Annotated in this window: 50 protein-coding genes and 1 riboswitch (1 of these 51 only partly in view); of the genes, 26 read left to right on the top strand and 24 right to left on the bottom strand. The window is 55.3% G+C overall.

All coding sequences use genetic code 11. The features are described from left to right. The first annotated feature begins 151 nt into the window (after positions 1-151). Positions 152-1,090, top strand: a complete 939-nt coding sequence (mdh, locus tag P0Y67_RS05265; RefSeq protein WP_337114439.1) for a malate dehydrogenase — start codon at positions 152-154, stop codon at positions 1,088-1,090. Between the two features lie 98 nt (positions 1,091-1,188). On the opposite strand, the gene P0Y67_RS05260 is transcribed toward mdh, so the two are convergent. Both P0Y67_RS05260 and ispB read right to left on the bottom strand, forming a co-directional pair. Beyond that, on the bottom strand, positions 1,189-1,380 hold the full coding sequence (locus P0Y67_RS05260) for a hypothetical protein (protein WP_218383580.1): 192 nt from the start codon (positions 1,378-1,380) through the stop codon (positions 1,189-1,191). Between the two features lie 224 nt (positions 1,381-1,604). Then, the gene (ispB, locus tag P0Y67_RS05255) at positions 1,605-2,576 is read right to left on the bottom strand and encodes an octaprenyl diphosphate synthase (RefSeq protein ID WP_337114438.1); all 972 of its coding nucleotides are present in this window, start codon (positions 2,574-2,576) and stop codon (positions 1,605-1,607) included. Positions 2,577-2,853: 277 nt separating this feature from the next. Here ispB and rplU point away from each other — a divergent pair, with 277 nt between their 5' ends. From rplU to folA, 6 genes are all read left to right on the top strand, one after another. Next, complete coding sequence (gene rplU, locus P0Y67_RS05250; RefSeq protein WP_027251813.1) at positions 2,854-3,165, top strand: 50S ribosomal protein L21; 312 nt, start codon at positions 2,854-2,856, stop codon at positions 3,163-3,165. 18 nt (positions 3,166-3,183) lie between these two features. Further along, positions 3,184-3,444 carry a 50S ribosomal protein L27 gene (gene rpmA / locus P0Y67_RS05245; protein WP_027251812.1) on the top strand — a complete coding sequence of 87 codons (261 nt, stop codon included), beginning with the start codon at positions 3,184-3,186 and terminating at the stop codon, positions 3,442-3,444. Positions 3,445-3,631: 187 nt separating this feature from the next. Continuing rightward, positions 3,632-4,813, top strand: coding sequence for an Obg family GTPase CgtA (gene cgtA, locus P0Y67_RS05240; RefSeq protein WP_342391015.1), 1,182 nt, complete (start codon positions 3,632-3,634; stop codon positions 4,811-4,813). A 114-nt stretch (positions 4,814-4,927) separates the two neighbouring features. Continuing rightward, complete coding sequence (locus P0Y67_RS05235) at positions 4,928-5,725, top strand: threonine/serine exporter family protein (protein ID WP_342391014.1); 798 nt, start codon at positions 4,928-4,930, stop codon at positions 5,723-5,725. Beyond that, entirely contained in the window at positions 5,722-6,195 is a 474-nt protein-coding gene (locus tag P0Y67_RS05230) for a threonine/serine exporter family protein (RefSeq protein ID WP_342391013.1), read from the top strand. The genes P0Y67_RS05235 and P0Y67_RS05230 overlap by 4 nt, the downstream gene beginning before the upstream one ends. A gap of 14 nt (positions 6,196-6,209) precedes the next feature. Then, positions 6,210-6,692, top strand: a complete 483-nt coding sequence (gene folA, locus P0Y67_RS05225; protein WP_342391012.1) for a type 3 dihydrofolate reductase — start codon at positions 6,210-6,212, stop codon at positions 6,690-6,692. Between the two features lie 137 nt (positions 6,693-6,829). On the opposite strand, the gene P0Y67_RS05220 is transcribed toward folA, so the two are convergent. The 6 genes from P0Y67_RS05220 to lptD all read right to left on the bottom strand — a co-directional run bounded on the left by P0Y67_RS05220 (position 6,830) and on the right by lptD (position 13,600). Further along, entirely contained in the window at positions 6,830-7,639 is an 810-nt protein-coding gene (locus tag P0Y67_RS05220) for a symmetrical bis(5'-nucleosyl)-tetraphosphatase (protein ID WP_342391011.1), read from the bottom strand. Positions 7,640-7,651: 12 nt separating this feature from the next. Beyond that, the gene (gene apaG / locus P0Y67_RS05215) at positions 7,652-8,035 is read right to left on the bottom strand and encodes a Co2+/Mg2+ efflux protein ApaG (RefSeq protein ID WP_342391010.1); all 384 of its coding nucleotides are present in this window, start codon (positions 8,033-8,035) and stop codon (positions 7,652-7,654) included. A 74-nt stretch (positions 8,036-8,109) separates the two neighbouring features. Next, positions 8,110-8,922: a 16S rRNA (adenine(1518)-N(6)/adenine(1519)-N(6))-dimethyltransferase RsmA gene (gene rsmA / locus P0Y67_RS05210; protein WP_218383568.1), complete on the bottom strand. Its 813-nt coding sequence runs from the start codon at positions 8,920-8,922 to the stop codon at positions 8,110-8,112. Beyond that, entirely contained in the window at positions 8,919-9,911 is a 993-nt protein-coding gene (pdxA, locus tag P0Y67_RS05205) for a 4-hydroxythreonine-4-phosphate dehydrogenase PdxA (protein ID WP_027251804.1), read from the bottom strand. The genes rsmA and pdxA overlap by 4 nt, the downstream gene beginning before the upstream one ends. Beyond that, the gene (surA, locus tag P0Y67_RS05200) at positions 9,898-11,202 is read right to left on the bottom strand and encodes a peptidylprolyl isomerase SurA (RefSeq protein WP_027251803.1); all 1,305 of its coding nucleotides are present in this window, start codon (positions 11,200-11,202) and stop codon (positions 9,898-9,900) included. The genes pdxA and surA overlap by 14 nt, the downstream gene beginning before the upstream one ends. A gap of 58 nt (positions 11,203-11,260) precedes the next feature. Continuing rightward, positions 11,261-13,600 (bottom strand): LPS assembly protein LptD, encoded by a 2,340-nt coding sequence (lptD, locus tag P0Y67_RS05195; protein ID WP_342391009.1) that lies wholly within the window; start codon positions 13,598-13,600, stop codon positions 11,261-11,263. 295 nt (positions 13,601-13,895) lie between these two features. On the opposite strand from lptD, the gene djlA reads away from it, so the two are divergent. Further along, positions 13,896-14,750 (top strand): co-chaperone DjlA, encoded by an 855-nt coding sequence (gene djlA / locus P0Y67_RS05190; protein WP_161444544.1) that lies wholly within the window; start codon positions 13,896-13,898, stop codon positions 14,748-14,750. 12 nt (positions 14,751-14,762) lie between these two features. On the opposite strand, the gene P0Y67_RS05185 is transcribed toward djlA, so the two are convergent. The 3 genes from P0Y67_RS05185 to rapA all read right to left on the bottom strand — a co-directional run bounded on the left by P0Y67_RS05185 (position 14,763) and on the right by rapA (position 19,536). Next, positions 14,763-15,716 (bottom strand): D-2-hydroxyacid dehydrogenase, encoded by a 954-nt coding sequence (locus P0Y67_RS05185; protein ID WP_342391008.1) that lies wholly within the window; start codon positions 15,714-15,716, stop codon positions 14,763-14,765. Positions 15,717-15,838: 122 nt separating this feature from the next. Next, positions 15,839-16,531, bottom strand: a complete 693-nt coding sequence (gene rluA / locus P0Y67_RS05180; RefSeq protein ID WP_342391007.1) for a bifunctional tRNA pseudouridine(32) synthase/23S rRNA pseudouridine(746) synthase RluA — start codon at positions 16,529-16,531, stop codon at positions 15,839-15,841. Positions 16,532-16,620: 89 nt separating this feature from the next. Beyond that, positions 16,621-19,536: an RNA polymerase-associated protein RapA gene (gene rapA / locus P0Y67_RS05175; RefSeq protein ID WP_342391006.1), complete on the bottom strand. Its 2,916-nt coding sequence runs from the start codon at positions 19,534-19,536 to the stop codon at positions 16,621-16,623. 286 nt (positions 19,537-19,822) lie between these two features. Here rapA and P0Y67_RS05170 point away from each other — a divergent pair, with 286 nt between their 5' ends. Continuing rightward, complete coding sequence (locus tag P0Y67_RS05170) at positions 19,823-21,199, top strand: PhoH family protein (RefSeq protein WP_027251798.1); 1,377 nt, start codon at positions 19,823-19,825, stop codon at positions 21,197-21,199. Between the two features lie 37 nt (positions 21,200-21,236). On the opposite strand, the gene thiQ is transcribed toward P0Y67_RS05170, so the two are convergent. The 8 genes from thiQ to leuA form a co-directional block, all read right to left on the bottom strand. Then, positions 21,237-21,950 carry a thiamine ABC transporter ATP-binding protein gene (gene thiQ / locus P0Y67_RS05165; RefSeq protein ID WP_446728800.1) on the bottom strand — a complete coding sequence of 238 codons (714 nt, stop codon included), beginning with the start codon at positions 21,948-21,950 and terminating at the stop codon, positions 21,237-21,239. A 15-nt stretch (positions 21,951-21,965) separates the two neighbouring features. Further along, positions 21,966-23,579 (bottom strand): thiamine/thiamine pyrophosphate ABC transporter permease ThiP, encoded by a 1,614-nt coding sequence (thiP, locus tag P0Y67_RS05160; protein WP_446728799.1) that lies wholly within the window; start codon positions 23,577-23,579, stop codon positions 21,966-21,968. Between the two features lie 27 nt (positions 23,580-23,606). Next, the gene (gene thiB, locus P0Y67_RS05155) at positions 23,607-24,593 is read right to left on the bottom strand and encodes a thiamine ABC transporter substrate binding subunit (RefSeq protein ID WP_446728798.1); all 987 of its coding nucleotides are present in this window, start codon (positions 24,591-24,593) and stop codon (positions 23,607-23,609) included. 116 nt (positions 24,594-24,709) lie between these two features. After that, positions 24,710-24,812, bottom strand: a riboswitch (TPP riboswitch). Between the two features lie 89 nt (positions 24,813-24,901). After that, on the bottom strand, positions 24,902-25,702 hold the full coding sequence (locus tag P0Y67_RS05150; RefSeq protein ID WP_342391004.1) for a DUF547 domain-containing protein: 801 nt from the start codon (positions 25,700-25,702) through the stop codon (positions 24,902-24,904). Between the two features lie 130 nt (positions 25,703-25,832). Continuing rightward, positions 25,833-26,435 carry a 3-isopropylmalate dehydratase small subunit gene (gene leuD, locus P0Y67_RS05145; protein ID WP_342391003.1) on the bottom strand — a complete coding sequence of 201 codons (603 nt, stop codon included), beginning with the start codon at positions 26,433-26,435 and terminating at the stop codon, positions 25,833-25,835. A 17-nt stretch (positions 26,436-26,452) separates the two neighbouring features. Next, positions 26,453-27,892 (bottom strand): 3-isopropylmalate dehydratase large subunit, encoded by a 1,440-nt coding sequence (leuC, locus tag P0Y67_RS05140; RefSeq protein WP_342391002.1) that lies wholly within the window; start codon positions 27,890-27,892, stop codon positions 26,453-26,455. 26 nt (positions 27,893-27,918) lie between these two features. After that, entirely contained in the window at positions 27,919-29,010 is a 1,092-nt protein-coding gene (gene leuB, locus P0Y67_RS05135; protein ID WP_342391001.1) for a 3-isopropylmalate dehydrogenase, read from the bottom strand. Positions 29,011-29,012: 2 nt separating this feature from the next. Continuing rightward, the gene (gene leuA, locus P0Y67_RS05130; RefSeq protein WP_342391000.1) at positions 29,013-30,563 is read right to left on the bottom strand and encodes a 2-isopropylmalate synthase; all 1,551 of its coding nucleotides are present in this window, start codon (positions 30,561-30,563) and stop codon (positions 29,013-29,015) included. A 484-nt stretch (positions 30,564-31,047) separates the two neighbouring features. Between leuA and P0Y67_RS05125 the strand changes: the two genes are divergently transcribed. The 7 genes from P0Y67_RS05125 to P0Y67_RS05095 all read left to right on the top strand — a co-directional run bounded on the left by P0Y67_RS05125 (position 31,048) and on the right by P0Y67_RS05095 (position 39,192). Next, positions 31,048-31,563 (top strand): phosphatase PAP2 family protein, encoded by a 516-nt coding sequence (locus P0Y67_RS05125; RefSeq protein WP_342390999.1) that lies wholly within the window; start codon positions 31,048-31,050, stop codon positions 31,561-31,563. Next, entirely contained in the window at positions 31,560-32,672 is a 1,113-nt protein-coding gene (locus P0Y67_RS05120; protein WP_342390998.1) for an MJ1255/VC2487 family glycosyltransferase, read from the top strand. Before P0Y67_RS05125 ends, P0Y67_RS05120 begins: the two co-directional genes overlap by 4 nt. A 320-nt stretch (positions 32,673-32,992) precedes the next feature. Further along, the gene (gene leuO / locus P0Y67_RS05115; protein WP_446728797.1) at positions 32,993-33,949 is read left to right on the top strand and encodes a transcriptional regulator LeuO; all 957 of its coding nucleotides are present in this window, start codon (positions 32,993-32,995) and stop codon (positions 33,947-33,949) included. Positions 33,950-34,193: 244 nt separating this feature from the next. Further along, positions 34,194-36,014 carry an AMP-dependent synthetase/ligase gene (locus P0Y67_RS05110; protein WP_342390996.1) on the top strand — a complete coding sequence of 607 codons (1,821 nt, stop codon included), beginning with the start codon at positions 34,194-34,196 and terminating at the stop codon, positions 36,012-36,014. A 600-nt stretch (positions 36,015-36,614) separates the two neighbouring features. Next, entirely contained in the window at positions 36,615-38,333 is a 1,719-nt protein-coding gene (locus P0Y67_RS05105; protein ID WP_342390995.1) for an acetolactate synthase 3 large subunit, read from the top strand. Then, positions 38,333-38,827, top strand: a complete 495-nt coding sequence (ilvN, locus tag P0Y67_RS05100; protein ID WP_027251784.1) for an acetolactate synthase small subunit — start codon at positions 38,333-38,335, stop codon at positions 38,825-38,827. Before P0Y67_RS05105 ends, ilvN begins: the two co-directional genes overlap by 1 nt. Before the next feature lie 164 nt (positions 38,828-38,991). Beyond that, complete coding sequence (locus P0Y67_RS05095; RefSeq protein WP_342391036.1) at positions 38,992-39,192, top strand: hypothetical protein; 201 nt, start codon at positions 38,992-38,994, stop codon at positions 39,190-39,192. Positions 39,193-39,276: 84 nt separating this feature from the next. Here the strand turns inward: P0Y67_RS05095 and pykF are convergent, their stop codons facing one another. Continuing rightward, positions 39,277-40,689 carry a pyruvate kinase PykF gene (gene pykF / locus P0Y67_RS05090; RefSeq protein ID WP_342390994.1) on the bottom strand — a complete coding sequence of 471 codons (1,413 nt, stop codon included), beginning with the start codon at positions 40,687-40,689 and terminating at the stop codon, positions 39,277-39,279. Between the two features lie 684 nt (positions 40,690-41,373). On the opposite strand from pykF, the gene P0Y67_RS05085 reads away from it, so the two are divergent. The 8 genes from P0Y67_RS05085 to P0Y67_RS05050 all read left to right on the top strand — a co-directional run bounded on the left by P0Y67_RS05085 (position 41,374) and on the right by P0Y67_RS05050 (position 50,874). After that, positions 41,374-41,889: a sigma-70 family RNA polymerase sigma factor gene (locus P0Y67_RS05085; protein WP_161444571.1), complete on the top strand. Its 516-nt coding sequence runs from the start codon at positions 41,374-41,376 to the stop codon at positions 41,887-41,889. Further along, positions 41,886-42,836, top strand: coding sequence for a FecR family protein (locus P0Y67_RS05080; protein WP_342390993.1), 951 nt, complete (start codon positions 41,886-41,888; stop codon positions 42,834-42,836). Before P0Y67_RS05085 ends, P0Y67_RS05080 begins: the two co-directional genes overlap by 4 nt. Positions 42,837-42,947: 111 nt before the next feature. Continuing rightward, positions 42,948-45,980, top strand: a complete 3,033-nt coding sequence (locus P0Y67_RS05075) for a TonB-dependent receptor (protein WP_342390992.1) — start codon at positions 42,948-42,950, stop codon at positions 45,978-45,980. Positions 45,981-46,100: 120 nt separating this feature from the next. Beyond that, positions 46,101-46,811 (top strand): Slam-dependent surface lipoprotein, encoded by a 711-nt coding sequence (locus P0Y67_RS05070; protein WP_342390991.1) that lies wholly within the window; start codon positions 46,101-46,103, stop codon positions 46,809-46,811. A 93-nt stretch (positions 46,812-46,904) separates the two neighbouring features. Then, the gene (locus P0Y67_RS05065; RefSeq protein WP_342390990.1) at positions 46,905-48,395 is read left to right on the top strand and encodes a surface lipoprotein assembly modifier; all 1,491 of its coding nucleotides are present in this window, start codon (positions 46,905-46,907) and stop codon (positions 48,393-48,395) included. 140 nt (positions 48,396-48,535) lie between these two features. Next, positions 48,536-49,477: a tonB-system energizer ExbB gene (exbB, locus tag P0Y67_RS05060; protein ID WP_342390989.1), complete on the top strand. Its 942-nt coding sequence runs from the start codon at positions 48,536-48,538 to the stop codon at positions 49,475-49,477. 3 nt (positions 49,478-49,480) lie between these two features. After that, positions 49,481-49,912 carry a TonB system transport protein ExbD gene (gene exbD / locus P0Y67_RS05055; RefSeq protein WP_342390988.1) on the top strand — a complete coding sequence of 144 codons (432 nt, stop codon included), beginning with the start codon at positions 49,481-49,483 and terminating at the stop codon, positions 49,910-49,912. After that, a complete protein-coding gene (locus P0Y67_RS05050; RefSeq protein WP_342390987.1) occupies positions 49,909-50,874 on the top strand; it encodes an energy transducer TonB in 966 nt (321 codons plus the stop codon). The genes exbD and P0Y67_RS05050 overlap by 4 nt, the downstream gene beginning before the upstream one ends. Here P0Y67_RS05050 and pdxR read toward each other — a convergent pair. The 3 genes from pdxR to P0Y67_RS05035 form a co-directional block, all read right to left on the bottom strand. Then, the gene (pdxR, locus tag P0Y67_RS05045) at positions 50,852-52,348 is read right to left on the bottom strand and encodes a MocR-like pyridoxine biosynthesis transcription factor PdxR (protein ID WP_342390986.1); all 1,497 of its coding nucleotides are present in this window, start codon (positions 52,346-52,348) and stop codon (positions 50,852-50,854) included. The two genes, P0Y67_RS05050 and pdxR, sit on opposite strands and share 23 nt — an antisense overlap. A gap of 155 nt (positions 52,349-52,503) precedes the next feature. Further along, positions 52,504-53,328 (bottom strand): MipA/OmpV family protein, encoded by an 825-nt coding sequence (locus tag P0Y67_RS05040; protein ID WP_342390985.1) that lies wholly within the window; start codon positions 53,326-53,328, stop codon positions 52,504-52,506. Between the two features lie 236 nt (positions 53,329-53,564). Next, the gene (locus tag P0Y67_RS05035; protein WP_342390984.1) at positions 53,565-53,873 is read right to left on the bottom strand and encodes a hypothetical protein; all 309 of its coding nucleotides are present in this window, start codon (positions 53,871-53,873) and stop codon (positions 53,565-53,567) included. A 201-nt stretch (positions 53,874-54,074) separates the two neighbouring features. On the opposite strand from P0Y67_RS05035, the gene P0Y67_RS05030 reads away from it, so the two are divergent. Both P0Y67_RS05030 and P0Y67_RS05025 read left to right on the top strand, forming a co-directional pair. Then, positions 54,075-55,607: an MFS transporter gene (locus P0Y67_RS05030; protein WP_342390983.1), complete on the top strand. Its 1,533-nt coding sequence runs from the start codon at positions 54,075-54,077 to the stop codon at positions 55,605-55,607. A 98-nt stretch (positions 55,608-55,705) separates the two neighbouring features. Next, complete coding sequence (locus P0Y67_RS05025; RefSeq protein WP_342390982.1) at positions 55,706-56,362, top strand: pyridoxamine 5'-phosphate oxidase family protein; 657 nt, start codon at positions 55,706-55,708, stop codon at positions 56,360-56,362. Positions 56,363-56,397: 35 nt separating this feature from the next. Here the strand turns inward: P0Y67_RS05025 and P0Y67_RS05020 are convergent, their stop codons facing one another. Continuing rightward, on the bottom strand, positions 56,398-57,671 hold the 3' portion of the coding sequence (locus P0Y67_RS05020) for a BCCT family transporter (RefSeq protein WP_342390981.1). Its footprint extends 796 nt past the window's final position; 1,274 of the gene's 2,070 nt are visible here — the last part of the coding sequence; the start codon falls outside the window, past its right edge; the stop codon is at positions 56,398-56,400.

Here is a 57,671-nt window from a genome sequence, read left to right as displayed (position 1 = left end):
ATTGTATTTCGTTTAGGCTTGCTATACCGTCTTGGTGCCCGAGAAACTGAGAGACATTAGTAAGGGTTTGAAACATTGGGTATATGGCCTGAATTCTATCTGAAGGGGTCTGTCTGATGAACCCTGACTTCTATCGTAAAGGAGAACGAAAATGAAAGTTGCTGTTATTGGTGCGGCTGGTGGTATCGGCCAGGCTTTGGCTCTGCTACTGAAGAATGAACTGCCTGCCGGCTCTGACCTGGCACTTTATGATATTGCCCCTGTTACCCCTGGTGTTGCTGCTGACCTGAGCCACATCCCAACTCCTGTTTCTATCAAAGGTTATGCTGGTGAAGATCCAACCCCTGCACTTGAAGGTGCGGATGTGGTACTGATCTCTGCTGGTGTTGCCCGTAAACCAGGGATGGACCGTGCGGACCTGTTCAACGTCAATGCCGGTATTGTTAAATCACTGGCTGAAAAAATTGCGGTTGTCTGTCCAAATGCCTGTATCGGTATTATTACTAACCCGGTTAACACGACTGTGGCTATCGCGGCAGACGTTCTGAAAAAAGCCGGCGTCTACGACAAGCGTAAGCTGTTCGGTGTGACTACGCTGGATATCATCCGCTCTGAAACCTTTGTTGGTGAGCTGAAAGGCCTGAATCCGCGTGACGTGAATGTCCCTGTCATCGGCGGCCACTCAGGTGTGACTATCCTGCCTCTGCTGTCCCAGGTTGAAGGTGTTGAGTTCACTGAAGAAGAAGTGAAAGCACTGACTCCTCGCATCCAGAATGCGGGTACTGAAGTGGTTGAAGCCAAAGCGGGCGGCGGTTCTGCCACTCTGTCTATGGGTCAGGCGGCTTGTCGTTTTGGTCTGGCGCTGGTGCGTGCCCTGCAGGGTGAGCAAAATGTGGTTGAGTGCGCTTACGTGGAAGGTAACGGCCAGCACGCTCGCTTCTTCGCTCAGCCAGTTCGTCTGGGCAAAGACGGTGTGGAAGAAGTGCTGGATTACGGCAGCCTGAGCGCGTTCGAGCAGAATGCCCTGGACAGCATGCTGGATACCCTGAAAGGCGATATCGCTCTGGGTGAAGAGTTCGCGGCGAAATAAGCCCGTACCGACACCAGGCTTTCATAGCCTGACGACAATGAACAAAGCGGCCCTCCGGCCGCTTTGTTGTTTCTGGCACGGGTAATTAAGGGGATTGCTCAGTAATAGTCGCCGCAGCCGCTGTGCAGCTGAGGTTCGTCAGTCAGTTCACTGCACGGGATATGGATCCTTTTATGATCCTTCAGATTCTCGATCAATGCAGTGTCATGATCCGGATCTATCTCGATCACTTCCGCGATCCCCTGCGGGTATTCAACCCACATTCCCTTTTTCAGTTGATTGGCTTGCATGCGTCACCTCCGTCTTGGGAAGAAACGGTCAGGGCACAGGTCTCCCTTTACCTTGTATAACTATAGCGTAAAGAGAATTTGAGCTCAGTGCAGAGCCATCCCGTGAGTGAAACCGTGTCTGTGCAGCTGGGTTGCCGGGGCTATGGAACTAGAAACCGCAGCAAGAGAGCGCAACAAAAAACGGCCTGGACAAGAGTCAGGCCGTTTTCGCTGAAGGGGCGGGTTTATTTGGTGCGATTGACCGACAGCCGGGCGACCGCGATCAGCGCATCTTTGTATTCGCTTTCAGCAAGTACCGACAGGGCGGCAATGGCTTTATCTGCTTCTTCTTCAGCACGTTGCTGAGTGTAAGCCAGAGAGCCGTGCTCTTCCATACAGGCCAGAATCGGTTGCAGTTTATCCAGCCCGTTGCCTTGCTCTATCGCGGCGCGAATCATGGCGGTTTGCTCTGGGTTACCGTGGTGCATGGCGTGAAGCAGCGGCAGGGTAGGTTTACCTTCCGCCAGATCATCCCCCACGTTCTTGCCCATCTCCTCGCCATCGGCGTTGTAATCAAGCACATCGTCGATGAGCTGGAAGGCGGTACCAAGATAACGGCCATAGTCCTGCAGGGCTGTCTCTACCTGTTCTGGTGCATCAGAAAGAATGGCTGCCACCTGAGTCGCCGCTTCAAACAGTCGCGCCGTTTTGGAGTAGATCACCTGCATATAGCTGGCTTCGGTAGTGTCAGGATCATTGCAGTTCATCAGCTGCTGGACTTCCCCTTCGGCGATCACATTGGTCGCTTCGCTCATGATGTCCAGGATCTTCAAGGATCTCAGGCTGGTCATCATCTGGAAGGAGCGGGTGTAGATATAATCACCCACCAGTACGCTGGCGGCATTGCCAAATGCGGCATTGGCGGTTGCTTTCCCGCGCCGCATATCAGATTCATCCACCACATCGTCATGGAGCAAAGTGGCGGTGTGAATAAATTCGATAAATGCCGCTGCGGTGATGTGTTTTTCACCCTGGTAACCTAGAGCTCGGGCGGCCAGAATTGCCAGAATGGGGCGCAAACGCTTGCCACCGCTGCTGACAATGTAAAATCCCAGTTGGTTGATCAGGGCGACGTCTGAAGTGAGTTGGGCCTGAATCTTTGCGTCAACCGCCGCCATGTCGTCAGCGGTGAGTGCTTGGATAGCTTTGAAATCCATGATACATCCAGCAAAATTGTTAGCCGTATCGGCGCAATCAAAATAAGAATTATGCACGCATACTACACTAAAATCTTCCCGGCTTCCTAACCTACATTGCAGCTATTTAGGCGACTTTTTCTGCTGAGCAGCTTTTCACCAATTTTCTTTAGCCAACGGCTTGCCATGTTCGGCGTTTTCCAGTAATATTCGCGCCCTATTGATGACAAGATTAAGCGCATACCCATTGCCCAATTTTGCCGTGGCAAATGGCCTATGCGGATAAGCGGAGTAAGACATGTACGCTGTTTTCCAAAGTGGTGGTAAGCAACACCGAGTAAGCGAAGGCCAAACCTTACGCTTGGAAAAACTGGACGTTGAAACTGGTGCGAACGTTGAATTTGACAAAGTTCTGCTGGTTGCTAACGGTGAAGAAGTAACAGTTGGTGCACCATTCGTTGCGGGTGGTAAAGTGACTGCTGAAGTTGTTACGCACGGTCGCGGCGATAAAGTAAAAATCGTTAAGTTCCGTCGTCGTAAGCATTCTCGTAAGCAAATGGGCCACCGTCAGTGGTTCACTGAAGTCAAAATTACTGGCATCAGCGCTTAATAATAGGAGAGTTTAGAGATGGCACACAAAAAAGCTGGCGGTTCTACTCGTAACGGCCGTGACTCAGAAAGTAAACGCCTAGGTGTTAAGCGTTTCGGTGGCGAATCTGTACTGGCAGGTAACATCATCGTTCGTCAACGTGGTACTAAGTTCCACGCTGGTAACAACGTAGGTTTGGGTAAAGACCACACTCTGTTCGCTCTGACTGATGGCAAAGTGAAATTCGAAGTGAAAGGTCCTAAAAACCGTAAATTCGTTTCTATCGAATCTGCTGAATAAGTTCAGTTTCGTTAAGAACGTGAAAGCCCTGCCTATTGGCGGGGCTTTTTGTTATGGCACAGGACAATATCAGTTTGAGTGCCTGCGGGTGTAAAGCCCTGAGAATTATTCCGATTGGTATTACAATAAAGACAGTCAGGTGGTGACATCTGGCTGGCGAAGTGAACGCCAGAGTGCGGAGAATAAGATGAAATTTGTAGATGAAGCGGTAATCCGGGTGGATGCAGGTGATGGCGGCAACGGTACTGTCAGCTTCCGCCGTGAAAAATATGTCCCCAAAGGTGGGCCTGATGGCGGTGACGGCGGTGACGGCGGTGATGTATACCTGCTGGCCGATGAAAACCTCAACACGCTGATCGATTACCGTTTCGAACGTTTTCATGCAGCTGAGCGCGGCGAAAACGGCCGCGGTGGTAACTGTACCGGTAAGCGAGGCGATGACCAGGTACTGTCTGTCCCTGTGGGTACGCGTGCCGTGGACGAAGAAACCGGTGAAGTGATCGCCGATCTGACCCAGCACGGCATGAAGATCATGGTCGCCAAAGGCGGTTTCCACGGTTTGGGTAACACCCGGTTCAAGTCCTCGGTCAACCGTGCACCACGTCAGAAGACCATGGGCACCAAAGGTGAGATTCGTCACCTGCGCCTGGAGCTGCTGCTGCTGGCGGACGTCGGCATGCTGGGTTTGCCGAATGCCGGTAAATCGACCTTTATCCGCGCTGTATCGGCCGCTAAGCCAAAAGTGGCGGATTATCCGTTTACCACCTTAGTGCCTAGCCTGGGTGTGGTACGGGTCGATAGCGAGCGCAGTTTCGTGGTCGCTGATATTCCTGGTCTGATCGAAGGCGCTGCCGACGGTGCCGGTCTGGGTATTCGCTTCCTGAAACACCTGGAGCGTTGCCGTGTGTTGCTGCACATGATCGATCTGCTGCCGGCAGACGGTTCGGATCCGGTGGAAAACGCCTTCACTATCCTCAATGAGCTGGAGCAGTACAGCGAGAAGCTGGTGAACAAGCCGCGTTGGATCCTCTTTAACAAAGTTGATCTGCTGCAGGAAGAGGAAGCTCAGGCGAAGATCGAGGAAGTGCTGGAAGCACTGGCATGGGATGAGAAGTACTTCTGTATTTCTGCCCTGAACCGTACCGGTATCAAGCCATTGACCTATGAGCTGATGGATTTGATTGACTCCATTCCTCAGGCCCTGGTCGAAGAAGACGAAACTGAAGAAACCAAAGTCGATTTCAAGTGGGACGATTACCACGAGCAGCAACTGAAGAAAAGTGCTGCGAAAAGCGACGACGACGACGATGACGACTGGGATGATTGGAACGAAGACGATTACGACGTCGAAATCATTTACAAGCCGTAACTGGCCGTCTGATGTGAAAAACCGCTCTTTGGAGCGGTTTTTTTGTGCCTCATCAAATTGATCTTTCTCTTAGCGGAGATAATGATCAACAGAAAAAGCGCTGAGGGAGTCATGATGCAGCCGGTTACAGTTAAAACGGAACGGGAGATTGCCCGGATAGTCGCTCAGGTTGGCCAGCGGCTGTTACAGCATGGCGCGGAATCTGCGGTGGTGGTGGATGTCAGTCAGCGTGTCGGCCTGGCACTGGGGGTGGATGAGGTCAACATTGCGCTGACCGCCAATGCCATTGTGGTTACTGTGCATGTGGAAGGGCATTGTCTGACGACCACGCGCCGCTGCCGGGATCATGGGATCAATATGGCGGTTGTCACCCGGATCCATCATTTGTGCATCATGGCGGAAAAGGGGCTGCTGGATCCTGCGGCCATGACGAAGCGTCTGTCTGCCATTGAGCCCCAGCGCTATCCGCCGCTGCTGGTGATCCTGATGATCGGTCTGTCCTGCGCTGCATTCTGTCTTCTGGCCGGCGGCGATCTGACTGTGGCCCTGATTACCTTGTTCGCTGCATCTGCCGCCATGGCGCTGCGCCTGGTGATGGCGCTGCGCCTGGTGATGGCGCACCATCATTTCAATCCGCTGCTGACCTTTGCTGCCGCTGCCTTTGTCGCGACGGCTATCTCAGCTTCTGCCCCTTTGTTCGAGCTGGGTAATCAGCCCTTTCTGGCAATGGCATCGTCGGTATTATTGCTGGTGCCGGGTTTTCCGCTGATTAATGCTGTCGCCGATATGGTGTCAGGTTTCGTGAATCTGGGCATTTCGCGCTGGGTGATGGCCAGTTTACTGACCTTGTCGACCAGCCTGGGCATAGTGGCGGCGATGAACCTGTTTAATGTCTGGGGGTGGCTGGTATGACGCTCTGGCAATCGCTGTACGCATTGACTGCAGATATGATGCTGGCCGCGATTCCGGCTGTCGGGTTTGCCATGGTATTTAATGTGCCGGTCAGGGCGCTGAAGTACTGCGCCATGGCGGGGGCGCTCGGTCACGGTTGCCGTTTTGTGCTCATGCATCAGGGCATGCCGATTGAATGGGCAAGCTTCTTTGCCGCTTTGCTGGTCGGGATGACAGGGATCATCTGGTCACGTCGGCTGCTGGCGCCGCCTCATGTGTTCACCGTGGCGGCCGTGATCCCCATGGTGCCCGGTGTCTATGCATTTAAGACCATGATTGCGCTGGTGGATCTCAATCAGCATGGCTTTTCCCCTGAGATCTGGCAGCGCATGGCCGAAAACGGGATCACCGCAGCCTTTACCGTGGCAGCGCTGGCCATAGGGCTGGCAATGCCCGGCTTAATGTTTTATCGTCGCCGACCAGTGATTTAAAAGGGAGTCGACGTGTGAAGATCAGTATGGTTGCCGCCATGGCAAAAGATCGTGTGATTGGCAAAGACAACGCCATGCCCTGGCACTTGCCAGCCGATTTTGCCTGGTTTAAAAAAGTCACCATGGGCAAACCTGTTGTCATGGGACGCAAAACGTTTGAATCCATTGGCCGGCCTTTGCCGGGGCGGCACAATATTGTGATCAGCCGCAACCCGGACTTTACCGCCGACGGCGTGACAGTGGTGGCGGATCTCCGTGCCGCCCAGCTTGCTGCAGGGCAGGTCGATGAGTTGATGATTATCGGTGGCGGCAGCGTGTATGCAGAATGTCTGCCGGTCGCAGACTGTCTCTATCTGACCTTTATCGATCTCAGTGTCGAGGGAGATACTTGCTTCCCGGACTGGGGAGACGGCTGGCGGCAGACACACAGCGAGCACTACGCGGCCGATGAGAAAAATGCCCACCACATGGAATTTGTGATACTGGAGCGCCAGTAAGCCTGCCTGCCGCTGTTTTCTTGCTTCCGGCTCTGGCCGTTACCATGCCAACAGTTTGGCCTGGTAACGTGTGCCTGCTAGCCGCTCTCAAGGGGTAAGCGGCGAGCTGAGTGAGCGGAGAAAAAACCTTGGCCCTGTCAGAGTCTGTCTTGCTGGAATTGCTGCTGGTCTTCCCAGCGCAGCATAGTGAGCTGATGGCCCCAGACACACCCGGTGTCCAGTCCGATCGCCTTGTCATCCTGATAGCCCATCAGTGAGGCCCAGTGGCCGAAAATAACGGTTTTACCCAGCGGCTGCGTGCGTGGAAAGCGGAACCAGGGCAGCAGGTGATCTGTGCCCGGTTCGCCCGGTGGCTGCTTGCAATGCATCTCCAGCCGGCCATCGGGATACAGGTAGCGCATCCGGGTCAGCGCATTGATGGTGTAGCGTAACCGGTCCAGCCCAGACAGCTCAGGATCCCACAGGGCAGGTTCATTGCCGTACATATTGCTCAGCAGCCACTGCTGGTGCTCGCTTTGCAGCATGGCTTCGACGTCTCGCGCGCAGCGGCGGGCATCGTCGAGCTGCCATTGCGGCGGAATACCGGCATGGACCATGACAACAGGGTGTGTGGGGTGTTCGGCCAGCAGAGGCTGGCGGCTGAGCCAGTCAAGCAATGCGTCGCTGTCGCTGGCCTGCAAAATCGGATCAATCTGATCTTTCTGCTTGGCCTTGCCTATACCCCGGGCCACAGCCAGTAAGTGCAAGTCGTGGTTGCCCAGCACGCTGGTGGCACTGCTGCCCAGTGATTTCACCAAACGCAGGGTGGCCAGAGAGTCCGGCCCGCGGGCAACCAGATCGCCGGCCAGCCAGAGTTCATCATGTTGTTCACTGAAGCCCACACGCTCGAGAAGCGCGCAGAGTTCTCGGTAACAGCCCTGAATATCACCGACCAGATAGGTTGCCATTATCGCCTCTGTTTAGTGCAGAATATTGGGGATAGCCAAACGGAAAGGCAGGATGTCGGCATTGAACTCGTTACCGTGGTCGTCGACCATGACGTAATGGCCTTCCATCACACCCAGTGGTGTTTCTATGATGGTACCGCTGGTATAGGTGTATTCATCATTGGGGGCTATGGTAGGTTGTTCTCCGACCACACCTTCCCCTTCCACCACCAGTTTCTTGCCATTGGCATCTGTGATCAGCCAGCGGCGGCGAAGCAGTTGTGCGTTGCCCTGGCCCAGATTGCAAATGGTAATGGTGTACGAAAAGACGTAGCGGTTCTGTTCAGGCTCAGACTGGTCATCAATGTAATGGGTGATGACCCGGCATTTGATGGTAGGGATAACTTTGTTGTTCACCTTGCTGCTTCCTTTCTGATACGACAATGCCTTTGTGCAAGGCAGTTGCCGGGCGCCATGGCCCGGCACATTACTTAGTGGCTGTGGTTGGCATCCAGCCAGTTAGCCATAGACACAAACTGTTCAAGTGTCAGGTTTTCCGGACGCGAGCCAGGGTTAATGCCCAGGCTTTCCAGCGTGTCCACGTCCATGATGGCTTTAAAGCAGTTACGTACCGTCTTACGGCGCTGGTTAAAGCCATCCCGGCAAACACGGTCCAGCCATTTCAGGTTAGTACAAGGATGCGGCAATGTTTCATACGGTGCCAGCCGAACCACAGCAGAATCCACTTTGGGTGCGGGTTTGAAGGCGCTTGGCGGCACTTCAAGCACTGGCATCACTTTGCAGTAATATTGCGCCATCACGGTCAGGCGGCCATAGGCTTTGGTGCCCGGGCCGGCAGCCAGACGGTTGACCACTTCTTTCTGCAGCATGAAATGCATATCTTCAATATGCTGGTGGAAACTGAACAGGTGGAACATCAGCGGCGTTGAAATGTTGTAAGGCAGGTTGCCAAAAATCCGCAGTTTGTTGTTTTCCCTGATCAGCTGAGTGAAGTCGAAACGCATGGCATCGCCTTCATGGATCGTCAGCTTGCCGGACAGATCCGGGTGATTGCGTAAACGCTCGGCCAGATCGCGGTCCAGCTCAATCACAGTAAACTTATCGACCTGTTTACCGACAGGCTCGGTCAGTGCGCCCAGACCGGGACCGATTTCAACCAGATTCTGGCCCGGTCTCGGGTTAATCGAGGCGACAATGTTGTCGATGATGTATTCGTCGTGCAAGAAGTTCTGGCCAAAGCGCTTACGGGCGCGGTGGCCTAAATGGACCTGATCACTGCTCATTGTTTTTTATCTACCATTTCGATGGCGTGGGTAAGCGCTGTCCAGAGGCTCCCTGTGTCCGCCTGTCCGGTACCGGCGAGTTCCAATGCGGTACCATGATCAACTGATGTTCGGATAAAAGGTAATCCCAGAGTGATATTGACGGCATTACCGAACCCTTTGAATTTCAGCACTGGCAGACCCTGATCGTGGTACATCGCCAGCACGGCATCGGCTTCGGCCAGGTATTTATCCTGGAAAATGGTATCGGCTGGCAGCGGGCCAACCAGATCCATACCGTCCTGCTCTCTCAGAACATTCAAGGCCGGCGTGATCACTTCGATCTCTTCCCGGCCCAAGTGGCCATCTTCACCGGCATGCGGGTTGAGGCCACAGACATAAATTTTCGGCTGTTTGATGCCAAACTTGCTGATCAGATCGGCATGCAGCACCCGAATCACCTGATGAATACGATCTTCGGTCACCGCTTTGGCCACATAAGCCAGCGGAATGTGGGTGGTCACCAGCGCCACACGCAGCCCTTCGGTTGCCAGCATCATCACCACCTGATTGGATTGTGCCTGCTGGGCGAAAAATTCTGTGTGTCCGCTGAATGAGACGCCCGCACGGTTAATGATGCCCTTATGCACCGGCCCGGTGACCAGTGCGGCAAATTCGCCGTCCATATTGCCTTCGGCAGCACGGCGGAGGGTGTCCAGCACGTAATGACCGTTGTGCTCGTCAAGCTGGCCTGGGGTCACACTGGCTTTCAGCTGGTGGCTGTCTACCACCAGAGTGCCCGCACGGTGCGGCTGGGCCGGACGGCTTGGATCATAGTTGATGATTTCCAGCGGTAAGCCCAGTAGGGCCGCACGTTCTGCCATAAGTTCGGCGTTGGCACAAACTACCAGCTCGTGCGGCCACGGCTGTTGCGCCAGTGCCACGACGAGATCCGGGCCAATACCCGCCGGTTCTCCCGGCGTGATGGCAATACGTTTAACCTTGTTCATCATCAAATCCTGGTTGTTCAATATAGGCGCCGGCCCGCAGTTCCTGCAGCCACGCCTGGGCTTCCTCGTTAAATTTACGGCTGAAGAGAATCCGGTAAGCACGGTTCTTCGCGGCCGCATCGGTGCGGTCAACCTGACGGCGATCCAGCACTTCCACAATATGCCAGCCGTGTACCGTCTGGAACGGTTCACTGACGGTGCCTGCAGGCAGGGTTTCAACCTGCTGTTTGAATTCAGGGACGTAAATATCTGGCGTCTGCCAGCCCAGTTCACCGCCATTGGCCGCAGAGCCCGGATCGGCACTCAGTGCCTGGGCAGCATCAGCAAAGCTGCGCTTACCGGCGATAATGTCCTGGCGAACCTGCTCGAGCTGTTTCTTCGCTCCTTCATCGCTGAGGATGACAGAAGTTTTCAGCAGGATGTGGCGGGCATTGATTTCGGTGACTGAGACAGTCTCCTGGCCTTTCACATCATTGATTTTGAGAATGTGGTAACCCACACCGCTGCGGAATGGCCCTATGATAGCACCTTTCCCCTGACCTTGGATCTGATCGGCAAAGATAGTCGGCATTTCTTCCGGGCTCATCCAGCCCCAGGCACCCCCTTGCAGGGCTTTGGGACCATTGGACGCACTGTAGGCCAGGTTGGTGAAATCAGCCCCCTGGTTCAATTGCGCCAGCAGTTCGTTGGCTTTGCGCTCAGCCGTCTGGCGTTCAGACTGACTGGCGCCTTCGCCCAGGCGGATCAGGATATGGCTGACATTGTATTGCACGCTTTCCTGCTGCTGCTGGCCCAGTTGGGTCACCAGGCTGTCCACTTCCTGCGGCAGAATATTGATCCGGCGGCGCACCATAATGGTACGGGCTTCGCTGGCAGTCAGGTCACGGCGGATTTGCTCGCGGAAAATCGGGTAGCTGATGCCACCGGCCGCCAGCTCTTGCTGCAGCTGGGCCAGGGACATATTTTGCTCGGCAGCAATCTGGCTGATCGCCTGATCCAGGCGATTGTCATCAATACGGATACCAAATTGCTCTGCCTGTTGCAGCTGCAGGGTTTCCATGATGAGTTTTTCCATCACCTGATTGACCAGAATGCTGTCGTCCGGCAGGGGTTGCCCCTGACGCGCCGCATTGAGGTGGACGGTTTTCAGCATCGCATCGACATCGCTTTGCAGGATAACGCTGTCGTTAACAATAGTGACCACTTTGTCCAGCGGCTGCAGGGCGGCCAGTGAACCGGTTGTCAGGCCCAGAAGAGTCAGGCCGAGAATAAAAGACTTCCACATTTTCATATCCGTATCCAGGGCGCTTCAATGCGCGGTTGGTTAGGGCGGGCCTTGGCCCGGCCTGTTAATTGTTCAGGTAGAAAGGTCGTCCGTATGCAATGGCATTGCCACTGGCTGACGACGCGCCGACAGGTGGGACCCCAGCCAGACCAAGCAGTGAGAACGAGATACTGAAGTTCTGCTCGTACTCAACCGGCTGGGTGTTGACGTTGCTGCGCGCCACCATGTACTGGTTGTAGCCCAGCGTGATCATCCAGCAGTCGGAGCGGTAATTGAGCGAGACCTGGCCTTCCACCATCTGGTTTTCTGTGACATCGTGGTAGTAATCCCCCCGCACACTCAGTCCGGCGTGAATCGGGAACCCGGTTGAGAAGCCAACCTGAGAAATACCTTCCTCGGTGTAATTATCTATCTGGTTGTTATCCGGCAGGCTCTGCTGGATGTACTCTTTTGACACGTAGCGGTAGTTCAGCTGGCTGAACAGGCCGCCTTCGCGGTATTCCAGCGCGGCGTTGGCAAACTGCATGTCTTTTTCACTGGCATCGTATTGCAGGCCGCCGTGGAAGAAGAGCCAGTCATTAAAGTTGAAATCAGACTCAAACGCCGAGGCAGAATAATTCGGCTGAGACTCGCCTTCTTCCTGCAAATTCCGGCCGGAATCGTTGAGGTAGAAAATCTGGCCAAAGGCAAGATTGAAGCGCTCTTTCAGGTTGCTGTCGAAAAAGCGGGTGGTGGCACCGACGGTAAACTGGTTGGCGGCGGCAATGCGGTCGACACTGGAGTAGCGGCGATCACGGAACAAACCGTAATAATCGGTTTGCAGGATAGTGGTGTCGTATGAGCCGTAAATGTCGCTCTGCTCCACATCCTTGATGTACAGGTACTGGAGTTGCGGCTCCAGACTCTGGACATAGGCATCACCGAACAGGTCGGTATCCCGCTCGAAATACAAGCCCGTCAGCATCCGCAGACTGGGCACAGTCCGGGACGCGGTTTCTTCCAGATCTTCCAGACCGGCGATTGTGGGATCGAACTCCTGATTGTAGTAGGTGTACATCAGCTTGGCTTCTGTGGTCATTGACCACCAGGGGGTTGCGAACGGCAGCGTCAGAGACGGCTCTAAATGGACACGGTCGGCGGATGGTTTCGTCGAGTCGTCATTTTCAAACCGGCTGATATGGCTCAGGAAGCCAAAGTCCAGATCATAACCCAGCTCAGGCTCGTAGTAGTTGAAGGTCAGCTGCGGCATCAAACGGTAGTTGGACGACACACCCGGCGTCAGCGGCTGGAAATTTCTGACCCGTAAGGTCGAGTTCCATTTTTCTTCCTGGTAGGTCACTTCGCCGGTTTGCAGCAGGTTGTTGTCTTCCCGGCGGCCGATCTCTGAATCGACATCCGAGAAATAGGTCACGTCACTGACCTTGCTGTAATCAATGTTGAACAGCCAGTTATCCTGATACCGGCCGTTGTGTGACCAGTTGTAGGCCCAGCGAGCATCGTCAGTATCTGAGGCTTCATCGCTGCCGAGATATTCCCCTTTCAGGCTGCCTTCTCCCAGATCAGTGAGATAACGGAACTGGCTGTTGAGCTGCAGGCCGCGGTTACTCATGTATTTCGGGGTAAAGGTCAGATCGTAGTTAGGGGCAATATTCCAGTAAAACGGGGTTTCCAGCTCAAAACCGTCACGGGAGCCGTAACTTACGGTCGGATAGAGAAAACCGGTCAGCCGCTCGTCACCGACAGGCACACGCAGGTAAGGCATGTAGAACACCGGCACATCCAGTACTTCGAACCGGGCGTTATACAGGTCGGCAAACGGTGAATCAGCTTCACGTTCAATGCTGGTGGCGGTAAATTGCCAGCTTTTATCCCCGGGCGGACAGGTGGTGTAGGTGCCGTTGCGCAGGCGATAATAAGTCATGCCCTGCTTTTCAATTTTGGTGGCTTCACCCCGGCCGGCTTCGCAGGTCAGGCTGTAGACGGCGTTATTGATTTCGGCGTCGTCGGTATCCAGGTTGTTGTGCATGCTGTCAGCGTAGACTTCAATGCTGCCATCGTGGAAATACACGTTGCCTTTGGCACTGACAGTATTGTTTTGCTGGTTCATGGTCGCGACATCGGCCGCCACGGTCCGGTTGGATTGCCGAACGACCACATCGCCGGAGTAGGTCACGCTGGCGTCGCTGTCCGCCTCTGCCTTATCGGCGGTGATTCTGATCGGGGCATTATTGGGATCACCGTCACTGGGATCCGGGGTCAGGCACATGCCTTTGACCAGGGCGAGTTCTTCCTCTGCCGTCGGGCTGGCTTCATTCTCAATGAGGGCATCATTGGCGAAAGATGACGGGCCATATAAAGCTATGCTGATCATGGTCGCCAATAAGCTGCGAGAAGTGAATGACATTGAGATTTAATTTCCTGTGTTCATGATATAGCGCAAAGGTGTCCAGACCGGCCCTGCCGTCCCCGCAATAAAGGCTGCTATGATAAAGCAATTTCTGCTTATCGGCATCTCTATGGGACCCTGTATTCATCGGACCGGATAAATTCATTATTGTTTTTTCTGCTATTATGCCGCGAGGTCTTTATCAGACGGCGCTGTGCTTTATGGCAGCAAGTCACGCTGATAAACCTATCTATTTTCGTAAGACTAGACGGCATTCGTGGGCACAATTTAGCAAATTACCAGAGAGTATAACATGCAGGTGTTGGGCAAGATTTTAGGGGCATTTTTTGGTTTCCTTCTTGGTGGACCTATCGGGTTGTTATTAGGCATCTTTTTGGGTCATAAGTTCGATCGGGCGCGTGCCGGTGTGTATCAGGGCGGCAGTTTTGGCCGTTTTAGCCAGGGTCAGGCTGATCAGCATGAACGTCAGGCGGCGTTTTTTCATGCGGCGTTTGCTGTGATGGGCCATATGGCCAAAGCGAAAGGTCGGGTGACCCAGGAGGAAATTCGTGTTGCCAGCGCCATTATGGACCGGATGCAACTGCACGGCGAAGCACGCCGGCTGGCTCAGGAAGCTTTCCGCGATGGTAAATCAGAAGATTTTCCCCTTCAGGAGGTGCTGACCCGGGTGCGCCAGCAAGGGACGGGCCGGCTCGATTTGCTGCAGTTTTTTCTCGAATTGCAGATCCAGGCCGCGTTTGCCGACGGCAGCCTGCATCCGAAAGAGCGCCAGTTACTGTTCGTGATTGGCCGTGCGCTGGGTTTTTCCGATCAGCAGCTGGAAAGGCGTCTGCATATGCAAGAAGCGGCGTTTCGTTTTCAGCAGGGGGGCGGTTTTTATCGCCAGCAGTCACAGCAACAGCAGGGCGGTTTTCGACAGGCGCCAACCCGGGATCAGCTCAGTGATGCGTATGAACTGCTGGGGGTAGCAAAAGAAGCCAGTCCGAAAGATCTGAAACGTGCTTACCGTAAACTGATGAACGAGCACCATCCGGACAAACTGGCGGCCAAAGGCTTACCGCCAGAGATGATGGAGCTGGCGAAGCAGAAAGCCCAGGAACTGACGGCAGCTTACGAGCTGATAAAAAAAGAAAAAGGCTTTAAATAAGGGCCAAGGCCCTCAGACACAGTGCTGAGGGCGGCCGGTGACAAAGCCTTCCAGATTGTCGATTAGCTGATTGGCCAGCGCCTGAATGGCCGAGTCCGCCCCCCAGGCCACATGGGGGGTCAGCAGCAGGTTGGGCAAGGCTGCGTTTGCCAGCAGCGGGTTGGACGCGTCGGCGGGCTCCCGGGTAAACACATCGCACCCGGCACCGCCCAGGTGGCCGGATCGCAGCGCCTCAACCAGATCCTCTTCGTTAACCAGCCCGCCGCGGCCGGTATTGATCAGCAGGCTGCCGGGCTTCATGTGTGCCAGCTCTGGTGCCGCAATCAAATTTGTTGTTTCCTCACTGAGCGGACAGTGCAGCGTAATCGCATCGGCGGTTTGCAGCACCTGCTCAAAAGGCAGGTAGCCCGCGCGGCACTGGCTGGCACCTTTGCGCTCGGCAAACACGACTTTCATGCCAATCGCTGCCGCCAGCCGGGCGACCGCCTGTCCCAGACTGCCGCTGCCGATCACTCCCAGCGTGCTGCCGGCCACATCGCCAATCGGGTGGCTGAAAAAACAAAACTGTTTCTTCTCCTGCCAGACGCCGGCCTGAATATCTTTGTGGTACGCAAACAGGTTGCGTTTGAGCGCAAACAGCATGGCAATGACATGCTCCGGCACCGAGCCGGTGGCATAACCGCGAATGTTACTGACCACTATGCCGTGCTCGCGGCAGTAGTCCAGATCGACATTATTGGTGCCTGTGGCGGCAATGGCGATCATTTTCAGCTGCGGCAACTGGCGCAGCGTGTCAGCATTGAGCACCACTTTATTGGTGATGGCGATGGTGGCCTGTTGCAGCCGTTCAACAAGCTGCGCCGAAGAGGTGGTCGGGTATTCCTGCCAGTGGTGCGCAAAGGCCGGGCGGGGCAGGGTGATCTGATGGGGGATGGTATCGCGATCGAGAAAAACTATCTGGTGCATCACTCTGGCTCCCTGCTGATGCTGTGGTTGATGGCACACAGTAAACACCAGCGAGGGGCAGGCTGCAAGTTGGGCAAACAAGTCTGCCGACTCAGAGGTCGGCAGCTAAGGCCGGTTGTACTTTACAGCGTCCGCTCGGGCGCGTCGGGATAGAATTCGCACGGTGCGAACACATGACGTGCTTCGTTGCTGTAGGGGTGGAAGAAGCTCAGTTCCGCCGCGTGCAGTTGCAGGCGGGGGGCCAGTGCTTTGGCCTGATCATGGGCATAGAAACCATCGCCCAGGATCGGGTGGCCCAGCGCCAGCATGTGGACGCGAAGCTGATGAGAGCGTCCTGTGACCGGGCGCAGTCGGACTAAACTGCTCAGGCCGTCACTGGCAATCACCTCATAATGGGTCACCGAGGGTTTGCCGTGCTCAAAACAGACTTTCTGCATCGGGCGGTTGGGCCAGTCGCAAATCAGCGGCAGATCTATGGTGCCGCTTGGCTGCTCTGGTGTGCCCCAGACCCGGGCGTAATAGACTTTTTCGGTCTGACGATCACGGAACTGGGCTTTGAGGTGCCGTTCGGCATCCTTGTTGAGCGACAGTATGATCAGGCCGGAAGTGGCCATGTCCAGACGATGCACAATCTGCGCTTTGGGATGCTCGGCCAGCACGCGGTGAAACACGCTGTCGGCATGCGCCGGATCGCGGCCGGGATTTGACAGCAGACCGGAAGGCTTGTTGATTGCTATGATATCGCGGTCGACATACAGAACATCCAGCCAGGGATCGGTAGGCGGGTTATAGTCCAGCGGTGGTAAGGGGTTCATGTTCGGGCTATCTCAGGTTGTACGCACAGGCAGCGGCGAAATGGTAACACAGGGCGGCAGGGAGTACCTACCGCCCGGATAGTGCTGTATCAGTTATGGCTGACGGCGATGACACGCAGCGAATCGAGCTGAATCTGGGCTTTGCTGATGTAAGCGGTCAGATCCTGAATCTGGCTTTGCAGCAATTCCAGCTCATCGTCCCGGATGTTAGGGTTGACCGATTTCAGGGCCTGCAGACGGGCCAGCTCGGCGCCCAAAGTGATTTCCATCTCCTGCTGCGCGGCCTGGCGTACTTTGGCCAGCTCAGGTTCGATCAGCTGATCGCCGGCGGCAATCAGGGCATGGATGTCTCTCTGCACCGAGTTGACCAGTTTGCTGCCCAGATGGCGGTTGACCGGACTCAGCTGACGGTTGAAGCCTTCGAACTCGACTTTATCCGACAGATTATTGCCTTTGGCATCCAGCAGGATACGGATAGGCGTGTGCGGCAGGAAGCGGCCGATCCCGGATTGTTTCGGTGCCTGGGCATCGACCACGTACACCAGCTCCAGCAACAGTGTGCCGGCGGGCAGCGCCTTGTTCTTGAGCAAAGACACAGCAGTGGTGCCGACACCTTCCGACAGCAGCAGGTCAATCCCGCCCTGAATCATAGGGTGTTCCCAGCTGATAAAGTGCATGTCTTCACGCGACAGCGCGGTATCACGGTCAAAGGTAATGGTGCAGCCATCCTGCGGCAAACCCGGGAAACTCGCTACCAGCATGTGCTCAGACGGGGTGATCACCAGGGCGTTTTCGCCTCTGTCATCCTGATTGAGGCCCACGGTATCAAACAGGCCGAGCGCGAAGGTCACCAGATTGGTGTCGCCGTCTTTGGCGGCAATCTGCTCGACCAGCTCTCGGGCGGCATCGCCACCGTTGGAATGGATCTCCAGCAGACGGTCGCGGCCCTGCTCCATTTTGCTCTTGAGCTCAGTGTGCATGCGGGCACTGTCGGCGATCAGCGAGTCCAGCGCCTCAGCACTGTGGTTTTCACTGGCCAGCAGGGTGATCAGCTGCGGCTGAATCGCTTCATACACCGCACGGCCTGTCGGGCATGTTTCTTCAAAGGCATTCAGCCCCTCGTTGTACCAGTGCGCCAGCAGCGCCTGCGAGGTGCCCTGCAGATGCGGCACATGGATCTCGATATCCCGCTGCTGGCCGATGCGGTCCAGTCGGCCGATACGCTGTTCCAGCAGATCCGGATTATTTGGCAGATCGAACATCACCAGCTGGTTGGCAAACTGGAAATTGCGGCCTTCAGAGCCGATTTCTGAACACAGCAGCACCTGCGCGCCGTCTTCTGTCTGAGCGAAGTAAGCGGCCGCTTTGTCGCGGTCGAGAATCGACATGCCTTCGTGGAACACAGTGGCGCGGATGCCTTCTTTTTCGCGCAGTGCCTGCTCCAGATTGAGCGCGGTTTGCGCGCGGGAGCAGATCACCAGCACTTTTTCATTGCGGTTGGCTTTGAGGAAATCCAGCAGCCAGCTCACCCGCGGGTCGAAGTTCCACCAGGTGGCCGATTCGCCTTCAAATTCCTGATAAATATCTTCCGGATACAGCAGCTTGAGCACTTTTTGTTCTTCGCTGATTTTCCCCATCATCATGCCGGCGACACGCATGGCCGTGCTGTACTGCGACGGCATCGCCAGCGGGTACAGATTGAGGTGACGCTGAGGAAAACCCTGCACTGCCGCGCGGGTGTTGCGGAACAGCACACGACCTGTGCCGTGGCGGTCCATCAGGTTGTCGACCAGCTCCTGACGCGCGGCATGCTGGGCGTGTTCGTCGCCCTGGGTGGTCAGTGTGTCCAGCAGCGGGGCAATGTCCTGCTCAGGCAGCAGATTGATCAGTGTCGCGCGGCTGTCGTCGTCCAGTTTTTTGCCAGCCAGCAGGTCTGACACCGCATCGGCGACCGGGGCGTACTGGCGCTCTTCATCGAGAAAGGCATCGTAATCGTAGAAGCGATCCGGGTCGAGCAGGCGCAGGCGGGCGAAGTGGCTCTGATGGCCCAGCTGATCCGGCGTGGCTGTCAGCAGCAGGCAGCCCGGGGTTTTCTCGGCCAGGGCTTCCACCACCTGGTACTCACGGCTCGGCGCCTCTTCACTCCACACCAGGTGGTGGGCTTCATCGACTACCAGCAGATCCCAGTCGGCGTCCAGCGCCTGTTCGAAACGGCGGCGGCTCTTGCGCAGAAAATCCAGTGAGCACAGCACGTATTGCGCGGTATCAAACGGATTGGCCGCATCGGCAATCGCCTCGACACAGCGCTCTTCATCGAAGATAGAAAAATACAGGTTGAAGCGGCGCATCATCTCAACCAGCCACTGATGCTGCAGGGTTTCCGGCACCAGGATCAGAATACGCTCGGCACGTCCTGCCAGCACCTGCTGGTGGATGATCATCCCGGCTTCAATGGTTTTACCCAGGCCCACTTCGTCGGCCAGCAGGACACGGGGGGCAAAACGGCGGCCCACTTCATGGGCAATGAACAGCTGGTGTGGGATCAGGCCGGCACGCATCCCGCACAAGCCGCGTAGCGGGCTCTTGTGCTGCTGGTGCTGGTTTTTCAGGGCGCGGTAGCGCAGGGCGAAACGGTCCATACGGTCAATCTGACCAGCGAACAGCTTGTCCTGCGGCTTGTTAAAACGGATCTGGTTGCTGAGGAAGATCTCGCGCAGCGACACATTTTCTTCCCCGGTATCGGTACGGGTGCCGATATAGGTCAGCACCCCTTGTTGTTCTTCCACTTGCTCGACCCTGAGCGACCAGCCTTCCTGACTCTCAGTCACATCACCGGCGTTGAACATCACGCGGGTGACAGGGGCATCATGGCGGGCATACACGCGATTCTCTTCGCTGGCGGCAAACATAAGGGTGACAGTACGCGCATCCATGGCGACCACAGTTCCTAACCCTAAATCACTTTCCGTGTCACTGATCCAGCGTTGACCCAAAGCAAATGGCATAGTGGACAAAACCTTCTAAATATTTGAAATCAAGGAGAATTGGATCCCGGCGACGATGAATATATCAACTACACTGAAATTAAGTGTAAGCCACAAATGGCGCCGGCAAAAAAGGGGCTAATGGTACTGCATGATGGGAGCCAGGTCACGGGCTAAGTGATGGACCCACCAAGTGAGAAAATTGTCACAATATTTTCATTTTTTGCGGTCATTAATGAAAAGCGGGTTTAGGCTTATTAATGATAGCCTTTGCCAATGGCTATTTCAGGTGAACAAGGAGACGTCTATGGACGATGCTGATAGGAAAGTCTTTGTACTTGATACCAACATCCTGTTACATGAACCCCTCGCCATCTACTCTTTCAAAGAGCACGACGTAGTGATTCCCATGACGGTCCTGGAAGAGCTCGACCGGATCAAAGACAGCAAACGCGACGTTGCCCGCGATGCCCGTGTTGCTATCCGCGCCCTCGAAGATATCTTCCACGATGCCACACCGGAACAAATCTCAGCCGGGATCCCCCTGACCGAGCAAGGTGATCACAAAGGCCGTATCGCGATTTTCGCCGATTACGAAATTCACGAGACTGTGCATGCCTTTGCCGACAAGGCCGGTGACAACCGGATTCTCAACGGGGTGCTCTACCTCCAGAATCATTATGCGCCGCGCAAGGTGGTGCTGATCACTAAAGACATCAATATGCGCCTGCGTGCCAAAGGCGCCGGGGTGTTTTACGTTGATGATTACCGGTCAGATCAGCTGATTGATGACGTCAGCCTGCTGACCAAAGGGTTCCACCGCTATCCGGCCAGTTTCTGGGAGCGTGTGGGTGAGTGCCATTCTGAAAAACGCGGCCGCTCGACCTTGCATACGCTGCCGCAAGAGCTGTTTGAATCGCCCTTCGTCAACCAGTACCTGATTGATGAAGATACCGATTTCGCGGCCCGGATCCAGAGTCTGGACGGGGAAATGGTCACCCTGAAAGATCTGGGGCATGAGCGCCTGATGCACCGCCAGGCATGGGGCATTCATCCGAAGAACATCTATCAGGGCATGGCGATGGACGCGCTGCTCGATCCTGATATCGATCTGGTGATCCTGACCGGTCCGGCCGGGTGTGGTAAGACGATCCTCGCGATGGCTGCCGCACTGGAGCTGGTGATAGAAAAAGGCATGTACGACAAGATCATTGTCACCCGCAATACCCCGGACATTGCTGAATCTATCGGTTTCCTGCCGGGTACGGAAGAAGAGAAAATGATGCCCTGGCTGGCGGCAGTGACAGACACCATGGAGGCCTTGCATAAGCACGATGTCTGCACTGACGGTTCGATGAAATATATCTTCGAAAAAGCCAATATCCAGTTCAAATCGATTAACTTTATGCGCGGCCGCTCTATCCAGAACGCTTTCGTGTTGCTGGATGAGTGTCAGAACCTCACGGCTTCACAAATCAAGACCATCATCACCCGCTGTGGTGAAGGCACTAAGCTGGTTTGTTCCGGTAACCTGGCGCAGATCGATTCCACTTACCTGTCGCCTGTGACATCAGGCTTAACCTATATCGTTGAACGATTTAAGAATTTCGAGGGCAGCGCCAATATCTACCTCAATGGTGTGGTGCGCAGCCGTCTGGCGGAATTTGCTGAAGAAAATCTGTAATTCACTGGGCGGGATCCGCTGAGCGGATCTTAAGCATTCATCGCCCGAGGTACTTCCTTAATCTTTCATCTTCCGGCTCCCCCAGCACTTGCTGGGTGGGGCCGCATACCCGGATTTCCCCCTGCTCGACAAAGGCACAGTGATCAGCAATTTTCAGCGCATCGTCCGGACTGTGGGTGATCATCAGCACAGTGATCCCGGCTTCCTTGGCCAGACTGGCGATCAGATCCAGCATTTCTTGTCGCAGCGCCGGATCCAGCGCGGAAAACGGCTCATCGAGCAACAGCAGAGGACGGTGCCTGACCAGACAGCGTGCCACAGCCACCCGCTGTTTCTGACCGCCGGATAACAGCTCTGGCAAGCGATCCAGATAACGGCCAATGCCGACCCGTTCTGCCGCGTCTTTGACTGATGCTTTGTCAGCCGCGCTGAGGCGCAGTCCGGGATGGATTCCCAGGGCAATATTGTCAAACACGCTCAGATGAGGAAACAGGTTGTGATCCTGAAACAGGATCGACAGCGGCCGCTCGGCCGGATTCTGCCTGTCGATCACGTCACCGTTGATCCTCAGCTCTCCGCTGTCCGGCTTGAGAAAACCGGCGATCATCGCCAGCAGGGTACTTTTGCCCGCCCCGCTGGGGCCGATCACCGCCAGAATATCTCCCGGCGCGACCGACAGATCAAAGCTGAGCTGCATCGGCGCCTGATTATGGTGACGGTAACAATGGCTCAGTTGCGACAAAGAGAGCATAGGTGAAGTCATAAGTTATCCGTTAGCAGTGCGGGCAGACGAGGGAGACCGGGACAATAGCAGGCTTTCCACCACAGTGAAAATGCCCAGGCTGAGCAAGAGCAGCAGCAGAGCGGCAACGGCGGCGGCATCCATCTGATAGCTGTCCATCAGCTGGAACAGGTACAGGGGCAGGGTCTGAAAATCCTGGCTGCCGAACAGCGCAATGGCACCCAGATCACCCAGCGACAACACGAAGCTGATCGCCATCGCCTGGGCCATAGGTTTGCGCAGTGCCCGCCATTCCACCAGATACAGGCGCGGCAGGCCGCGCATGCCCAAACTCTGGCACAGCGGGTTGTATTGCTGCGCGAGATGCAGCATCGGCTGGCTCAGGGTTTTGATGACATAAGGCAGTGCCATCAGGGCATTGACGGCCACGACCACCCAGAAGGCCGAGGCGAAGACGTCGGTGAATTCGCGCAGCAGCAAAAACAGACCTGTGCTGATCACCAGCCCGGGTGTGACCAGAATAATGGTGCCAATCAGCTCCAGCCCGTCGGCAGAGAGGCGGTAGCGCTGCAGCCGCCAGTAACGGCTGGCACAGAGGATGGCGATCCCGCTGATCAGTGCCAGCAGGCAGGCCAGCAGCGCGATTTGCAATGAATGGCTGATCGCCTGCCACAGGGCGGGGGTGCTCAGCAGCTGCGGCAGCTGGGCATTGAGCCCGGCGCTCAGTACTGCCAGCATAGGCGGCAGAACTAACAGCAGCACCAAGCCAATCCAGCATCCGTCCCACACTCTGGCCGAGCCGCTGTCGAGGTAATTCGGATGCCCCTGGCGAACCCGGCCGCTGAGCGTGGACAGCGGTTTGGCAAAGCGCTGGCTGAACAGCACCAGCGAGCAGCACAGCAGCATCTGCCATAACGCCAGCATGGCACCGGCGGCTAAATCAAAGTCGTATCTCAGCGCCTGATAGATAGCCAGCTCGATCGTGGTGGCTTTCGGGCCGCCACCGAGCGACATAATCACCGCAAAGCTGGTAAAGCACAGCATGAACACCAGCCCGGCGACCTGAGGCAACTGCTGACGCAGCCGCGGCCAGGCAACCAGCCGGAACAGTGGCCAGCCTTTCATGCCCAGATGAGCGGCGAGCTGATGCTGTTCGGCCGGAATGCTTTCCAGGCTTTGCAGCAGTAAACGGCTCGCCAGCGGCAGGTTGAGAAAGACATGGGCGAGAAGAATGCCGTTGAGACCGTAAATGCTGAACGGCAGGGTCATGTCCAGCCTGGCCAGTGCTTGGGCCAGCAAACCGCTGTTACCATAGATAGCCAGCAGACCAAACACCGCCACCAGTACCGGCAGCACCACCGTCATGGCAAACAATCTGAGCAACACAGTCCGGCCCGGAAAACGGCGCCGCGACAGAGCGTAAGCGACAGGGATCGCCGGAATCACACTGAGCAGGGTCGATAACAGGGCCTGTTGAAAGCTGAAGGCCGTGACATGACGCAGGTAAGGATCCTGCCACAAGCTGAGCGGTTGCAGTTCGGTGGCCTGACTCAGCAGCGCGCTGAGCGCCCCGCCGACCACAAGCAGTATCAGCCCGGCGCTTAACAGGCCGGGCAGGCTGGAACGGGAGAGTAACAAGGTCTGTCCTATTGCATTACAGGTGCATTACTGGGTCAGGGCCGTCTGCCACTCGCGAATCCAGCTTTTACGCTCTTTCGCGACTTCATCGGCGGAAAATTCCAGCGACTTGGCAGGCAGGGTCAGGGTGCTGAACCCTTCAGGCAGTTCCTGGGCGGTGACCGGATACATCCAGTTGCCCGTTGGAATGTGTGACTGGAAGCCCGGCGTCAGGATGAAGGTAAGGAACTGCTCGGCCAGCTCACTGTTGCGGCTGTTTTTGAGCTTGGCGGCAACTTCCACCTGCATATAGTGGCCTTCGCTGAAGTTGGCGGCTTTGTACTTGTCTTCGTTCTCGGCAATCAGGTGGTAGGCCGGTGAGGTGGTGTAAGAGAGCACCAGATCGGTCTCGCCGTTGAGGAACATGTTGTAGGCCTCTGACCAGCCTTTGGTCACAGTCACGGTTTTTTTCGCCAGTTGCTGCCAGGCCGCGGCGGCTTGGTCGCCATAGACAGATTTCACCCACAGCATCAGACCCTGTCCCGGCGTTGAGGTGCGGGGATCCTGATAAATCATCGTCAGATCGTCGCGCTCAACCAGCGCTTTCAGGCTCTCTGGCGGGTTATTCAGTTTCTTGCTGTCGTAAATGAAGGCGAAGTAACCGTAATCGAAAGGGACAAAGGTGTCATCCTGCCAGCCGCCCGGAAGGGTGACCGCCGCCGTATCCACCTGGTGAGTGGTCAGCAGGCCGGTTTTTTTGGCTTCCGTCATCAGGTTGTTATCCAGCCCTAACAGCAGATCGGCTTTGCTGCTTTTGCCTTCCAGTCGGACACGGTTGAGGATCGACACACCATCGTCCAGGGCGACAAACTGCAGATCGCAGCCGCACTGTTTCTCAAACGCGGTTTCGATGGCCGGACCCGGTCCCCAGTCCGCGGTAAAAGAGCTGTAGGTGTAAACGGTCAAGGTCGGTTGAGCGGCGGCGGCAGACGTGGCGGCAGCCAGCAGGGGTAAGGTTATCAGTAGGTGTTTCACAAAGCGCTCCTGAGTTCCTGTAAGACAGGGAATTCCGATTTCTTCAAGGCGCGGGGTTGAGTGAGAGGGAGAATCTCCCCGGGAAGGCACGAAAGGGGTAAAGGTGTGCTTTCTTGTCTCTCAGTTTTTCTCAATTCCTCCGCCAGCATGATCTGGTTCAGGTTCAATGGGTCCCGTACGCAGTACGATCTCAGCCCTAAGACTCCCCATGAGAACGGCTCTCATTGTAAACGCGGCCGGCACAGGTTGCCAGCCACAATTGCGGCCGGCTGTGAATCCTGAGCTGCAAGTTAACTTGTCAGGCGAGGCTATTTGATCTCATTGAGCCGCCAGTCGTAATCGTAACTGGGCGATACCAGCGTCACCGGCCGATTGAGGTAAGTGTTCAGATGCTTTTGCAGTTCAGCCAGAGTACCGAAATCACTCTGATACCAGTCATAAATCGACGACAGGCGGACGCTCTGGCCGCGCACATCAACCCCTTTATCGCTGTTGATAAAGCGTTTGGCAGCTTGGTCGAGCTGTTCGTTCAGTTTATCGGCCTGCATGACCTCAGGGAGCAGATCCGGGCAGCCCAAGCTGGCACAGTTCACCACATAGTGAATACGCTCGTCCTGCCAGATAGGGCGCAGGATCCTGTGTTCAATATCATTGAGCGACAGTTTTTGTCCGCTGATGGTGATCAGCTTTTCATCCCAGGGACCGAAGCTGAACATGCCGCCGAGTTTGGTGATCGAGCTGACCGGATAGTTGTCCAGAATCACTTTAACTGTCAGGGCGTTATACAGGTTCACCCAGTAGGCAAACTGCTCATTGCGGTTATAGCGGCGCGGGTCCAGCGCGGCGAGTTGGTCCAGATAACGTGTCAGAGCGGCTTTATCCTGCGGGCTGACCGCGGCATAACGAAAGCGGGTCTGCTTGGGGGCGACCAGCAGATAGTCGTTGAGCAGGCCCTGCCAGATGGCGTGGTCAACTTTCGCGCTACTGCCCGGGTTACTGGCTTGCCACAAAGGCCAGAGATCGGCTTTGGGGGCGGCCAGTGTCGCTGAAGACAGGCTGAGTAGCATCATCAGGAGCAGGACGGTCAGGGGTTGGCGTAACGGATACATGTGAACACCTCTGTAAAAAGATTGATATTCAACAGACCGAAACCGGGGGCGTTTCTTTCTGATGGCGGGCGCTAAACAAAACACCCTGCCGGAGCAGGGTGTCTGAGCCAGTCAGCAATGACAGTATAGATCAGGCCAGAAAAGCCGGAATCTTACTTTCATACTCAGCGATTTTATCTTCGTGCTGCAGGGTCAGGCCGATGTTGTCCAGACCGTTCAGCAGGCAGTGGCGGCGGAACTCGTCAATCTCGAAGCTGTAGGTCTTGCCGTTGGCGCTGACCGTCATGCTTACCAGATCCACAGTCACTTCGGCGCCCTGGTTGGTGTCGACAAACTGGAAGATCTCATCGACTTCAGCATCTGTCAGCCGTACCGGCACCATCTGATTGTTGATCGCGTTGCCATAGAAAATATCGGCAAAGCTCGGCGCAATGATGATTTTGATACCGTAGTCAGCCAGTGCCCAGGGCGCGTGCTCGCGTGATGAGCCGCAGCCGAAGTTTTCACGGGCCAGCAGGATACTGGCGCCCTGAAAGCGCGGGTGGTTCAGGACGAACTCAGGATTAGGCTGCTCGCCGGCGTCATCGAGAAAACGCCAGTCGTGAAACAGGTGCTTACCGAAACCGGTACGGTTCACTTTCTGCAAAAACTGCTTTGGAATGATGGCGTCAGTGTCGACGTTCGCGGCATCCAGCGGCACCACCAGTCCTGTGTGTTGTTTGATTCCTGCCATGCTTGTTCCCTCTTAAATTAGGCGGTGGCGACTGTGGCTTTGTCCAGCTCGCGGATGTCGACGAAGTGGCCGGCACAGGCAGCGGCGGCGGCCATCGCCGGGCTGACCAGATGAGTACGGCCATCACGGCCCTGACGGCCTTCAAAGTTACGGTTACTGGTCGAAGCGCAGCGCTCTCCCGGACCTAAGCGGTCGTTGTTCATCGCCAGACACATAGAGCAGCCCGGCAGGCGCCATTCAAAACCGGCTTCGATGAAGATCTTGTCCAGCCCTTCCTGCTCGGCCTGCGCTTTGACCTGCTCAGAGCCGGGCACTACCAGCGCCTGAACATTGGGAGCCACTTTGCGGCCTTTGGCGACCGCAGCGGCAGCTCGCATATCTTCAATGCGCGAGTTGGTGCAAGAACCGATGAAGACTTTATCTATCGGGAAATCGGCCAGTTTTTTACCCGCTTCCAGACCCATGTAAGCCAGCGCTTTAGCAGCAGAAGAACGTTCAACCGCATCGCTGAAGCTGTCCGGTGCCGGAATCGGCTCATCAATGGCAATCACCTGACCCGGGTTGGTGCCCCAGGTGACCTGGGGTTTGATGTCTTTAGCCTCCAGGGTCACCACGTGGTCAAACTGAGCATCAGCATCGGATTTCAGTGTCTGCCAGTATGCAACGGCAGCTTCAAACTCGGCGCCGGTCGGGGCAAAGTTACGGCCCTGGATGTAATCAAAGGTGGTCTGATCCGGTGCGATCAGGCCCGCTTTGGCACCCAGTTCGATGGCCATGTTACAGACCGTCATCCGGCCTTCCATGCTGAGATCCGTGATAGCTTCACCACAGAATTCCACTACATAGCCGGTACCGCCGGCGGCTGTGGTTTTGCCGATGATCGCCAGAATGATGTCTTTGGCTGTGATGCCAGGGGCGACTTTGCCTCTGACTTCAATCTTCATGGTTTTGGCGCGGGCTTGTTTCAGGGTCTGGGTGGCCAGTACGTGCTCAACCTCAGACGTCCCGATACCGAAGGCCAGCGCGCCGAACGCCCCATGGGTGGCGGTGTGGGAATCGCCACACACGATAGTCATGCCCGGCAGGGTAATACCCAGCTCAGGCCCCATGACATGGACTATGCCCTGGTATTTATGGTTCAGATCATACAGGGTGACGCCGAAATCTTTACAGTTCTTGGCCAGGGTTTCCATCTGGATACGGGCCATCTCGCCCGACGCATTGATGTCTTTGGTCTGCGTTGAGACGTTGTGGTCCATAGTGGCGAAGGTTTTGCCGGTCTGGCGAACCTGACGGCCTTTCTCTCGCAAACCGTCAAAGGCCTGCGGTGAGGTCACTTCGTGCACCAGATGACGGTCGATATACAGGATCGGGTTTTCACCTTCGGCGGCCACCACGACGTGGGCATCATAGACTTTTTCGTACAGCGTTTTGGCTGTGTGTGTTGTGTTTGACATTGCTCGTTTGCTCCTCGTCGTTCGGCTTACGCCTGGCGGATGTAGGCGGCGATTTTATCGCCCATGGCGTCGGTAGACAGGGCTGGGCGGCTGCCGGCCAGATCGGCGGTCAGCTCACCGGCTTCCAGTGCCTGGGAGACGGCTTGCTCAATGGTGCGTGCCGCTTCTTCTTGTTCCAGACTGTAGCGCAGCATCAGGGCGGCAGACAGGATTTGTGCCACCGGGTTGGCGATGTTTTTACCGGCGATATCCGGCGCAGAACCGCCTGCCGGCTCATACATACCGAACTTGTCCTGGTTCAGGCTGGCCGAAGGCAGCATGCCCATAGAGCCGGTGATCATGGCGCATTCGTCGGAGATAATGTCACCGAAGATGTTGGAACACAGCATGACGTCAAACTGCGACGGATCTTTGATCAGCTGCATGGTAGCGTTGTCGATATACATATGGCTCAGCTCGACATCCGGGTAATCTTTGGCGATACCTTCCACCACTTCGCGCCACAGAATCGAGCTTTGCAGTACGTTCGCTTTGTCGATAGAACAGACTTTCTTGCGGCGCAGGCGGGCCGATTCAAAGGCGATACGGGCGATACGCTCGATTTCATAGCGATGATAGATCTCGGTATCATAGGCCTTTTCCATCGCGCCTTCCCCTTCGCGGCCTTTTGGCTGACCGAAGTAGATGCCGCCGGTCAGCTCACGCACCACTACTATGTCAAAACCACGCTCTGAGATGTCGGCACGCAACGGAGAAAAGGCTTCCAGACCATTGTGGATCTGCGCCGGACGCAGGTTACAGAACAGCTGGAAGTGTTTGCGCAGCGGCAGCAGTGCACCGCGTTCCGGTTGTTCATTGGCGGGCAGGTGTTCCCATTTCGGGCCGCCCACCGAGCCGAACAGCACAGCATCGGCAGCTTCACAGCCTTTCAGGGTGTGGTCCGGTAACGGCGAGCCGTGATTGTCGATGGCAATACCACCCACATCATATTCTTCACGGTCCAGGGTGAAGCCAAAACGGGCTTCAATGGCGTCCAGCACTTTGTGTGCCTGACGCATGACTTCCGGACCAATCCCGTCGCCGGATAACACGGCAATTTTATAGCGTTGACCTGCCATGGTTATACTGTCTCCATTTTTGTTTTCTGTTTAATTTCTGCAATTTGCTCGGCGCGGTGAATGCTGTTGATTACATGCAGCAAAGCTTGTCCGGACGCTTCAACAATGTCGGTTGCCAGACCGGTACCGTGGTATTTACGGCCTTTGTAATTGGCAATGATATCCGCCTGACCCAGGCCGTCTTCCCCTTCGCCTTTGGCGGTCAGGTCAAACTTATCCAGGGCGATCTCATAGCCGGTTAAGCGGTAGATACACTGGTACAGCGCATCGACCGGACCATTACCGACCGCCGCTTCACATTTCTCTTCCTCACCGCACTGCAGCTTGATGCTGGTGGTGGCCATGACGCTGCCTGACTGGACGCTCAGGTAGTTCAGCTTGAAGTAATCGTCTTCCTCGCGCATGTTGGCGAAGTACATCAGGGCTTCCAGATCGTAATCGAACACCTGGCCTTTGCGGTCGGCCAGCTTCAGGAAGTCGGCGTACAGGGTGTCCAGGTTGTACTCGTTGTCGTTGTAACCCATGCTGTCCATGTGGCTCTTGACGGCCGCGCGGCCGGAGCGGCTGGTCAGGTTCAGCGCCTGGTTCTTCAGGCCGATAGACTCCGGTGTCATGATCTCGTACGTGTTCTTGTTCTTCAGTACGCCGTCCTGGTGGATACCCGACGAGTGGCTGAAGGCATTGGCACCGACAATGGCTTTATTGGACTGAATCGGCATGTTGCACAGCTGGCTGACCATCTTGCTGGTGCGGGAAATTTCTTCGTGCTTGATATTGGTGCTGACACCCAGCAGCTCGGCGCGGGTTTTGATGATCATAGCGATCTCTTCCAGCGCACAGTTACCGGCACGCTCGCCAATCCCGTTAATCGTTCCCTCTACCTGGCGGGCACCGGCCTGAATGGCGGCCATGGAGTTGGCGACCGACATGCCCAAATCATCGTGGCAGTGCACCGAAATGACCGCTTTGTCGATGTTTGGCACCCGGTTAAACAGCTGGCTGATAATACCGCCAAACTCGCTGGGCAGGGTGTAGCCGACGGTATCGGGGATGTTGACTGTGGTCGCACCGGCTTTGATGGCCGCTTCGACCATGCGACACAGGTTATCGATTGGGGTGCGGCCGGCATCTTCGCAGGAAAACTCCACATCGTCGGTGTACTTGCGGGCACGGGTAACGGCAGCTACGGCCATGTCGATCACATCATCATAGCTGCGGCGCAGTTTGTCCTGAACATGAATGGTAGAGGTGGAGATGAAGGTATGGATTCGGAAGGCTTCGGCAACTTTTAACGATTCGGCAGCGACATCAATGTCGTTCGCCACGGCACGGGACAAGGCACAGACGCGGCTGTTCTTGATGTGCCTGGCGATGGTCTGCACCGACTCAAAATCGCCCGGCGAGGACACCGGGAAGCCAGCTTCAATGATATCTACACCCAGACGCTCCAGTGCGTAGGCAATCTGCAGCTTCTCTTTCACGGTTAAGCTGGCGGACAGGGCCTGTTCGCCGTCGCGCAAGGTGGTGTCGAATATAATGACCTGATCGTTCATGATTGCTTCCTTTTTAGTTGGCCTGCCTGTCTATGATGGCTGGGTCGCGTCCTGTACGCCGGGCCTTTATACGAAAAACCCGCGCTTGGGCGCGGGTTAATCTGAATTTTTAGCGGTGAATTTCACCCATCAGCTACCCACGCGACTGGTCACGAGAAGGAGTAGGCTGAGTAGAAGAGTGAATTGTGTTTGCATTGTTTTTTTGATCCGCTGTGTTGTTGACCAAAGGAATATCAAATTGTACAGACTAGCGTCAAGCGATAATTGTATCTTTATGCATTTTCGATAGGAGAGCAGGGGAGTCTGGTCCGCTTTGGCTATAGGAGAGCTGCGGCTAACTCATTACTCTGGTGAGCGCGCAGCCGTCCCCGACCCTTCTGCCCGCGCAAAGACGGCGATTGTCATTATCCCTCCTCGAAATCGTCACCCGGATGTCATATCCGCTTCTTAATCTGGCTGCACAGGTTAAGAGGAGAATAGTGCTATGGCAGTGACTGTATTAGTACCTATCCAGCGCTTTGATTACGCCTTTTCCAGTTTATGTCTGTGTCACCGCTTTAATCAGCCGGTGGCGACACTGAGCCGGATAATCTCCCGTTCGGGGGACGGGCCTTTGTACTTACTGTTCGGCTTGCTGGTCTGGGTATTTGACCGGCAACAGGGCGGTCAGGTATTAGGCTTGGGATTACTGGCATTCCTGTTGGAACTGCCTGTCTACCTGCTGTTGAAAAACACCTTCAAACGCAATCGTCCGGCGCAGCTACCCAGTTTTATTCAACCTTCTGACAAATACAGCCTGCCATCCGGACACACCGCCGCCGCTTTTCTGATGGCGTCGTTAATTTCTAGCTTTTACCCGGCAGCGGCCTGGCTGGTCTGGCCCTGGGCGATGCTGATCGGATTTTCCCGTGTGCTGCTGGGTGTACATTTCATTACCGACATTGTGGCGGGCGCTTTGCTGGGCATGATGTGCTTTGCTGTCGTCAAGGGGGCGATATGAGAATACTTTACGGCGTACAAGGAACCGGTAACGGCCATATTTCCCGGGCCAGGGAAATGGCCAGAGCCTTTTCCCAGCTTGGCGTGACCGTCGATTTCCATTTCTCCGGCCGCCCGGCTGAACACTACTTTGATATGGAGTGCTTCGGCGATTATCACACCTCCCGGGGGCTGACCTTTATCACAGAGCACGGCAAGGTGAGCCAATGGCAGACCTTGCGGCAGAATTCATTGCTGGATTTCTGGCGGGAGGTGAAGGCCATGGATCTGTCCGGCTATGATCTGGTGCTCAATGATTTTGAGCCTGTCTCTGCCTGGGCTGCCCGCCGGCAGGGGATCCCCAGCCTGGGGCTCAGCCATCAGAGCGCGTTTTTGTATGATGTGCCGAAAGAAGGGGAAAGCTGGCTGGACAGAAAACTGATCCGCCATTTTGCGCCGACGGATCAACAACTGGGCCTACACTGGTACCATTTCGGCGCCCCGATCCTGCCGCCGATTGTGCCCCGGCATACTGACTCCCCGCCACAATCTGACGGGTCAGTGCTGGTGTATCTGCCGTTTGAAGGGCTGGATAAGGTGCTGGAGATGCTGTCCCGTTTTTCAGCGGTGACCTTTTATTGTTATCACCCCTCGGTGCGCCAGAACTACCAGCAAGACAATGTCCACGTCTGCGCGCTGAGCCGGACTGGCTTTCATCAGCGGTTGGCCGTGTGTGACGGGGTGATCGCTAACGGGGGCTTTGAGCTGCCGTCGGAAGCCATCGCACTGGGCAAGAAGTTATTGCTCAAACCGCTGCAAGGCCAGTACGAGCAGCTGAGTAATGTGGCGACGCTGGAGCTGATGGGGCTGGCGGTCGGTATGCATTCGCTGGATGCGGCCGCGATACGCAACTGGCTCGACAGCCATTCGCCGGGTCAGGTTATCTGGCCGGATGTGGCGCTGGCCGTTGCCCGCTGGTTACAGCAGGATAACCGTCCTTCAGTGGATGCACTGTGCCAGTCACTCTGGGAACCTGTCAGCTTCCCGGAGCCTGTGCTGGAAACCGTGGCGGATTTCGGCTCAGAGACCGGGATCGCCAGTGAGCGATCATTAATCACCGGGACTTATTGATCACCTCTTTTTCCTGACGTGGCTGGCGCGTCAGGAGTCTGACTTCCTTCTAAGTGATTGAAATTCACTTCTTGTCATATTGTTTTATATCCTTTTAGATATTTTTATAACGAATTTATCTGCTTGTTTTTGTTTGGACTATCGTTCAATATTGACCTATATCATACTGTTAGAGCCAGGTTGGGATCTCCCAGGGTATTGGTGTCATCATTCTTTTGAATAATACTGATTACCCCCAGTTTTCTAAAGGGTATGTGAGGGTGTTGTGCCCTGGTTAGCGGGAGCAAGACTCTCAGGATTATTCGAACAAGAGGTCAGAAATGGCGCGTAGAGGTATGTCTTTCCAAGCAGCAGAAAATCTCTCCATGGGCTTGAGCCTGCGGAATGTAGATCTGAATTTGCTGACAGTATTCGATGCGGTGATGCAGGAGCAGAATATCACCCGAGCAGCACATAACCTGGGTATGTCTCAGCCAGCGGTGAGTAATGCCGTCGCGCGACTGAAAACGACCTTTGACGATGAGCTGTTCATTCGCCATGGAAGGGGAATTCAGCCTACCACCAGAGCCAAGCAATTATTTGGTCCCGTGCGTCAGGCGCTGCAGCTTATTAAAAATGAACTGCCGTCTTCGACTTTCCTGCCGGAAACATCGAACCGCTTGTTCCGCCTGGCGGTGTGTAATCCGCTGGATATCCGTTTCGCCCCTCACATTCTGCGTCAGCTGGGCGATTTGGCTCCCAAGGCGCAGGTGGCGCTGGAAGCGGGTATCGAAAGCGACATGGTGCAGAAACTGCGCTATCAGGAGCTGGATTTTGTGATCGATTATCTGCGTTTTGATGATCAGGGCTTCACGTCCACCGAATTGTTTAAAGACGAGTTGGTGGTGGTCGCGGCCGGTAACCACCCGCGTATTCAGGGTGCGCTGAGTGCCGGCGAGTTCGTGGCTGAAAAGCATGCGGTGCTTCAGCCAGTGCAGGGTGCGCGCGGGTTTGCAGAAGCCGTATACCATCAGGCGCCGGGCTGTCATGTTGCCTACCAGGGCGGCAGTCTGAGCAATATGATGTACGTGGTCGGCCAGTCCGATCTGATTGCCGTGATGCCAAAATGGCTGGCGCAATCCATGGCGGATACCTTGTCGCTCCAGCTGATGACACTGCCGTTTGAAGGTAAGACCATCAGCGGTTACCTGAGCTGGCATGACTCATCGCAAAAAGACAAGGGCCACCAGTGGCTGCGCGAACAACTACTGGCGATTTGTGATCAGGTCACCTGCTAAATCTTGCCAGGTTTACTGTGCTGAATGCGGCTATTTCTCTTCGGGGAAACAGCCGTTTCTTTTTTCTGGCTCTGGATTGGCGTGCGGATTGTCACCGAATTGTTTTATGCCAGCTTAAGGAGTGAGAGCCATGCAGCATTCTGCCTGTCACTGTGATGATCTCTGTTGCCTTTTGATGTCCGATCAGTAGACTTTCCGCTCCTTCAGCGAACAGCTGTAAGCTAATTTCATGACAGAGCCGTTTATGTCACAACTTGACTACCACATAGTTCACCGTATTCAGCACCAGATCGCCCGTTTGGGGAGCCGTATCGCGCTTCGCTATCCTCATGATGGCCAGTGGCGGGACATCAGCTGGCAGACGCTGGGTGAGCAGATTCACCAGCTGTCACTGGCGTTGCTGGCCCAGGGCGTCGGCGTTCAGGATAAAGTCGGGATCTTTTCGCCCAATATGGCCCGCTGGACGGTCGCCGATCTGTCGACCCTGTACCTGCGTGGGGTGACGGTGCCGATTTATCCGACCAGTACCGCGCAGCAGGCGGCCTATATCATCAATAACGCCGACATTAAGGTGCTGTTCGTGGGCGAGGCTGCCCAGCTGGACGCGGTCTTGCAGATAGCGGCAGCGTGCCCGCAGCTCGAACGCATCGTGCTGATGGATGGCCACTGCGACCCTGCCGATCATGCGCTGGTGTGTGATTATCAGCAGTTTGTCGCCCAGGGTAGAAGCGGGGATGAAGAGGTGCTGCAGGCCCGTCTGGCAGATTGCCGGATGGATGATTTGCTGACGCTGATCTATACCTCTGGCACCACAGGCACGCCCAAAGGGGTGATGCTGGATTACGCCAATATTGCCGCGCAGCTGCAGGGCCATGATCAGAAGCTGGCCCTGAACGAAGGGGATGTCTCATTGTGTTTCCTGCCCTTGTCCCATGTGTTCGAACGCGCCTGGACTTTCTATGTGCTGCACCGCGGCGGTATCAACTGCTATCTGACCGACACCAATGCCGTGCGTGAGGCGCTGGTGGAAGTGCGGCCGAATGTGATGTCGGCGGTGCCGCGTGTTTACGAGAAAATCTACAGTGCGGTGCAGGCCAAAGTGGCCAAAGCCCCGGTGCACCGCCGGGCGCTGTTTCACGCCGCGCTGGCCATTGGTCACCGTATGGCGGCATGCCGGCAGCAGAACCGCCGGCCTGCGGCCTGGTTAAACATCGCCCACAAAGCGGCAGACAGGCTGGTGCTGTCAAAGCTGCGTGAGGTGCTGGGCGGACGTATCAAGTTCATGCCTTGCGGCGGCGCCAAGCTGGATGCCGGTATCGGACGTTTCTTTCATGCCATAGGCATCAACGTCAAGCTGGGCTACGGGATGACGGAAACCACGGCGACCGTATCCTGCTGGGACGATATTGGTTTTAACGCCGATTCGATTGGCACCCTGATGCCGGGCGCCGAAGTGAAAATCGGTGAGCACAGTGAAATTCTGGTGCGCGGGCCCATGGTGATGCGCGGGTACTACAAGCTGGCGGAAGAAACCGCCGCGAACTTTACCGCGGACGGTTTCCTGAAAACCGGTGATGCCGGCGAATTCGATGCACAGGGCAATCTGTTCATCACCGACCGGATCAAGGAGCTGATGAAAACCTCAGGCGGTAAGTATATTGCGCCTCAGGTGATTGAAGGCGCGATCGGCAAGGATTCGATGATCGAACAAATCGCGGTGATTGCCGATGCCCGCAAGTTTGTGTCTGCCCTGGTGGTGCCTTGTTTTGAAACCCTGGAAAACCACGCCCGTGAGCTGAATATCAAGTATCACAACCGTCTGGAGCTGCTCAGGCACAGCCAGATCATGGCCGTGGTCGAGCAACGCATTGCCGAGCTGCAAAAAGATCTCGCCAAGTTCGAGCAGGTGAAAAAGTTCACTTTGCTGCCCCAGGCCTTCTCTATGGATGAGGGAGAGCTGACACCGACCCAGAAGCTGCGCCGCAAGGTGATCCTGCAGCGCTATCACCAGCAGATAGAAGCCATGTATCACGAGCACCCGCGGCAGGAGTCACCGAAGCGCTAAGCAAAACCAATCGGAAATCCTTTTCGTCGCAACGGCCTGCCAGCAGGCCGTTGTCGTATCTGCGAGACTCCCGCCTGCCTTTTTCATGATTTTCTGTCAGCCTGCCTGCGTGGTAAAGGATGCTGATGGGCGCATATGCTGATTTGTTAGTGTGATACTGGTTCATTATCCTGTTCGGTTTCTGTTCGCTGGCCGTTAATAAGGCTATTTGTAGCCAGTACAGAAAATAACCACGAAATAGCTGTGGGGAATGGACGTCAGCGGTTAAAAAACGTTAAGGTGGCGACTGGGTTACTGCTGGTGGGAATGTCCATTGGCAGTCACATAGTACGAAAAACACTGGATTTCTTTAGGCTAAAGATAAGCCCTAACTATGTTATACCCGTCTGTACCACTGACACTGTTGGTCTGCTCCCTACCGCTGTCTTGCTGACGGCGACGAATGTTAAGCAAACCCGTTCGGTATGCTGGCGTAACCCGGTATGACTGCCCTTCTGCTGCTGCGGCACAGAAAGACAGCCCCAGCTCGCCATCATACCCGGCACACAAGGTCAGAGGCTCCGGTACAGACGCAGGTATACGCAACCTGGAGACAAGAATATGGAAATGTTGTCCGGCGCTGATATGATCGTCCGTTCGATGATCGACCAAGGCGTGAAGCATATCTTCGGTTACCCTGGCGGTTCTGTTCTGGATATTTACGATGCGCTGCATGAAAAGAGCGACATCGAGCACGTACTCGTGCGCCATGAGCAAGCGGCCGTTCACATGGCAGACGGCTATGCCCGTGCCACAGGTGAAGTCGGTGTTGTACTGGTGACCTCAGGTCCGGGTGCAACCAACGCCATTACCGGTATTGCTACCGCGTATATGGATTCTATCCCTATGGTGGTACTGTCCGGTCAGGTGATGAGTCACCTGATTGGTAACGATGCTTTCCAGGAATGCGACATGGTCGGTATCTCGCGTCCGGTGGTGAAACACAGTTTTCTGGTGCAGCGAACAGAAGACATTCCGGCCATCATCAAAAAAGCCTTTTACATTGCAGCCAGCGGCCGTCCAGGTCCTGTGGTTGTCGATATCCCCAAAGACATGCTGGATCCATCGAAAACGTACCCGTACCAGTACCCGGAAGCGATCAGCATGCGCTCGTACAATCCCACCCTGCAGGGCCACAAAGGCCAGATCAAGCGCGGTGTGAAAGCCTTGCTGGCGGCTAAAAAGCCGGTTCTGTACGTGGGTGGCGGTGTCATCATGTCGAACAGTGAGCAGCAGGTGCTGGCACTGGCTGAAAGCCTGAATATTCCTGTGGTCAGTACCCTGATGGGGCTGGGCGCTTTCCCTGGCACGCACCGCAACAGCGTGGGCATGCTGGGTATGCATGGTACTTATGAAGCGAATATGACCATGCACAATGCCGATCTGATTTTTGGTATCGGGGTTCGTTTTGATGACCGTACCACCAATAATCTGGAAAAATACTGTCCGAATGCCACCATCATGCATATTGATATCGACCCGTCGTCGATTTCCAAGACAGTTAAAGCTGACATTCCGATCGTCGGATCGGCAGATGCGGTGCTCAACAGCATGCTGAAACTGCTGGAAGAGCAGCAGGGCAGCAACGATCAAGCCGCGATGGATGAATGGTGGAGCGAAATCGAATCCTGGCGGGCACGCAAATGTCTGAGCTACAAAACAGACAGTGACCGCATCAAGCCTCAGCAGGTCATTGAAACGGTTTACAAATTAACCAATGGCGATGCCTACGTGGCATCGGATGTGGGTCAGCACCAGATGTTTGCGGCCCTGTACTATCCGTTCGACAAGCCGCGTCGCTGGTTAAACTCAGGTGGCCTGGGCACCATGGGCTTTGGCCTGCCGGCGGCGATGGGCGTGAAGTTCGCCTTTCCTGATGCGGAAGTGCTCTGCGTGACCGGTGACGGCAGTATTCAGATGAACATCCAGGAATTGTCGACCGCCCTGCAGTACGACATTCCGGTGAAAATCATTAACCTGAATAACCGTTTCCTGGGCATGGTAAAACAATGGCAGGACATGATTTATCAGGGCCGCCATTCGCACTCCTACATGGATTCAGTGCCTGATTTTGCCGCTATTGCAGAAGCTTATGGCCATGTTGGTATCCGAATTTCGGATCCGGCGAAGCTGGAAAGTGAGCTGGAACGCGCTTTAGCAATGAAAGATAAGTTAGTCTTTGTCGATATCAGCGTGGATGAAACAGAGCACGTTTACCCAATGCTGATCCGAGGCGGATCCATGAGTGAAATGTGGCTGAGTAAAACGGAGAGAACCTAATGCGCAGGATTGTATCAGTATTATTAGAAAACGAACCAGGTGCACTTTCACGCGTGGTGGGGCTGTTCTCCCAGCGTGGTTACAACATTGAATCTTTGACTGTGGCACCGACGGACGACCCGACGCTGTCGCGGCTCAATATTACCACCAGCGTGGAAGATGCGGCGCTGGAGCAGATCGAGAAGCACTTGCACAAGCTGATCGATATTCTGAAAGTCAGCAATGTGACCGACTCTGAACATGTTGAGCGTGAGCTGATGCTGGTGAAAGTCAAAGCCAGCGGTTATGCCCGTGCAGAAGTGAAGCGGACATCGGATATTTTCCGCGGTCAGATTGTCGATGTTACCAGCCAGATTTATACCGTTCAGCTGGCCGGCACCAGTGACAAACTGGATGCGTTTTTGGATGCTGTCAGCGAAGCGACTGAAATCATTGAAGTTGCCCGCAGCGGCGTGGTCGGCATTGCCCGCGGTGAGCGTTCACTGAAAGCCTGATCCTTCCAGCAAAATACCGTCCTTTTCAAGCCCGTCAGGCAACACCTGGCGGGCTTTTTCGTAGTGGCCTTTTTTGTCGACATTAGACTAAAGTCTAATAAGGGGTGTGGAGACATTTTCGGTTGACCGTGTGGCTGTGCTATTGGATTTCAGAGGTTTTCTATTTGGCAGACAGCATGCGTGGAGGGCAGGTCGATGTTCAATACCGTTTTAGTTCGTTGTATGGCATTGCTGCTGTGTTGGCTCGGCTTTCACGTCAGCGCCTTGTATTTCCTGCTGGCTGTCTTGCTACTGAATACGCATCACAAGGAAATTTTTGGCTGGTGAACCTTGGTCAGGTAATGCAAAAACAGGCGGGCAGATAAAGAAAACGGGAGCCGAAGCTCCCGTTTTCTATGTATCTTTCTGTATGCAGTAGTCTATATACAGTAGTTGCCGTGACGGCTGAATTACAGTACGTGTACCGAGGCCGTGTTGGTCGTGCCTGAAGGGACCAGCGCACCTGAGACCATAACCACGATATCGCCTTTCGCACCCAGACCGGATTCCAGCGCCAGCGCTTTACCGCGTGCGTAGAAGGCATCCGTGCTTTCGATGGCATCGACCACCACTGGCGTGACGCCTTTGGTCAGGCACAGCTGAGCGGCAGTTTTGCTGTTAGTGGTGATAGCCAGAATGTTGGCCGTCGGGAAGTACTTACGCACAGAGCGGGCAGACTTACCGGCTTCGGTCGCTACCACAATCAGCGGTGCATTCAGCTTCTCGGCTGTGTCTACCGCACCTTTACAGACGGCTTCAGTAATACGCAGGCGAGGGCTGTCCAGGCGCGCACTCAGAGACGCACGCATGGCAGAATCGGTACGGGCACAGATTTGCGCCATGATGGTGACCGCTTCAATCGGGTATTTACCTTTCGCAGACTCACCAGACAGCATTACGGCATCTGTACCGTCCATGATGGCGTTGGCAACGTCACCGGCTTCGGCACGGGTCGGACGCGGGTTCTTGATCATAGAATCCAGCATCTGAGTGGCAGTGATCACCACTTTACGGGCACGGTTACATTTCTCGATCATCATCTTCTGCGCGAAGATCACTTCTTCAACCGGGATTTCGACACCCAGGTCGCCACGGGCAACCATGATGCCGTCAGAAGCTTCCAGAATCGCGTCGAAGTTATCAACACCTTCCTGGTTCTCGATCTTAGAGATGATCTGGATCTTCTCGCCGCCGTTGGCATTCAGCAGCTCGCGGATTTCATTAACGTCTTCTGCTTTACGGATGAAAGAAGCGGCAACGAAGTCAACGCCTTGCTCACAACCGAATTTCAGGTCGGCTTTGTCTTTCTCAGCCAGTGCCGGCAGCTTGACAGACACGCCTGGCAGGTTCACACCTTTGTTTTCGCCCAGATCGCCGTTGTTCAGTACACGGCATTTCACTTCTGTGTTGGTGGTGGCCAGCACTTCCATTTCGATCAGGCCATCGTCAACCAGGATAGTGTCGCCTGCGCTCAGATCGTTGGCAAAACCTGGGTAAGTCACGGCCACGCGGTCTTGGTTGCCGACAACTGTGGTGTCAGTGGTGAAAGTGAATTCCTGACCCGCTGTCAGTGAAACGTCTGCGCCGCCTTCCAGTTTGATGGTGCGGATTTCAGGCCCTTTGGTATCCAGCAAAATGGCCACAGGTTGACCGGTTTGCGCCATGACTTCACGAACGTTCTGGATACGCTGACCGTGCTCGGCGAAATCGCCGTGCGAGAAGTTCAGACGCATAACGTTCATACCGGCGTTAACCAGTTTGGTCAGCATTTCAACAGATTCTGTCTTAGGACCAATCGTGCAGACGATTTTGGTTTTTTTCATTGAGAATATTCTCCGAGAACTTGAAGGAAACTTCTGGCGCTTTTATACCTCAAAGGGCTGATCTGTTGATGTTGAATCATAGCTACAAAATGAGATCATGATCGTGTTTTTATCAACAAAGTCCTGAAAGGTATCACTGAGCCATACAAATTGTTTGGCAACATTACTTGCTTTATAAAAGCAGTTGCATTGCTTTGATAAAGCTGACGAAAAGGCTTACAGACTGACTGAACCGTCGACACAAGGGCTGTGGAGATCCGCTGCCAGTGCCACAAAGTGGCTGAATTAACAAGGTCGTAAGTATAGCAGAGTTTCTTTTCCTTACCAGCATGTGAGTTGTGTCAACATTTTGACCCGACCAGATATCTATGCGTCTGATTCCCCGATAAAAGCCACAGACGATAAGGCATTGGCCCGCTCATCAGCAGGATTGCGGGGATCGCCCGGCCGAAAAAGATTTTTATCAAATAACCAATTCTGTTGAAGCAAGATGGCTGTTTGATGACAGGCGCTGAATTTTATGTGCTTTTGGCCTGTTTACCATGCTGTGGAGCAAATATCTGCTGAAAAAAACCGGCTTCTGTATTCTCAAGGTTGAATATTTACTGCTTTTATTGATAATCATTATCATTAATGTTTGCATTGGTGTAATTGGACAGTCATAACATGCAGGAGCACCGGACGATGACAGGGGCAGATCAGTTCTATATCAAGCAAGTGGGGAGACTCTATCAGCAGCATCAAGGTTGGTTATCGGTCTTTATTCAGCGCCGTATGAGCTGTCCGTTTACGACAGCGGATTTGGTGCAGGATACTTACCTCAGGTTGCTGAGCAGCGGCAGGCTGCCGGCGTCAGGGGAATCCCGCCGTTACCTGACGCATATCGCCAAGGGGCTGGTGATTGATTTCTACCGCCGCCGCCGGGTGGAATCTGCCTATCTCGAATACCTGCAACAGCAGCCGCAACAAGTGGCGGTGTCGTCGGAGGAGCGGCTGCAAATGGTGGAAGCCTTGCTGGAGGTGGACAGGTTGATGCGCCATTTGCCGGATAAGGTCAGACAGGCTCTGCTGATGCGCCAGATTGACAACATGAGCTACAAGCAAATTGCTGCAGAGCTGGAGGTGTCGGTGTCTTCGGTCGAAAAATATATCGCCAAAGCGCTGCAGGCTTGCATGACGGCGAGCATGGAGGCCTTTTGACCCCGCAGCGTATTTCTGTCGAATCAATCCGGCAGGCGTCTCGCTGGATGGCGCGGCTCTGGGCTGATGATGTGACGGACGATGACAAGCGTGCTTTTGCTGCCTGGCGCACGGATCACCCGGACAACGAGTCAGCCTGGCAGCAGCTGACGCAGCTGCAGGGGCAATTTTCCGCGTTGCCCAGGCAGGCGTCCAGCCGCCGAATCCTGATGGCCCGTCACGGCGTCAGCAGGCGAAGGCTGCTGTCTGTGGCCGCGATGGGTTTACTGACAGCCGGTCTGGTGGCGGTCAAGGTGCTCCATCACACCCCCCGGGGCCAGGTTTATGCCACTGCGGTGGGCGAAATCCGCCAGCTGACCTTATCGGATGGCACGCAATTGGTGCTCAATACGGATACCGAGATTTATGTCGATTTCAATCAGCACGCGCGGCACCTGACACTGGAACAAGGCGAAGTCATGATCCAAAGCGCTCATCATCTGACCCCGTTTACTCTGACCAGCATGCAGGGCCAGGTGACCCCCATAGGCACCCGGTTCAGTGTCCGGCAGCTTGAGGGCCGGACAGTGGTGAAAGTGCAGGAGGGCAAAGTCCGGCTCAGCCCTGCGGAGACTAAGCAGCCCCGGTTGCTCTCTGCCGGGCAGTGGGCAGATTTTTCGGAGCAGGCCGTGAGTGCCGTTAAAGCCTTGTCTGAATATGACGCCAGTTGGGCGTCGCATCGGCTGGTTGCCCGCCGTATGCCGCTGACGACTCTGATCAATGAGCTGTCCCGTTACCGGGCTGGTGTTGTCAGGGTGGATCCGCAACTGGCGGAACTTTCAGTGACAGGTGTGTTTGATCTGGACAATCCTGATCAGGTGCTCAGGCAGCTGGAAACCATCCTGCCGATCCAGGCCCGCTTCCTGACCCGTTATTGGGTAACAGTGATCCCGGCCCCTTCTCCTTGATTTTGTGAACGCGGTAACAAAATGGTCATCCATCATGATGGCCTGTTACGGTTTTGTCCTTCTCGTGCGGTGTACGCAGGCAAAGACTAAGAATTTGAGAAGGAAATCACAGTGCATCACAAGGTTAAGCCCACTCTCACAGCCTTGCTGCTGAAAGCCCATCTGGGACTGGCGGCCACCACTCTTCCCGGCATTGTCTGGGCGGAGTCCGCTGAACAACAATATGATATTCCGGTCGGGGATCTCGACACATCGCTCACTCAGCTCGCCCTGCAATCGAACCTCACCCTGCATATGGATGCCAGCCTGTCGCAGGGACTGCGCAGCGACGGGTTGCATGGCCGCTTCACCCCGGATCAGGCGCTGGAACTGCTGCTGGCCAGCACCGGACTTAACGCCTCGCCGCAGGCCGATGGCTCGTACCAGATAGCGTCGAATGACATGGCATCGAATGACAATACCATGACGCTGGATACCATCAGTGTGTCTTACGGTGAATCCGGCGGCCTGACGCGGGACGAGGCCGGTGACTATGCGGTGTACGACCAAGACATCTCTACTGTCTATTCCGGCAAGGATGACATCGAGCGTTACAAAGGCAAAGATGCCGCGGATATGTTTAAAGGCATGGTTAACGTGTACAGCGGTGATGCCCGTAACGGCGGCGGTGTCGATCCCAGCATCCGCGGGGTGCAGGGGCCGGGGCGGGTGCCTTTGTCGATTGACGGCACCGAGCAGGATCTGACGGTCTGGCGCGGTTACCGCGGGGTGTCGAACCGGAACTATATCGATCCCAATCTGGTCGGCGGCGTTCAGGTGATCAAAGGCCCGTCGTTAACTCCCAATGTCCACACCTCGGTGGGCGGTGCTGTGGTGGTCAATACCCTTTCCGCCGCGGATATCCTGAACGAAGGCGAAACCTTCGGCGGGGAAATCGTCGTCGAAGGCAGTAACAATGCCATTACTCCCAGAGAGCCGGTTTTGCTGACCGGGCAAGATTACCGGGACGTACCGGGATTTCCGCAGGAGAGTCCTGAGTATGCCTATGGCGACCCGTCGCTGTGGAAAGTGATGAGCAACGACAAGGAGCACAACCCGTTCGCCGGTGAAGACTATGCCTACCGGCTGGCGCTGGCGGCGAAAAAAGACACTTATGAGTTACTGGCCGCGTATGCCTATCGCAATAAAGGGAATTATTTCAGCGGTACCCGGAATGCGGATTTTTACGATAATCCCAATGATGCTGAATTTTTGATGACCCGGATTAACCCGCGTTCACTCGCCAGGCGTCAGAAACCGGGGTATGAAGTGCCCAATACCTCCAGTGAGCTGGAATCTTATCTGCTGAAAGCCAAGTTCAATCTGGCGGATCAACAAACGCTGGAATTCGGTGCCCGCTATACCGATGCCAGCTACGGGGAAATCATGGCCAGCCGATCCGGCAATATCGGCAGCAATGGTGAAATGGCCCAGTGGCCGCTGAGCCATGTCGAATCTCAGGCGTACAATATCCGCTATGCCTGGCAGCCGGACGATCCTTATATCAATCTCACTTCTAACTTGTGGACCACTTATACCGTCAGTGATACCAACACGGCTGGCGGGTTTCCCAACTATGCCAATCGGGTGGATGTGGCAGAGCCGGAGCCGGGTGCCAGCTCGCTGCTGCGTAACACGGCTGCCACCAATGCCAAAGACAGCCGGATAGGTGCTGATCTCAGCAACCAGATGCAACTGACCGATACCCTGGGCCTGACGCTGGCCGGGCGCTACCAGTACCACAAGTTGCGTTCCGATGATGAGTACCGCGGCACAATTGATGGCTGGCGTCACTGGCCGCGGGAAGGGCGTCGTCAGGAATATGAAGGCCAGTTTAATTTCCAGTGGCAGCCGGTTGATTATCTGCGCTTTACCGCAGGTGCCAGCTACAAGAACTACTGGGCGATGGATGATTTTCTGTCGGATCGGATCGCTGCCGGTGACAGCCGCTTTACCAAAGAGCACTCTGCCGACAAAGGGATGCTGCTGGCTTATAAAACAGTGGAAAAATATACCCCGGAAGAGATTGAACAGAAAGTGGCTGGGGTGGCAAAGGAAATCGAGACCACGAATTTTGTCAACAGCATTTTCGGCAAACCGCCACTGACCCAGGAAGAAGAGGCGGCAATGTATGCAGAAGCCCGCAAAACCACCTATGAGGCCGAACACCAGGATAATGAGTGGCTGCATGACGGGGAAGGCCGTTACAGCCGCACCAATAACCCCTGTGTGATTGCCCGGCAAGAGAAAGACAATTACATCGAAGACTCCTGCAGAAGTCATGGGGCGCCAGTGGGGGCGTATGACAAGCAAATCTCCGGCGGCAAAAAGAAAGGCAATGCCTGGGTGCCGGCTTTGTCCGCGACTGTGATGTTTACCGATACCAGCCGGATGTATTACCGCTATACCGAAGCGGTCCGTTTCCCGAGTATGTTTGAGAGCACTCTGGGCTTTTCTGCCAATGATAATCCTTATACCGGTTTAGATCCTGAGCATGCCTATAACCATGAAGTTGCCTTTATTCAGAATTTTGAGCAGGCCGATCTCAAACTGACTTACTTCCATCACAAAACCAAGGATGTGATAGAGCGGTCCGGCAACTTGCTGCGTTTTTATAACATTGATCAGCAAACCCTGGAGGGGCTGGAATTTCAGAGCCGGTATGACAACGGCGGCTTCTTCTCTGATCTCAGCCTCTCTTACATGCTCAACAATGAGGTCTGTGACGAGAGCCTGGCTATCCTGGCCGACTTGAACGGCTCCGTTGCTGATTGTGTCCATGCCGGGTTTGAAGGCGGCTACCTGACCGATCAGGCCATTCCTGAATACTCGGTCAATCTGAACATTGGCGGGCGTTTCTTCAATCGACGGATGGAAACCGGCCTGCGCACTATCTATATCCCGGGCAGCAACAATGAAGAAGAGCTGGAACGGGATGATGCGCTGACGTTTGATGCCTATGCCCAGTATCGCTTCAACGAGGCGCTGGCACTGGAAGTGGTCGGCACTAACCTCACAGATCTCTATTACATCGATCCTTTGGTGCGCTCCAGCGTGCCGGCACCGGGGCGGACGGTGAAAGTGAAGCTGCAGGTGAATTTCTGACGGCGAGAAAAAATGTCACTTTGTTTTACGGATTTGAAGCTGTGGCTCGGTATAGCTAATGAAGGCAATCACATGCTGCCTTTAAGAGCCAACTCAAACTTCAATAAGGATATGTAAAAAATGAAAAAAGTTGTTATGACGATTGCGGTACTTTCTGCCTGCATCAGCGGTTTTGCCCAAGCCAATGTTGTCGGAAACCAGAGTGACAACACCCATGTTGAGGTGGGTGAATCTAATGTCAACGGAGGACCGCACGTTGCAGGCCGTGCCGGTATCGGTGCTGTTTCGCTGGGTTCTACCGCGCAGAAAGTCGATTTTCAGGCACTGAAAAACTACAGCAGCGTCCAGAACGGGGTGAATGTACTGGGCGGTGGCCATGCCGGCATGGGCCAGTTCAATTTTGCCAAAGTCGGTGCCGGTGATGTGTGGTTCGGTGAGTGGGCCAGCGATATTAGCAGTGATACGGATCGCGCTGTGTATTATGTCGGTGATACCACAGGCACCACACTCCCCACCAGCGGCACGGCGACGTATGCGGTGAAAGGGGTGAACAAGTTCTCCGGCAGCAATGATCTGAACGGCACTTTTACTGCCAACTTCTCCAACAATACCCTGAGCGGTTCGATTGCCAACAGCCAGTATACCCTGGGTGTCAATGCATCGATCAACAGCGCTACGGCTGCCTTTAACGGCACAGCCACTGTGGGGCCTGTCAGCGGTACCGCCAAAGGCCATTTCTTCGGCAACAATGCTGCAGCGCTGGCCGGTATCGCACAATTTGCGGGCAATGCCAAAGCGCTGGATACTGCCTTTGGTGGCACCAAGCAGTGACAGCCCGATGACTGATCGTCTCAGATCAGGCTGAACGCAACAGGAGCAGTAGGCACTGCTCCTGTTCTTGTTATATCACCATCAGGTTGAAGTATGTTGATGATGTATTCAGGCCGACTGTGGTCCTGCGCCGCGCTGGCCATCCTTTGTTTCTTCTTTTCTGCGCAAATAGCCCGCGCCGATCAGGACACCAACCTGCGTCTGGAACAGAGCACAGTGTTGCAGGCCAGAGAGCAGGAGCAACGCCTGCTGGAGGCTGAGCAGGCCAGGGAAGATGCCGAAGCGCTGGTGATCGACGGGCAGGTGTATCAGGTCGATGACAATCTCAACGCTCTGGGGCAGGCGGTGTATCTGTCGGTCAAAGCCCGGCGCTGGGTGGCGGCCCGTGGCTTTCTGGCCCGTTATCTGGCGCTGCCCGGTCATGACATGATGCTGGTGCATTATGCACAGGGCGCACTGGCCAGAGCGGACGGCGCCTTAGGCCAAGCCGAGGCGTCGTACCGGGCGCTGCTGGAGCTGCAGCCGGACTTCTTGCCGGGCCAGCTGGAACTGGCGCGTGTACTGTTCGAAAACCACAAAAACCGCGACGCCCTGGCGCTGTTTGCACAAATACGGGCGTCTCTGCCGGTGGATGATGCCAAAGCGCAGGGCGTGCTGGAGACGGTCGCTGCATTTTCGCAGGCCCTGCTGTACCGGGACAGCTGGCAGGGAGCATTCTCCTTCGGGCCCGGCTATAACAATAACCTCAATCTGTCGTCGGAAAGCTATACCTGCCTGCTGCTGATGCCGAACGGTGACTGCCTGGTCGAGCGACAAACCCCGGCAGCGCAATCGGCTTTCGGCACCACCTTTGAAGCCAGCCTGAATAAACGTTTCTCTCTGAGCGGCCATCACGGCATCAGTTTTCTCGGGCTGGCCTACGGCGATAACTACATCAACCACAGTCAGTACAATGAACACACCCTGCTGACCTACCTGGGCTACAGCTATCACACTGCCAGTCAGCAGTGGCTTGCCGCGCCTTTGTTTGAATACAGAACGCAAAGCCATGACGCCCTGTATCAGGCCTGGGGCGGTAAGCTGAGCTGGCTGTACCTGTTCTCGGCCGCCACCGCGCTTAAGCTGGAAGCGGAGGCGAAGGATCTGCATTTTCTGCCGGATGCGCTCAATTTTCAGTCCGGCTGGCAGTACGCCGGGTATGCCACGCTCTGGTATCAGTTGCCCGGGCAGTGGCTGGTTTTTGGCGGACTGGACTGGACAGATAAGCGCACGCAAGAGGCGGTCTATGCCTATCAGATGACAGGACTGCGGCTTGGCGTTCAGCGCGCCTGGGAGATCGGCCTTGAAGCCTCACTCTTCACCTCGTTCCGCCAGCGGAACTATCAGGCTTACAGCCCTTTGCTGGCAGCAACGCGAAAGGATGAGGAACAAAGCTATACCCTGGAGACCCGCTTCACAGGCCTGCGCTTTTTCGATCTGACGCCTGTACTGACGCTGGCACATAACCGGGTCGGCAGCAATGTGGACTGGCTTTACAGCCATCAGCAGAGCGAAATCAGCCTGAAAATCGAAAAGCGTTTCTGAGCGGATCAAACCATGACGGAAAAAAAATCAGAAACGGTTTACGGGTTTGGCTTTCTCGTGCGGTATATCCCATAGGAGCGTTTTTCCGGACGTGTTTTGTCACGTCTGATGGACTGGAAAAAATCAGAATGGAAAGGGATATGAATCAACAAAGCGGACGGTCACTTATCAGCATGGCAGCCCTTTTTCTGGCAGGTGTGCTGCTCTCTGGCCAGAGTGTTGCACAAACCGAGCCTGCCTCAGCGCCGGTAATCAGTGCCGCAGAGGTTGCTGAACCTGCTGCCATGCCGGCGACGGAGCAGCCAGCAACAGCACCAGCTGCCGATCTCACTGCAGCGGCAGCGCAGCAGCTGGTGCCAACCCATGCGGGGATGGATTTATCCCCGCTGGGAATGTATCAGGCGGCCGACTGGGTGGTGAAATCTGTGATGATTCTGTTGCTGGTGGCGTCACTGCTGACCTGGGCTATCGGGGTGGCAAAACAGCTGCAGATTTACAGCGCCTGCCGCCGCGGGCGGCGGATTTTACGGGCCTTGCTGACGGCCGACAGCCTGGCGGACGGCGGTGAAAACATGCATGCGGCCCAAGGCGTGGGGCTGGCGCTGATCCATGCGACCCGTCACGAGCTGGAACTGTCAGCCCGCGGTCCGGCCAGCGAGGCCGGGATCAAAGAACGGGTGCAGGCAAGGCTGGAGCGGATTCAGGCTTCGGCCGGACGTCAGATGAATCAGGGGACGGGGATCCTGGCGACCGTTGGTTCGGTGGCGCCCTTTGTCGGTCTGTTTGGCACTGTGTGGGGCATCATGAATGCCTTTATCGGTATTGCGGAAACCAAAACCACCAACCTGGCCGTGGTCGCCCCCGGGATTGCCGAAGCCTTGCTGGCAACCGCTATCGGCCTGGTGGCGGCTATTCCTGCCGTGGTGATTTACAACCATTTCACCCGTGCCATTCAGGGTTATAAAGCGCTGCTGGCTGATATCTCTGTGGCCCTTCTGGTGCTGATCAGCCGGGATCTGGACCGGCAGTCCGCAGGAAGCGGGGCGGCAGAATATCCTCAGGCAATGCAGCAGGCAGGGTGAAGTATGGCTTTTAACATCTCCAATGACAGTGACGAGCTGGTTGAGAACCATGACATCAATGTCACGCCTTTTATTGACGTCATGCTGGTGCTGCTGATCATCTTCATGGTGGCCGCGCCGCTGTCGACCGTGAATATCCCGGTCGATCTGCCCAGTGCGTCTGCCGAGCCGCAGCCCATGCCGGACAAGCCTTTCTATCTGACGGTGCAGAAAAATATGACCCTGACCCTGGGGGAAGACAACGCGGTTGAACTGAGCGCGCTGGCAGATGCGCTTCACGCAGCGCTGCCGGATAAGTCGCAGCGGATTTATGTGCGCGCGGATCAGTCGCTGACATACGAGCAACTGATGCAGGTGATGAACCGGCTGGGTCAGGCGGGTTACCTGCACATTGCGCTGATAGGTCTCGAACAAGTGGCAGCGCAGTCCTCATGAGTGTCCTGTCCAAAGAGGGCAACGAGCACCACGGGCAGGATAACAGCCGGCGATGCTTGCTGATGGGTGTCGCCGTCAGCCTGCTGCTCCATGGCGGCGCGATAGCGGCGTACTGGTGGCAACCCTCTGCCATTCTGTTACCTGCGGCACCGGCCGCTGCGCCTATGGTGGTGTCGCTGGTGATGCCACTGGCCTCGCCGGTTGATAATCAGAACGAGCTGCCGCCGTCTGAGCCGCAGCCGCAAAGCACACCGGCAAAACCGGTTGCAACGGCAGAAAGCAGGCAAGCTGAAGCAAAAGAAGCGGTCAGACAGGCAAAGGCGGCAGCGAGAGAGAGCGTGCCTGTACCGGTTGCTGACAAGCCTTCACCGTTTCGTAAACCAGTCAGTCCGCCAACGGCGAGCGTGCCCGAGCCAAATATTGCGCCTGACATCAAACCTGACATCAAAGCCAAGACTGAACCTCAGTTGGTGGCTGAAGCCAGGCCTGCTGAAAAAGCACTGTCAGAGCAACCGGTTGAACTGCCGCCAGACAAAACCGTTGAAGCCACTGAACCGACAGCGGTAGCACAACAGGCTGCGGCCAGTGCGCCAACAGGCGTGAAAGCCCAAGAGAAAGCCGAGGTGATTACAGCGCCTATGCCAGGTCAGCTCAGCAAGCAGGGCGCGCAGCAAAAACTGACCTGGCAGCGACTGCTGCATGCTCATCTGGAGCAGCATAAAAAGTACCCGCGTCAGGCTAAACGTTTCGGGCGGCAGGGCGTTCCTGTTATCGCTTTTACCATGGACAGAAACGGTCAGGTGCTGGCGGTGGAACTGGTGAAATCCAGCGGCAGCGGCTCGCTGGATGAAGAAGCGCAGGCGCTGGTTAAACGGGCCGAGCCGCTGCCCAGGCCGCCGTCCGGTATTACGGGCGAGCGCTTGACCTTTACCGTCCCGATCAGCTTTCGGCGCTCAGGGTAAGTGTGGCGAGTGCACCGGGGGAAGGCTGAGGCTGACTGTGAAACAGCGCCGCCAGGCGGGCAACCCACGGTTCGATGTCTGCTGGCGCCACATTGCCAAAGCCGAGTACCGCCCCGTGCCAGTCTCTGGTGCGGTGTGCCGGGTGCTCGTAATAACTCAGCGGCCGCAGCACGATCCCGGCGGCTTCTGCTTGCTGCGCCCAGTCATGCTCGCTGATCCCGCCCTGCCACTTGAGCGTAATGTGCAGTCCGGCAGGTTGGCTGATCACGTCCACCTGATCCCCGAAAAAGCGGCTGATGGCATCCAGCATCAAGCGGTGCTTGTCTTTGTACAACCGGCGCATTTTACGGATATGGCGCAGCAAATCGCCTTCCTGAATGAAATCGGCCAGGGCAGCCTGAGTGTGTGCCTGGGTGTCGCCGGTCAGGGCATCTTTGATCATCAGACAGCGTGACACCAGCGAGGGCGGCACCACCAGATAACCCAGCCGCAGGCTGTTGAACATCACTTTACTGAACGAGCCGGCATAGAGGATTTGATCGTCACAGCCCATCTGGCCGGCCAGACCCTGCAGACTGGTATAAGGGCGATGGGCAAACTGAAATTCACTGTCGTAGTCATCTTCGATGATCCAGCGCTTGCCCTGTACTGCCCACTCAATCAGCTTCAGTCTTTGTTCTGTGTTGAGGGTCGTGCCCATCGGGTACTGATTACTGGGGGTTAAGTAGAGCGCTTCTGACGCACAGGCCAGCACGGATTCTACATCCAACCCCTGGTATGCCTGCACGGGAAGCGGTTGTAAGTGATAACCCTGCCAGTCGATGATCTTGCGCATCTGGGTGTAACCCGGCTGCTCCATCAGGATCCGATCACCCCGGTTGAGCGTCGCCAGCAGGGCCAGCGACAGCGCCTGCTGCGCCCCGCTGGTAATGATGATGCGATCGGGATCGCAGTGAACCGAGCGGCTGGCAGCCAGATAGTCAGACAGCGCCTGGCGCAGTACGGGTAACCCTTGCAGATCCTGATTCCCCATCAGTGATTGCCGACCGGCGTGGCGCTGCAATAAGCTTTGCCATTTGGTCGCCGGAAAGGCGGCCAGATCCGGCACACCGGGGGCAAAAGGGGCATTCGGATCCCGTGCCTGCGTGGTGGCTGGCGGCTTGCTGTTGGCCTGTGGCGATTGCGCCGTCAGATAGTGCTCCGGCAGCTCAACAGAGACGTAAAACCCCGAGCCCAACCGGCTTTCGATGTAGCCTTCCGCGACCAGTTGCTCATAAGCCGCCGTGACGGTATTACGGCTCAGGGATAACTCATCAGCCAGTTTGCGCGTTGACGGTAATTTCCCGCCCATTGGCCACAAATTACCGACAATCTTTTCGCGGATCGCGTGAAAAAGCCGATCCTGGCGCGTGCCTGAATGACCGGTGATCGAAAGATCGCCGGTTTCTATGAGTGTGGGAGACAACAATGTCACGTGCAGCTTACCTCTCAAAGCCCGATGATGATCAGAACCTTAGCTGATGCTGTTTATTGCAAGGATCTGAACCGCAGTTGTGTGCAACGCCATTAGCGCCGCTTTACTCGGGTCAGCGCCTGAACGAAAATAGACTCAATCTCTATCAACGAAGATCAAAAAACATAAATGAAGCCAAAACCGATTTCCGCTTCGTAGTTATTTCGGGAGATTGGGCTATCGCTAACGTCACTTCCATAGACTTCGTAAAGCGCTTCACCGAAGACCTGCCAGTTCTCGTTCAAATAATTCCGGTAGTTCACATTAACACCCGTTGATCTGTACCCGCTATCCACATCGGTTTCGGGCAGGCCTGAATTGATGGATTGTTGTGTGTTGACACCAAAGTCCCGGTTGGCGAGCTTACCATCGTGGAAAGTGACCACAGCGCCAACTTCCCAGCCAGTGCCGTTAGGCTGGCAAGCCAGACAAGTGCCTGCGCCGAAAATCCCGAGGGTACCAATTTCTCCTGTTAATACGCGACCATCTAAAAAGTAACGCCAATCTTCTGCAAGGGCATACCGCGTTTCCAGCAGCAATGTCACCCCAGAACTCGATTCGCCTAATCCATCCAGCCGGCCATCTTCTGAATCGCCCTCTTCACGGCCTTCCTCGTAACCTAAAGAGGTTTGAACCAACCAGGCATCCTTCACCAAACTCCGCCAGCCAATGGCCAGACCTGCCCAGTAAAAAAGCTGGTCGCCAGTGCGCCACTGCACACCCCCGGCCGGCTCGATCTCAAGCTCAAACTCGTCTGAGCCCTCATAAGCAGACTCATATTCAAGACCTAGCCCAAGCCCAACCCCCCAGCCATCGCCATCTGTAAAATCGTCCAGAGAAGGAAGCGGAACGAGAGAAGTTCTTGCCTCTGCCGCATTGACCGAACCATAACATGAAAGCGCGCCGAGCAATGCGGCAACTTGAAGGGCTATTTTTTTCATGGTTGCTTGTCCTGTAAAGCCGATGGTGTTGATACGACTGACTCTTCACTATGTTAGGAAGATAGTTCAATTCGCTCCATGCAGCATGCCTCGTCATTGTGACGTGAGCTCATTCTGAAGATTTTCACAGATTTCACTGATGTCTGTACTTATGCTCAGCTTACCTCTCAAAGCCCGATAATTATCAGAACCTTAGCCGTTGCTCTGTATTGCAAGGATCCGAACAGCGCAGCTGATCACTTGTCTTTCAGAAGATTGAGCAGGCCGGGGTACTCGTGCTCCAGTTCTGCTTTGCGCAGTTTTGCTAAAGAGCAATTACCGCGGTCGACATGTGATATCAGACCGACGTCTTTCAGAATTTTAAAATGGTGAGACCTTGTCGCCTTGGATACGGTGAGTCCGAACGAGGTGCAATGCCGTTCCGCATTTTCTTCATCATTTATCAGATCCACTATGATTTTCAGTCTGATGGGGTGAGCCAGTGCTTTGAGCACACCCAGCATGGATTCACGCTTAATGCTGCTGCTCTTTTCCTGTGTTGACACACTTATATTCCTCAGTCATTGGATATAAAACCATTGACATATCTGTCGGTCGCCCATAAGGTTCGATAAACTTCGAACGTATAGATTTAGTGATACGTACGTTTTATTGCTAACCATTGTAATGGTAACCGCAGGTGAAGTCATGGATGACGTTAATCTGCAAAGAAAAGTGTTAAAGAGTCAGCAATCTAAAGGATCAACATGAGTGAAGTCAGTTTATCGGACAAGAAATACATTTTGTTAGCTGTGCTGTTGGCGGTTTTTGTGGTGCCCAGTTCAATTTCAGGTACTGCTATCGCTTTGCCCTATATCAGCACCGACATGAATTCGGATGTTGCCAGCTTACAGTGGGTGGTAAATGCGTTTAACCTGACGTTTGCCTGCTTTACCCTGATGTGGGGGAAAATTTCAGATGTGTTTGGCCGGAAACGCTCCTTTGTCACCGGCGCTTGCCTTTATGCGCTGGCGTCTGCCGGGTCGGCATGGGCAACGGATATCCTGTGGCTGGATATTTTCCGGGCCATAGCCGGCGTGGGCGGTGCGGCCATTTTTTCCTGCGGCAGTGCGCTTTTCATTGATGTGTTTGACGGCAAGCAGCGCACTCAGGCGTTTGCATTATTTGGCACGACGGCTGGGTTGGGGATCACTTTGGGCCCGACAATGTCCGGTATCTTGCTGGCGTTGTCAGGCTGGCAGGCGATCTTCATTCTGCATGCCGTGGTGCTGATTTTCGTCCTGTGCCTCACGATTAAGCTGCCCGATGACAGAGTGACAGACAGGCCTATCAGCGAGATTGATATGATCGGGAGCGGCCTGTTTATCAGCAGCATGTTTTTGCTGATGCTGACACTGTCAAAAGGCTATGACTGGGGCTGGAGCAGCACCCTCAGCCTGCTGTGTACCTCTGGCTCGTTGTTGTTGTTCCTTGTGTTTGTCCGGCACATCAGAAGGGTGGCAAATCCAGTGCTTAGCGTGTCCCTGCTCAGTAATAACCGCTTTATGGGATACATTTTGGTGCCCGTGGTCGCAAGCTTTACCTTTGTCACCCTGTTGACCTACTTCCCCACTTATCTTACCGGCGCTATGCAGATGCCGGCATCTGCGGCAGGTTTGATGATGCTGTGTCTGACCCTTCCTGTGTTGTTGTTTCCTCTGATTGCGGGCCGTTTAGCGGCCAAAGGCGTCCCTTCTTCTTTTCTGATGTACCTGAGCCTTGTATGCATGCTGGCCGGTGCCGGCGGATTACTACTTGGTGTTGAAACGATGCAATCTGTTTGGGTGTCTGGTAGCTGCCTGTTTGTGGTGGGCACAGGCATGGGTTTGTCAGCAGGGCTGGTCGACGGCGAAGCATTAAGCTGTGTCGAGCCGGGCGATATCGGTATGGCCGCGGGGCTGCTCAACACCTTTCGTTTGGGCAGCGAGGCAATTGCCGTGGCCTTGTACGGCTCTTTTATCAGTTCTGCGCTGACGACTCTGGTGGCTGAACAGCTGACTGATTTTACCACTGCAGATCAGGGTGATTGGGTGACGGCCATGGCGTCCGGTAATGCATCCGCTCTGATCGCTGAGTGGGCGGATGATAAAGCATCAATCCTGATGAGCCAGGTGACTGAGATGCTCAAGATAGCCTTTCTGACTACCAACGGCCTGCTGCTGTTCATCGCCGCAGGCGTGTCGGTCGTGGTTGTGCTGAAGCTGCGAAGACGGCGAACAGTCAGTCCTGTTCAGGTATAACTGGACCTGTCATTTGCTTAAAACTGGCTCTGAAAATCATACCGGTTTGCCGGTATCTTTTCAGGGTTATTTGAGATGCAGTGAAATCAGGGACAGTTATGTTATCGACAAGCAAAAGAACCGACATTAAGAAAGGTGCCCACAAGGCGGTGTTTGAACAGGAAGCCTTGTATCAGATCATCGATGAAAGCCTGGTGGCGCATGTGGCGATTCAGGAAGCGCAGGGGCCTGTGGTGATCCCTATGCTGGCGTGGCGGGTGGGGGATTATGTCTATATTCACGGCGCCAACAACAGCCGTTTGCTGCGCAAGCTCAGGCAGGAGGTGCAAACCTGCTTAACCTTCACCCTGTTCGATGGCTGGGTGCTGGCGCGCTCGGCGTTTAATCACAGCGCCCATTACCGCTCGGCTGTGGTGTTCGGCCAGTTTGAGGTGATTGAGGACAGCGCTGAAAAAGACCAGGTGCTGAACCACTTTGTTGAGCAGATCGCCCCCGGACGGACGCAGGAGATCCGGCTGAGTAACAGCAAGGAGCTGGCGGCGACCACTGTGCTGCGGATGCCGCTTAACGAGGCCTCGGTGAAAATCAGCAATAAAGACGTGAGTGACGATCCGGCGGATCTGGATTTGCCGGTCTGGGCGGGTTTTATTCCGTATCGCACTGTGGTTGGCCCGCTCAAAGCAACGGCGGGTTTGCACGAAGCGATCCCGACGCCGGATTACGGCGCGGCCTACGGGAAGCGCTGGGAAAGTTAAGCTAAGCCGCCCTCGCAGCGAGAGGGCGGCCTTGATTACTCTTTCGCCTGCTGCTGATCGTCGTTTTCCTCTTCTTCCATGTTCCACGGCAGGATGCCGGGCGACACATGCAAGAAGTGCAGGTAGTTTTCGAACTGATCCAGAATGTCGGAAATAATGTCTTGCTGTTCATAGCCGTAAACATCATAAGCCCGGCCGCCGCGGCGCAGGAAGACTTCCGCCCGGTAATAATGCTCAGGATCTTCCGGGTCATGGTCGGTTTCCGGGAAGGCAAAATCAGGCATAAGGTAGCCCCGCAGCCTGACTTCGTACAGAAATTCCAGCTTACCTTCCTGATACACCTCAAACTTGGCTCTGCCTTGCTCTTCATCGTAAACCACTTCGGCCACCCAGCCTTGCTGTTCAAGCTCTTGCTCTACTTTTTCCATGCTTGGGTAGACTGTCTTCTGAATAAAACCAGAGACTTCTTCGCGTCCCGGGAAATCGACTATGTTGGCCAGGCGTTTTTTCCAGTACCCCGGGCCGGTTTTTCCGCCGCTCTGACGCGATCGGGATTGCACGTGCTGCTCCAGGCTCTGGCTGTGGTGGGTTTCAATCACCAGCGCCCGCCACATGCCAACGGCCGCGATCAGCATGATGATCGCAAAGGGCAGGGCACTGACAATCGACGCCGTTTGCAGGGCACTGAGGCCACCGGCCAGCAGCAGTACCGCTGCGACCAGCCCTTCCATCGACGCCCAGAACACCCGTTGCCAGGCCGGTGTATGGGCGACGCCGCCAGAGGCCAGCGAGTCGATCACCAGCGAGCCGGAGTCCGACGAGGTGACAAAGAAAGTGATGATCAAAAAGACAGTAATAAAGGACACGATCGAGGTGAGCGGTAACCGCTCCAGCACTTTAAACAGCGCAATCGCCTGATCGGCCTGCACTTCATCAATTAGCTGGGTGTAGCCCTCGACCATGATCATATGGAGCGCGGTATCACCGAATACCGAGAACCACAGGAAAGTGAAGATGGTCGGCACCACCATGACCCCGACCACGAACTGGCGGATGGTCCGGCCGCGGCTGATTTTTGCCACGAACAGGCCGACAAACGGTGCCCAGGCGATGGTCCAGCCGAAGATAAACAGCGTCCAGTTACCAATCCAGTCGCTGGCGGTATAGGCCTGCAAGTTAAAGGTCCGCTCGACAATATTGCTTAAATAGCTGCCGGTGTTTTGCATGAAAGTATTGAGAATAAAGACGGTGGGCCCGACGGCAAACACAAACAACATCAGGGAGATAGCCAGCACCATGTTGAGAATCG

The organism is Photobacterium sp. SP02, assembly GCF_038519165.1.
Classification (GTDB): Bacteria; Pseudomonadota; Gammaproteobacteria; order Enterobacterales; family Vibrionaceae; genus Photobacterium; species Photobacterium halotolerans.
Note: the sequence above shows the minus strand (reverse complement) of the source record. Positions and strands in the feature narration are given on the sequence as shown.

Bases quoted from the DNA above. Each gene is read 5' to 3' on its own strand.
- leuD (WP_342391003.1), bottom strand. From the start codon at position 26,435: ATGGCAGGAATCAAACAACACACAGGACTGGTGGTGCCGCTGGATGCC.
- leuC (WP_342391002.1), bottom strand. From the start codon at position 27,892: ATGTCAAACACAACACACACAGCCAAAACGCTGTACGAAAAAGTCTAT.
- P0Y67_RS05150 (WP_342391004.1), bottom strand. From the start codon at position 25,702: ATGTATCCGTTACGCCAACCCCTGACCGTCCTGCTCCTGATGATGCTA.
- P0Y67_RS05220 (WP_342391011.1), bottom strand. From the start codon at position 7,639: ATGGCAACCTATCTGGTCGGTGATATTCAGGGCTGTTACCGAGAACTC.
- P0Y67_RS05110 (WP_342390996.1), top strand. From the start codon at position 34,194: ATGTCACAACTTGACTACCACATAGTTCACCGTATTCAGCACCAGATC.
- P0Y67_RS05260 (WP_218383580.1), bottom strand. From the start codon at position 1,380: ATGCAAGCCAATCAACTGAAAAAGGGAATGTGGGTTGAATACCCGCAG.
- P0Y67_RS05120 (WP_342390998.1), top strand. From the start codon at position 31,560: ATGAGAATACTTTACGGCGTACAAGGAACCGGTAACGGCCATATTTCC.
- leuA (WP_342391000.1), bottom strand. From the start codon at position 30,563: ATGAACGATCAGGTCATTATATTCGACACCACCTTGCGCGACGGCGAA.
- P0Y67_RS05030 (WP_342390983.1), top strand. From the start codon at position 54,075: ATGAGTGAAGTCAGTTTATCGGACAAGAAATACATTTTGTTAGCTGTG.
- leuO (WP_446728797.1), top strand. From the start codon at position 32,993: ATGGCGCGTAGAGGTATGTCTTTCCAAGCAGCAGAAAATCTCTCCATG.
- ispB (WP_337114438.1), bottom strand. From the start codon at position 2,576: ATGGATTTCAAAGCTATCCAAGCACTCACCGCTGACGACATGGCGGCG.
- P0Y67_RS05230 (WP_342391013.1), top strand. From the start codon at position 5,722: ATGACGCTCTGGCAATCGCTGTACGCATTGACTGCAGATATGATGCTG.
- thiQ (WP_446728800.1), bottom strand. From the start codon at position 21,950: ATGCTCTCTTTGTCGCAACTGAGCCATTGTTACCGTCACCATAATCAG.
- P0Y67_RS05065 (WP_342390990.1), top strand. From the start codon at position 46,905: ATGTTGATGATGTATTCAGGCCGACTGTGGTCCTGCGCCGCGCTGGCC.
- P0Y67_RS05185 (WP_342391008.1), bottom strand. From the start codon at position 15,716: ATGCACCAGATAGTTTTTCTCGATCGCGATACCATCCCCCATCAGATC.
- pdxA (WP_027251804.1), bottom strand. From the start codon at position 9,911: ATGAACAAGGTTAAACGTATTGCCATCACGCCGGGAGAACCGGCGGGT.
- P0Y67_RS05235 (WP_342391014.1), top strand. From the start codon at position 4,928: ATGCAGCCGGTTACAGTTAAAACGGAACGGGAGATTGCCCGGATAGTC.
- P0Y67_RS05125 (WP_342390999.1), top strand. From the start codon at position 31,048: ATGGCAGTGACTGTATTAGTACCTATCCAGCGCTTTGATTACGCCTTT.
- rapA (WP_342391006.1), bottom strand. From the start codon at position 19,536: ATGCCATTTGCTTTGGGTCAACGCTGGATCAGTGACACGGAAAGTGAT.
- ilvN (WP_027251784.1), top strand. From the start codon at position 38,333: ATGCGCAGGATTGTATCAGTATTATTAGAAAACGAACCAGGTGCACTT.
- P0Y67_RS05085 (WP_161444571.1), top strand. From the start codon at position 41,374: ATGACAGGGGCAGATCAGTTCTATATCAAGCAAGTGGGGAGACTCTAT.
- P0Y67_RS05025 (WP_342390982.1), top strand. From the start codon at position 55,706: ATGTTATCGACAAGCAAAAGAACCGACATTAAGAAAGGTGCCCACAAG.
- rpmA (WP_027251812.1), top strand. From the start codon at position 3,184: ATGGCACACAAAAAAGCTGGCGGTTCTACTCGTAACGGCCGTGACTCA.
- P0Y67_RS05170 (WP_027251798.1), top strand. From the start codon at position 19,823: ATGGACGATGCTGATAGGAAAGTCTTTGTACTTGATACCAACATCCTG.
- djlA (WP_161444544.1), top strand. From the start codon at position 13,896: ATGCAGGTGTTGGGCAAGATTTTAGGGGCATTTTTTGGTTTCCTTCTT.
- surA (WP_027251803.1), bottom strand. From the start codon at position 11,202: ATGAAAATGTGGAAGTCTTTTATTCTCGGCCTGACTCTTCTGGGCCTG.
- exbD (WP_342390988.1), top strand. From the start codon at position 49,481: ATGGCTTTTAACATCTCCAATGACAGTGACGAGCTGGTTGAGAACCAT.
- rluA (WP_342391007.1), bottom strand. From the start codon at position 16,531: ATGAACCCCTTACCACCGCTGGACTATAACCCGCCTACCGATCCCTGG.
- cgtA (WP_342391015.1), top strand. From the start codon at position 3,632: ATGAAATTTGTAGATGAAGCGGTAATCCGGGTGGATGCAGGTGATGGC.
- P0Y67_RS05040 (WP_342390985.1), bottom strand. From the start codon at position 53,328: ATGAAAAAAATAGCCCTTCAAGTTGCCGCATTGCTCGGCGCGCTTTCA.
- pykF (WP_342390994.1), bottom strand. From the start codon at position 40,689: ATGAAAAAAACCAAAATCGTCTGCACGATTGGTCCTAAGACAGAATCT.
- P0Y67_RS05070 (WP_342390991.1), top strand. From the start codon at position 46,101: ATGAAAAAAGTTGTTATGACGATTGCGGTACTTTCTGCCTGCATCAGC.
- P0Y67_RS05105 (WP_342390995.1), top strand. From the start codon at position 36,615: ATGGAAATGTTGTCCGGCGCTGATATGATCGTCCGTTCGATGATCGAC.
- leuB (WP_342391001.1), bottom strand. From the start codon at position 29,010: ATGGCAGGTCAACGCTATAAAATTGCCGTGTTATCCGGCGACGGGATT.
- exbB (WP_342390989.1), top strand. From the start codon at position 48,536: ATGAATCAACAAAGCGGACGGTCACTTATCAGCATGGCAGCCCTTTTT.
- lptD (WP_342391009.1), bottom strand. From the start codon at position 13,600: ATGTCATTCACTTCTCGCAGCTTATTGGCGACCATGATCAGCATAGCT.
- P0Y67_RS05050 (WP_342390987.1), top strand. From the start codon at position 49,909: ATGAGTGTCCTGTCCAAAGAGGGCAACGAGCACCACGGGCAGGATAAC.
- mdh (WP_337114439.1), top strand. From the start codon at position 152: ATGAAAGTTGCTGTTATTGGTGCGGCTGGTGGTATCGGCCAGGCTTTG.
- rplU (WP_027251813.1), top strand. From the start codon at position 2,854: ATGTACGCTGTTTTCCAAAGTGGTGGTAAGCAACACCGAGTAAGCGAA.
- rsmA (WP_218383568.1), bottom strand. From the start codon at position 8,922: ATGAGCAGTGATCAGGTCCATTTAGGCCACCGCGCCCGTAAGCGCTTT.